47 protein-coding genes are annotated in these 57671 nt (G+C 59.4%); 23 read left to right on the top strand and 24 right to left on the bottom strand.

Translation table 11 applies throughout. The annotated features are described in order from the left end of the window. Positions 1-67: 67 nt before the first annotated feature. Positions 68-910: a taurine dioxygenase gene (gene tauD, locus AC3IUF_RS01245; protein WP_489280150.1), complete on the top strand. Its 843-nt coding sequence runs from the start codon at positions 68-70 to the stop codon at positions 908-910. A gap of 226 nt (positions 911-1136) precedes the next feature. Here the strand turns inward: tauD and mgrA are convergent, their stop codons facing one another. The 3 genes from mgrA to AC3IUF_RS01230 all read right to left on the bottom strand — a co-directional run bounded on the left by mgrA (position 1137) and on the right by AC3IUF_RS01230 (position 5831). Then, entirely contained in the window at positions 1137-2174 is a 1038-nt protein-coding gene (gene mgrA, locus AC3IUF_RS01240; protein ID WP_489280149.1) for an L-glyceraldehyde 3-phosphate reductase, read from the bottom strand. 110 nt (positions 2175-2284) lie between these two features. Continuing rightward, positions 2285-3604 (bottom strand): LLM class flavin-dependent oxidoreductase, encoded by a 1320-nt coding sequence (locus tag AC3IUF_RS01235; RefSeq protein WP_489280148.1) that lies wholly within the window; start codon positions 3602-3604, stop codon positions 2285-2287. Position 3605: 1 nt separating this feature from the next. Further along, positions 3606-5831 (bottom strand): TonB-dependent receptor, encoded by a 2226-nt coding sequence (locus AC3IUF_RS01230; RefSeq protein WP_489280146.1) that lies wholly within the window; start codon positions 5829-5831, stop codon positions 3606-3608. 205 nt (positions 5832-6036) lie between these two features. Here AC3IUF_RS01230 and AC3IUF_RS01225 point away from each other — a divergent pair, with 205 nt between their 5' ends. Both AC3IUF_RS01225 and AC3IUF_RS01220 read left to right on the top strand, forming a co-directional pair. Further along, positions 6037-7074 (top strand): LacI family DNA-binding transcriptional regulator, encoded by a 1038-nt coding sequence (locus AC3IUF_RS01225; protein WP_123375637.1) that lies wholly within the window; start codon positions 6037-6039, stop codon positions 7072-7074. A gap of 190 nt (positions 7075-7264) precedes the next feature. Beyond that, on the top strand, positions 7265-7525 hold the full coding sequence (locus tag AC3IUF_RS01220) for a hypothetical protein (RefSeq protein ID WP_007949845.1): 261 nt from the start codon (positions 7265-7267) through the stop codon (positions 7523-7525). Positions 7526-7549: 24 nt separating this feature from the next. On the opposite strand, the gene betT is transcribed toward AC3IUF_RS01220, so the two are convergent. Next, on the bottom strand, positions 7550-9511 hold the full coding sequence (gene betT, locus AC3IUF_RS01215; protein WP_162835968.1) for a choline transporter BetT: 1962 nt from the start codon (positions 9509-9511) through the stop codon (positions 7550-7552). Positions 9512-9976: 465 nt separating this feature from the next. Next, complete coding sequence (epsC, locus tag AC3IUF_RS01210; protein WP_007918747.1) at positions 9977-10903, bottom strand: serine O-acetyltransferase EpsC; 927 nt, start codon at positions 10901-10903, stop codon at positions 9977-9979. Positions 10904-11093: 190 nt separating this feature from the next. Here epsC and AC3IUF_RS01205 point away from each other — a divergent pair, with 190 nt between their 5' ends. The 12 genes from AC3IUF_RS01205 to AC3IUF_RS01150 all read left to right on the top strand — a co-directional run bounded on the left by AC3IUF_RS01205 (position 11094) and on the right by AC3IUF_RS01150 (position 23428). Then, positions 11094-12086, top strand: a complete 993-nt coding sequence (locus AC3IUF_RS01205) for a D-cysteine desulfhydrase (RefSeq protein WP_489280144.1) — start codon at positions 11094-11096, stop codon at positions 12084-12086. 316 nt (positions 12087-12402) lie between these two features. Then, complete coding sequence (gene tcyJ / locus AC3IUF_RS01200; protein ID WP_095113927.1) at positions 12403-13203, top strand: cystine ABC transporter substrate-binding protein; 801 nt, start codon at positions 12403-12405, stop codon at positions 13201-13203. Continuing rightward, on the top strand, positions 13203-13868 hold the full coding sequence (gene tcyL / locus AC3IUF_RS01195) for a cystine ABC transporter permease (RefSeq protein ID WP_007918741.1): 666 nt from the start codon (positions 13203-13205) through the stop codon (positions 13866-13868). The genes tcyJ and tcyL overlap by 1 nt, the downstream gene beginning before the upstream one ends. A 2-nt stretch (positions 13869-13870) precedes the next feature. After that, positions 13871-14620 (top strand): L-cystine ABC transporter ATP-binding protein TcyN, encoded by a 750-nt coding sequence (gene tcyN, locus AC3IUF_RS01190; protein ID WP_007918739.1) that lies wholly within the window; start codon positions 13871-13873, stop codon positions 14618-14620. A gap of 465 nt (positions 14621-15085) precedes the next feature. Beyond that, on the top strand, positions 15086-15850 hold the full coding sequence (locus tag AC3IUF_RS01185) for a hypothetical protein (RefSeq protein ID WP_007918737.1): 765 nt from the start codon (positions 15086-15088) through the stop codon (positions 15848-15850). Between the two features lie 268 nt (positions 15851-16118). Beyond that, positions 16119-17360, top strand: coding sequence for an SfnB family sulfur acquisition oxidoreductase (locus AC3IUF_RS01180; RefSeq protein WP_007918734.1), 1242 nt, complete (start codon positions 16119-16121; stop codon positions 17358-17360). A 25-nt stretch (positions 17361-17385) separates the two neighbouring features. Further along, the gene (locus tag AC3IUF_RS01175) at positions 17386-18579 is read left to right on the top strand and encodes an SfnB family sulfur acquisition oxidoreductase (protein ID WP_489280143.1); all 1194 of its coding nucleotides are present in this window, start codon (positions 17386-17388) and stop codon (positions 18577-18579) included. After that, positions 18579-19937 (top strand): LLM class flavin-dependent oxidoreductase, encoded by a 1359-nt coding sequence (locus AC3IUF_RS01170; RefSeq protein WP_489280142.1) that lies wholly within the window; start codon positions 18579-18581, stop codon positions 19935-19937. Before AC3IUF_RS01175 ends, AC3IUF_RS01170 begins: the two co-directional genes overlap by 1 nt. A gap of 126 nt (positions 19938-20063) precedes the next feature. Then, on the top strand, positions 20064-20873 hold the full coding sequence (locus AC3IUF_RS01165; RefSeq protein WP_007918730.1) for a MetQ/NlpA family ABC transporter substrate-binding protein: 810 nt from the start codon (positions 20064-20066) through the stop codon (positions 20871-20873). A 2-nt stretch (positions 20874-20875) separates the two neighbouring features. Then, entirely contained in the window at positions 20876-21997 is a 1122-nt protein-coding gene (locus AC3IUF_RS01160) for a methionine ABC transporter ATP-binding protein (protein ID WP_489280140.1), read from the top strand. Next, a complete protein-coding gene (locus AC3IUF_RS01155; RefSeq protein WP_034151854.1) occupies positions 21987-22631 on the top strand; it encodes a methionine ABC transporter permease in 645 nt (214 codons plus the stop codon). Before AC3IUF_RS01160 ends, AC3IUF_RS01155 begins: the two co-directional genes overlap by 11 nt. Positions 22632-22801: 170 nt before the next feature. Beyond that, on the top strand, positions 22802-23428 hold the full coding sequence (locus AC3IUF_RS01150; RefSeq protein ID WP_095113921.1) for a class I SAM-dependent methyltransferase: 627 nt from the start codon (positions 22802-22804) through the stop codon (positions 23426-23428). A 1-nt stretch (position 23429) separates the two neighbouring features. Here AC3IUF_RS01150 and AC3IUF_RS01145 read toward each other — a convergent pair whose 3' ends face one another. From AC3IUF_RS01145 to AC3IUF_RS01130, 4 genes are all read right to left on the bottom strand, one after another. Beyond that, positions 23430-25682 carry a glycoside hydrolase gene (locus tag AC3IUF_RS01145; protein WP_489280139.1) on the bottom strand — a complete coding sequence of 751 codons (2253 nt, stop codon included), beginning with the start codon at positions 25680-25682 and terminating at the stop codon, positions 23430-23432. Positions 25683-25772: 90 nt separating this feature from the next. Further along, entirely contained in the window at positions 25773-28838 is a 3066-nt protein-coding gene (locus tag AC3IUF_RS01140; protein ID WP_489280138.1) for an efflux RND transporter permease subunit, read from the bottom strand. Then, positions 28835-29899 carry an efflux RND transporter periplasmic adaptor subunit gene (locus AC3IUF_RS01135; RefSeq protein ID WP_095113919.1) on the bottom strand — a complete coding sequence of 355 codons (1065 nt, stop codon included), beginning with the start codon at positions 29897-29899 and terminating at the stop codon, positions 28835-28837. Before AC3IUF_RS01135 ends, AC3IUF_RS01140 begins: the two co-directional genes overlap by 4 nt. Next, positions 29896-30999: an efflux RND transporter periplasmic adaptor subunit gene (locus tag AC3IUF_RS01130; protein WP_007918719.1), complete on the bottom strand. Its 1104-nt coding sequence runs from the start codon at positions 30997-30999 to the stop codon at positions 29896-29898. Before AC3IUF_RS01130 ends, AC3IUF_RS01135 begins: the two co-directional genes overlap by 4 nt. Before the next feature lie 200 nt (positions 31000-31199). On the opposite strand from AC3IUF_RS01130, the gene AC3IUF_RS01125 reads away from it, so the two are divergent. Then, the gene (locus AC3IUF_RS01125) at positions 31200-32396 is read left to right on the top strand and encodes an AAA family ATPase (protein ID WP_489280136.1); all 1197 of its coding nucleotides are present in this window, start codon (positions 31200-31202) and stop codon (positions 32394-32396) included. Positions 32397-32718: 322 nt separating this feature from the next. On the opposite strand, the gene AC3IUF_RS01120 is transcribed toward AC3IUF_RS01125, so the two are convergent. The 7 genes from AC3IUF_RS01120 to AC3IUF_RS01090 form a co-directional block, all read right to left on the bottom strand. Beyond that, entirely contained in the window at positions 32719-33591 is an 873-nt protein-coding gene (locus AC3IUF_RS01120) for a transporter substrate-binding domain-containing protein (RefSeq protein WP_489280135.1), read from the bottom strand. Further along, positions 33588-34370, bottom strand: coding sequence for an amino acid ABC transporter ATP-binding protein (locus AC3IUF_RS01115; protein ID WP_489280134.1), 783 nt, complete (start codon positions 34368-34370; stop codon positions 33588-33590). The genes AC3IUF_RS01120 and AC3IUF_RS01115 overlap by 4 nt, the downstream gene beginning before the upstream one ends. Further along, positions 34367-35026, bottom strand: a complete 660-nt coding sequence (locus tag AC3IUF_RS01110) for an amino acid ABC transporter permease (RefSeq protein ID WP_007918714.1) — start codon at positions 35024-35026, stop codon at positions 34367-34369. Before AC3IUF_RS01110 ends, AC3IUF_RS01115 begins: the two co-directional genes overlap by 4 nt. Continuing rightward, complete coding sequence (locus AC3IUF_RS01105; protein WP_463543950.1) at positions 35007-35672, bottom strand: amino acid ABC transporter permease; 666 nt, start codon at positions 35670-35672, stop codon at positions 35007-35009. The genes AC3IUF_RS01110 and AC3IUF_RS01105 overlap by 20 nt, the downstream gene beginning before the upstream one ends. A gap of 596 nt (positions 35673-36268) precedes the next feature. Further along, positions 36269-37066 (bottom strand): MetQ/NlpA family ABC transporter substrate-binding protein, encoded by a 798-nt coding sequence (locus tag AC3IUF_RS01100; protein ID WP_007918708.1) that lies wholly within the window; start codon positions 37064-37066, stop codon positions 36269-36271. A 166-nt stretch (positions 37067-37232) separates the two neighbouring features. Then, positions 37233-38165, bottom strand: coding sequence for a sigma 54-interacting transcriptional regulator (locus tag AC3IUF_RS01095; protein WP_007950263.1), 933 nt, complete (start codon positions 38163-38165; stop codon positions 37233-37235). A 53-nt stretch (positions 38166-38218) separates the two neighbouring features. Beyond that, positions 38219-38800 (bottom strand): alpha/beta hydrolase, encoded by a 582-nt coding sequence (locus tag AC3IUF_RS01090; protein ID WP_489280131.1) that lies wholly within the window; start codon positions 38798-38800, stop codon positions 38219-38221. Positions 38801-39100: 300 nt separating this feature from the next. Between AC3IUF_RS01090 and AC3IUF_RS01085 the strand changes: the two genes are divergently transcribed. After that, a protein-coding gene (locus AC3IUF_RS01085) for an IS3 family transposase (protein ID WP_463543596.1) occupies positions 39101-40284 on the top strand; the annotation gives its coding sequence in 2 pieces (ribosomal slippage) (positions 39101-39365 and positions 39365-40284; 1185 coding nt in all). A 142-nt stretch (positions 40285-40426) separates the two neighbouring features. On the opposite strand, the gene AC3IUF_RS01080 is transcribed toward AC3IUF_RS01085, so the two are convergent. From AC3IUF_RS01080 to AC3IUF_RS01055, 6 genes are all read right to left on the bottom strand, one after another. After that, positions 40427-40828: an ExbD/TolR family protein gene (locus AC3IUF_RS01080; RefSeq protein WP_003220570.1), complete on the bottom strand. Its 402-nt coding sequence runs from the start codon at positions 40826-40828 to the stop codon at positions 40427-40429. A gap of 1 nt (position 40829) precedes the next feature. Then, entirely contained in the window at positions 40830-41555 is a 726-nt protein-coding gene (locus tag AC3IUF_RS01075) for a MotA/TolQ/ExbB proton channel family protein (RefSeq protein ID WP_371042322.1), read from the bottom strand. A gap of 44 nt (positions 41556-41599) precedes the next feature. After that, positions 41600-42409, bottom strand: a complete 810-nt coding sequence (locus tag AC3IUF_RS01070) for an energy transducer TonB (protein ID WP_489280129.1) — start codon at positions 42407-42409, stop codon at positions 41600-41602. 383 nt (positions 42410-42792) lie between these two features. Further along, on the bottom strand, positions 42793-43119 hold the full coding sequence (locus tag AC3IUF_RS01065; protein ID WP_007919145.1) for a hypothetical protein: 327 nt from the start codon (positions 43117-43119) through the stop codon (positions 42793-42795). A gap of 190 nt (positions 43120-43309) precedes the next feature. Continuing rightward, positions 43310-44653 (bottom strand): aryl-sulfate sulfotransferase, encoded by a 1344-nt coding sequence (locus tag AC3IUF_RS01060; RefSeq protein WP_489280128.1) that lies wholly within the window; start codon positions 44651-44653, stop codon positions 43310-43312. A 23-nt stretch (positions 44654-44676) separates the two neighbouring features. After that, positions 44677-47037 carry a TonB-dependent receptor gene (locus tag AC3IUF_RS01055; protein WP_489280127.1) on the bottom strand — a complete coding sequence of 787 codons (2361 nt, stop codon included), beginning with the start codon at positions 47035-47037 and terminating at the stop codon, positions 44677-44679. A 165-nt stretch (positions 47038-47202) separates the two neighbouring features. On the opposite strand from AC3IUF_RS01055, the gene AC3IUF_RS01050 reads away from it, so the two are divergent. Then, positions 47203-48147, top strand: a complete 945-nt coding sequence (locus AC3IUF_RS01050) for a LysR family transcriptional regulator (protein WP_123375650.1) — start codon at positions 47203-47205, stop codon at positions 48145-48147. A gap of 215 nt (positions 48148-48362) precedes the next feature. Beyond that, entirely contained in the window at positions 48363-49979 is a 1617-nt protein-coding gene (locus tag AC3IUF_RS01045) for an alkaline phosphatase family protein (protein WP_489280125.1), read from the top strand. A gap of 168 nt (positions 49980-50147) precedes the next feature. On the opposite strand, the gene AC3IUF_RS01040 is transcribed toward AC3IUF_RS01045, so the two are convergent. Continuing rightward, the gene (locus tag AC3IUF_RS01040; protein ID WP_489280124.1) at positions 50148-51056 is read right to left on the bottom strand and encodes a TauD/TfdA dioxygenase family protein; all 909 of its coding nucleotides are present in this window, start codon (positions 51054-51056) and stop codon (positions 50148-50150) included. Between the two features lie 181 nt (positions 51057-51237). Between AC3IUF_RS01040 and AC3IUF_RS01035 the strand changes: the two genes are divergently transcribed. Beyond that, positions 51238-52158, top strand: a complete 921-nt coding sequence (locus AC3IUF_RS01035) for a LysR family transcriptional regulator (protein WP_007917649.1) — start codon at positions 51238-51240, stop codon at positions 52156-52158. Between the two features lie 42 nt (positions 52159-52200). On the opposite strand, the gene AC3IUF_RS01030 is transcribed toward AC3IUF_RS01035, so the two are convergent. Beyond that, on the bottom strand, positions 52201-53214 hold the full coding sequence (locus AC3IUF_RS01030) for an ABC transporter substrate-binding protein (protein ID WP_489280122.1): 1014 nt from the start codon (positions 53212-53214) through the stop codon (positions 52201-52203). 390 nt (positions 53215-53604) lie between these two features. Between AC3IUF_RS01030 and AC3IUF_RS01025 the strand changes: the two genes are divergently transcribed. The 3 genes from AC3IUF_RS01025 to AC3IUF_RS01015 are packed head-to-tail and all read left to right on the top strand — an operon-like array spanning position 53605 to position 57640. After that, complete coding sequence (locus AC3IUF_RS01025; RefSeq protein ID WP_489280120.1) at positions 53605-55203, top strand: ABC transporter permease; 1599 nt, start codon at positions 53605-53607, stop codon at positions 55201-55203. Next, on the top strand, positions 55200-56015 hold the full coding sequence (locus tag AC3IUF_RS01020) for an ABC transporter ATP-binding protein (protein WP_007917657.1): 816 nt from the start codon (positions 55200-55202) through the stop codon (positions 56013-56015). The genes AC3IUF_RS01025 and AC3IUF_RS01020 overlap by 4 nt, the downstream gene beginning before the upstream one ends. Positions 56016-56029: 14 nt before the next feature. After that, the gene (locus AC3IUF_RS01015; RefSeq protein WP_489280119.1) at positions 56030-57640 is read left to right on the top strand and encodes an arylsulfatase; all 1611 of its coding nucleotides are present in this window, start codon (positions 56030-56032) and stop codon (positions 57638-57640) included. Positions 57641-57671: the final 31 nt, after the last annotated feature.

Below are 57671 nucleotides of genomic sequence, written 5' to 3'. Positions count from 1 at the left end.
CCCCTGTAGGAGCTGCCGCAGGCAGCTCCTACAGGGGGGTGGTTATCCGGAATTTAAGAGAAAGACCATGAGCAGCCTCAACATCACCCCATTAAGCTCGGCCCTCGGCGCGCAAATCAGCGGCGTCGACATCAGTCAGCCGCTGAGCCTGGAACACCGCGACGTCATCGAACAGGCGCTGCTCAAGTATCAAGTGTTGTTCTTCCGCAACCAGCCAATCGAGCCTTCGCAACAGGCACGTTTCGCCGCCTATTTCGGCGACCTGCACATTCACCCGATCTACCCAAACGTACCGGAACAACCGGAAGTGCTGATTCTCGACACCGCCGTCACCGACGTGCGCGACAACGCGATCTGGCACACCGACGTGACCTTCCTGCCGACACCTGCGATGGGCGCGGTGCTCAGCGCCAAGTTGCTGCCGGAGTTTGGTGGCGACACATTGTGGGCCAGCGGCATTGCCGCGTATGAAGCGCTGTCAGCGCCGCTGAAAGGCTTGCTCGAAGGGCTGACCGCGACTCACGATTTCACTCGTTCGTTTCCGCTGGAACGCTATGGCAACACGCCTGAAGCATTGGCGCAGTGGGAAGAGGCGCGACGCAAGAATCCACCGCTGTCGCATCCGGTGATTCGTACGCATCCGGTCAGTGGACGGCGCGCGCTGTTCGTCAACGAAGGCTTCACGTCGAAGATCAATGAGCTGTCGGAAACCGAGAGCGAGGCGATTCTGAAGTTTCTGTTCGCCCACGCGACGCGGCCGGAGTTCACCATTCGCTGGCGTTGGCAGCAGGACGATATTGCGTTCTGGGATAACCGCGTGACCCAGCATTACGCGGTGGATGATTACCGACCGGCGCGGCGGGTGATGCAGCGGGCGACGGTGTTGGGGGATGTGCCGTTTTTTCGTTGAGACGTTTTAAAGCCAAAAGCCCCTCACCCTAACCCTCCCGAAACGTCGGACCGCCCCGAGGGAGAGGGGACTGACCGAGGTGTTTGTACGAGCTACATCGACCTGAAATGTCGGGTTGAATTCAAGTTTTGAAAAGCATGAAGATCTGCTCCCTTTCCCCCTCGCCCCCCTGGGGGAGAGGGCTGGGGTGAGGGGGTTGGATCTTGCTGACCCAACCCAATCTTCATCACTCCGCCGTCGAAGGCTTCTCCCAAAGATTGATCCCGCCCTCTTGGGCAAACCGGTCAATCTCCGCCAGCTCTTCAGCACAGAAGCTCAAATTCTTCAACGCCCCGACGTTCTCGATAATCTGCTCCGGCCGGCTCGCACCAATCAGCGCCGACGTCACCCGAGGATCGCGCAGCGTCCACGCCAACGCCAATTGCGCCAGACTCTGACCACGACGCTTGGCAATTTCATTCAACGCCCTTACATGAGCAATGTTGGCCTCGGACAGGTGCGAAGCCTGCAACGAACCACCACCCGGACGATTGACCCGCGCATCCGCCGGCACGCCATTGAGGTATTTGTCGGTAAGCAGACCTTGCGCCAGCGGCGTGAAGGCAATCACGCCAGTACCGAGTTCATCGGTGGTATCCAGCAGATCTTTTTCCACCCAGCGATTGAGCAGGTTGTACGCCGGTTGGTGAATCAACAGCGGCACTTTCCACTCTTTCAACAGCGCCGCGATCTCACGGGTTTTCACCCCCGAGTACGACGAGATACCGATGTACAACGCCTTGCCCTGCTGCACGGCTGTAGCCAGGGCGCTGGCGGTTTCTTCCAGCGGGGTGTCCGGGTCGAAGCGGTGCGAATAGAAGATATCCACATAGTCCAGACCGAGGCGTTGCAGGCTCTGGTCGAGGCTGGCCAGCACGTATTTACGCGAGCCACCGCCCTGGCCGTAAGGGCCGGGCCACATGTCCCAACCGGCCTTGCTGGAGATGATCAGTTCGTCGCGGTACTGCTTGAAGTCTTCGCGCAGCAGACGACCGAAATTGATCTCGGCGCTGCCATACGGCGGGCCGTAATTGTTGGCCAGGTCGAAGTGGTTGATACCCAGATCAAACGCTGTGCGCAGCAAGGCGCGCTGGGTGTCGATCGGCGTGCTGTCGCCAAAGTTGTGCCACAGACCCAGCGACAGCGCCGGCAGTACCAGACCGCTGCGGCCAACGCGGCGGTAAGGGATGGAGTCGTAGCGGTTTTCGGCAGCGGTGTAAGTCATCGAATCCTCTCTTGTCTGTCTTGAAATGGGTGTCGACTTCATCGCTAGCAGGCTAGCTCCCACATTGGAATGCAGTCTCCTGTGGGAGCTAGCCTGCTAGCGATTGGGTGCTACAAAAATCTATTGCCGGGTCGGGCCAGACCCAGGTTCTGGCGCAACGTCCGGCCTTCATACTCGGTTCTGAACAGCCCGCGCCGTTGCAGTTCCGGGACCACGCCATTGGCGAAGTCTTCGAGCCCGCCGGGCAAGTGCGGCACCAGCACGTTGAAACCGTCCGCCGCGCCCTGTTCGAACCACTCCTGCAAGCGATCAGCGATCTGCTCCGGCGTACCGACCAGGCTGTAATGCCCGCGCCCGCCGGCAATCTTGCGACCGAGTTCGGCGAGGGTCAGGTTCTCCCGGCCCGCCAGTTCAGTGAGCAATATCTGCCGGCTCTGCTGACCGCTTTCGGTCAGCGGCAACTCCGGCAACGGCCCGTCCAGCGGGTACTTCGACAAATCGAAGTTACCCAGCATACGCCCAAGCAAGGCAACGCCAACCTCGGGTTCGACTAATTGCTGAAACGTTTCACATTTTTCCTGTGCTTCGGCTTCGCTGCCGCCGACCACGACAAAAACCCCGGGCATGATTTTCAGCGAATCGGCGCTGCGCCCGTACTTGGGCAGACGTCCCTTGAGGTCGGCGTAAAACGCTTGGGCACTGGCCAGCGAAGTCTGTGCGGTGAACACCACTTCAGCGGTTTGCGCCGCCAATTCGCGCCCGGTTTCCGAAGAGCCAGCCTGAACAATCACCGGTTGCCCCTGCGGCGAACGCGCAACGTTCAGCGGGCCTTTGACCTGGAAGTGCTCGCCGACGTGATCCAGCACATGCAGTTTCGACGGGTCGTAATACGCCCCACTGGCCTTGTCGCGCGCAAACGCATCATCCTCCCAACTGTCCCAAAGCCCGGTCACTACCTGATGAAATTCGCGCGCACGGCTGTAGCGTTCGGCATGGCCGATATGCTCATCACGACCAAAATTCAGCGCCTCGGCAGCATTGTCCGAGGTCACCAGATTCCACCCCGCTCGGCCGCCTGATAAGTGATCTAGCGAGGCGAATTTGCGCGCCACGTGATACGGCTCGTTGTAGCTGGTGGTTGCCGTCGCAATCAGGCCGATGTGTTCGGTCACGGCACTCAGCGCCGAGAGCAACGTCAGCGGTTCAAAATGATCCGACCGCGCCATACGACTGGCGATGTCCTGAGTCGGTGCGGCGACGCTGTCAGCGACAAACAACGCATCGAACTTCGCCGCCTCGGCAATCTGCGCCAGTTGTTTGTAGTGGGTGAAATCCAGGCCGGCGTTGGCCGGCACCTCCGGATGACGCCACGCCGCCACGTGGTGCCCGGTGGCCATGAGAAACGCGCCGAGTTTCAACTGTCTGCTCATCTCAGAAATCCTTGCGCAGTTGCACGCCGAAGTAGCGCTCGTCATCCCGTGGCACGGCGCGGTAGATGTAGTTGCCGCCGCTGGCAAGCAACGGTGAATACGACTTGTCGGTGAGGTTCTTGCCCACCAGCGCCACGCGCCAGCCATTGCTGTAATCGGCCAGAGCGACGCTGGCGTTCCACAGGCCGTAGGCACCCTGCTTGGTGTCGGCGTTCTGGCTGATGTCGTACTGCACTTCGCTCTGCCAGCTGTAATCGGTGCCGAGTTCGATATCCAGACCGTTATCCAGCGGGATGCTGTAGTCGGCGCGCACGTAGCTTTTCCAGTCCGGGCTGAACGGCAGCGGTTTGCCGTTGACGTTGCACGACGCCGCCGCGCCCGCCGGGCAGGCGAATTCGTCGATGCGCGCGCGGGTGTAAGCCAGCGCTCCGGACAGCTTCAATTGCTGAGTGGCCTGCAAGGCGTAATCGAGTTCGACGCCTTCGGTGCTGACACTGCCGGCGTTGATCAGACGCGTCACAACCTGGCCGGCGACGGTGTCGAAGAAGTTCGCCTGATAGTTGTCGTACTCGCTGTGGAACACCGCGAGGTTGGTGGTCAGGCGATTGTTCCAGCTCGTCGCTTTGATCCCCGCTTCCCAGGTGTTGGAGGTTTCCGGTTTCAGTGCTTCGGTATCACGCGGCTGCATATTGAAGAACACGTTGTAGGCCGGGCCTTTGTAACCGCGCGAATAGGTCAGATACGTAGTGACGGCGTCGCTCAAGTCGTACTGCACACCGAGGCGGCCGGACCAGCCGTCTTCGTCGACAGAACCTGAGCTGCTGGTCGCCGGTTGAATACCGCTGACCGTGGTCGCGGAGGTCGAAACGCGGCGGTGATCGTATTCGAGATCATCGTGGGTGTAGCGCAGGCCGGCGATGCCGCGAAAGTCCGACGTGAAGTTCAGTGTGCTCTCCCCGAACACCGCATAGCTGTCGCTGCTGGTGCTGTAATCAGCGACGCCGCGATCGGTGCGCGTGGTCGTTGTCAGCGTGCGCTGATAGGTCTCGTCGTCCTTGCCGTGCATGTAGAACAGACCGCCGACGTATTCGAGGAACTCGCCCTTCGGCGAGGCCAGACGCAACTCTTGCGAGTATTGATCGAAGGCCAGATCGCCCTTGTCCGCGGTGCCGGGGAACGCGGCTGTCACGGTACCGAGACGGTCACCATCCTGATACTGGGTGTTGTCCCAGCCGCGCCATGCGGTGATCGACGTCAGTGTGTAATCGCCCAGTTGCCAGTCGAGTTGGCCGGACAGGCCTTTGTTGATGTCCTCAACGTGTGAGCGGGTGTCGGTGTTGATGTCACGGTTGTGGCTGCTCGCATTGACCGGGCTCAGCGCATTGGCGAAGGCCGGGGTCAGCGACTTGCTGACAACGCCATTGGGACCGTCGTCGTGGGACTGCATGTAATCGGCGATCAAGGTGAAGGTGACGTCGTCATTCGGGGTGAATTCGAGTTTTCCGCGCACGCCACGATGGTTGTAGCCGTTGACCTCTTGACCGTTGTGTTGGTTGTCGACGTTGCCGTCGTAGGTGCCGAACAGCGTGCTGATCGAGCCTTTCAGCGTGTCCGGTATCAGGCTGCCGCCAATGCCGAAACGGGTGCGGCTTTCGTTGCCGCTGTAATACGACTGATCGATGTAACCGTGGGTCTCGGCGGTGGGTGCCTTGCTGGTGATGTTGAGTACACCGGCCGAAGCGTTTTTGCCAAACAACGTGCCTTGCGGACCACGCAATACTTCGACGCGTTCCAGATCCAGCAGATCGAGCGTGGACTGCCCCGGCCGCGCATACACCACGCCATCGATCACCGTCGCCACGGTCGGCTCGACGCCAGGCGAGGTGGAAATCGTACCGACGCCGCGCACGAATAACGAGGTGTCCTTGTTCGATGCGCCGGTGCGGAAATTCAGCGACGGCACTTGCTGGACGATACTGGCCACGCCGTTGCGGTTGTCGCGCTCAAGCTGTTCGCCGTCGATCACCGAGACCGCCACCGGCACTTTTTGCAGCGACTCTTCGCGGCGCGTGGCGGTGACGGTCACCGATTTGAGAGTCGGCTCCTGATCACTGCTCTCGGCAGCGAATGCGTTAGGCAGCGGCAGTGCCGCCAACCCCGTGAATAACCAGCCAGCCGCACGGATCGACTGCGCCAGTGTGTGTGTCGCCCCAGGAATGTTGTGCATGTTTGCCCGCTCGAAATTGGCCCTTAACCGCTGCCGTTCTGCGACGACAGCGCCTGAATCGGTGTCTTGGGCATTCGCTCGAGCGAGTAGCAGACAGCGCGCTTTGTTAGCGCTACCATCAACAGTATTGGCAAGCAGCACATAGAGCGTCCAATACTGAAAAATTACTTTTATATGCGATTTGGTTTTTAAGAAGGATCGAGCCTTGAGCGAAGAAAAACCCCGCAAACGCCGTGGCGCCGGACGCGTGACCTTGAATGCTGTGGCACGTGAGGCTGGGGTTTCGGCGATTACCGTGTCGCGCTATTTCAATCAGCCCGAACAGGTTTCGCCCGAGCGCCGCGAGCGGATTGCGACGGTGGTGGCGGAGTTGGGTTACGTACCGAATCTGGTGGCCGGCGGATTGGCTTCGGCGCGGGGCAAAATCGTCGGCATGGTCATCCCGAACATCTCCGGGCCGATCTTCGCCAATACCATTCAGGGTTTCAGCGATACGCTTAGTCGCCATGGCTATCAGCTGTTGCTGGCGTCGAGTTACTTCAGTACCGAGCAGGAAGAAAACGCCGTGCGCGCGTTTCTCGGCTGGTCGCCGGCGGCGCTGGTGCTGACCAGTCACTTTCACAGTGCCGGCACGGAAAAGATGATCGCCGAAGCGGATATTCCGGTGATTGAAACCTGGGATTACCAGCCGGATCGTGAGCCGATGCAGATCGGCTTTTCGCATTTTGAAGTGGGCGTGACGGCCGCCAGATATCTACTCGGAAAAGGCTACCAACGTATCGCCTTCGTGCAGAACAGCGCTGCGGGCGACTTCAGCGCACTGGAGCGCCGCGACGGTTACGCGGCGACCTTGCGCGAATCCGGCCTGGATCCTTGGGTCTTCGCCCCTGACGCTGATCGCGCACCATTCGAGGCCGGCAAACAGGCGATGGACGCCCTGATGAGCGCCTCACCGCGCCCCGACGCGATCATCTTCGCCAACGACAACCTCGCCGCCGGCGGCCTGCTCGCCGGGCAACGCGCGGGTTTGAAAATCCCCGAAGACTGCGCCGTTCTTGGCTTCGGCGATTACCCGTTCGCCGAGATGCTGCTGCCCAGCCTGAGCACCATCAAACCACCGGCACTGGAGATCGGCGTACTGGCTGCAACCCGCGTACTGGAAAGCCTTGGCGTGTTGCCGAGCGACGAGGTGCAGCGGCTGAATCTGTTGCAGTGCCAAGTGATCGAACGGGAAAGCATCTGAGGAATATGGCAGAGGCTGGATTGGCTATGCTCTTAAAGAACACCGAGGTGGCCCTTTCGCGAGCAGGCTCGCTCCCACAGGGATTTCCTGTGTACATGAAATTTATGTCCAGTCGAGTTTCATTGTGGGAGCGAGCCTCCTCGCGAAGGGGCTCTTCCCGGCACTGCACCTCCATCAGGCAGAACGCCCCATGCACACCGCCATCATCATTTTCTTCGGCCTGGTCCTGCTCGCCCTGATGCTCTACATCGGCGAGCGCATCGGCTTCAGCCGCCAGACCATGGCCTACGGCTTCGCCGCCCTGTGGCTGGCATTGACGGTGATTAATGGCGCGGTGGGAGTGGTGCATGCCGGCCAGTCCGTGGGTTCGGAAATAGCGATTGGCAGTGCGGTATTCGGCGTGCCGATGGCGGCAATGGTGTTGTTCATGGTGCTGAGCGCCGAGTCCTGAACGGACCCGACGCTCAGGCGTCGATCAACGTACCAAGTGCAGGAACTGCATGTGGCGTTCGTACTGGTCGAGGATGTCGTTGATGATCTGCTCTTTGGTGTAACCGACCAGATCGTAGTCCTGACTGCCCTCGCTCAAATGCACTTCGGCGCGGTAGTAGCGACGATTGTTGAGCTGCTTCGAGCCCATCCCGCCACGCGCGAACGACGGCGTGAAGTAGCCGCGCATCTGCACCTGATAGATGAACGGATGCGCATCACCATGGCCGATTTCCAGGCTGACGCTGTCATTCGCCGGATCCGGCTGGGTGACCACGTTGAGGCCTTTCTCGACGAACACCGCCGTCACTTCTTCAATCGCCGGACGCACCGTGGTGTCCATGAAGCGGTACACCTCGTCCCGCGACGGGAAGTGCACAGCCTGACTCAAGCGCTGGCGCCAGCCGCCCGTGCCGCGCCGCGAACCGGAGACCGGTGCCAGCGAATGCAACTGCGCGATCTGTTTCTGCGACTCCAGATAGAACGCCTTGTGCAGGCCCCACATCATCAGCAACAGAATCAGCGAGAACGGCAACGATGTCAGTACCACCGCTGACTTCAGTGCATCGATGCTGCCGGAGAACAGCAGCGCACTGGTGATCAGCGCGGTCATCGCGCCCCAGAACACCCGCAGCCATTTCGGCCCGTCTTCGTCCGGGGTGCCGCCCTTGGCCGACAGCGTCGAGAGCACCACGGTGCCGGAATCGGCAGACGTGACGAAGAACACGAAGCTGATAAACACCGTCACAGCGATGACGGTTTTGCTCCATGGGTAGGTTTCCAGCAGCAGGTAAATACTCATCGACGGATTGTCGATGGCCGACATGCCCAGCGCGCTCATGCCGTGGTTGAGCACTTGATCGATTGCGCTGTTGCCGAAAATCGACATCCACGCGAGGGTGAAACCGAGCGGAATCAGCAGCACGCCGAAGACGAATTCACGGATGGTGCGGCCACGGGAAATCCGTGCGATGAACAGGCCCACGAACGGCGACCATGCGATCCACCAGGCCCAGTAAAACACCGTCCAGCCGCCGAGCCAGTCGCTCGGTTTGTCGTAGGCGTAGAGATCAAAACTCTTCATCGGCAAAGCGCCGAGGTAGTCACCAAGGTTCTGGATCAAGGTGTTGAGCAGGTGCTGGGTTGGCCCGGCGAACAACACGAACAGCAGCAGCGCACAGGCCAGCAGCATGTTGATGTCGGACATCACCCGCACGCCTTTATCGACGCCGGAGACGGCCACGATGATCGCCGCGCCCATCATCAGCGTGATCAGGCCGACCTGAATCCACTGGGTGTGCGCGATGCCGAACAGGTAGTCGAGACCGGAGTTGAGGTGCAGCACCCCAAAGCCCATGTCGGCGCCCAGACCGAACACCGTGGCGATGATGCCGAAGCCATCCACCGCGTAACCGATCGGGCCGTTGATGCGTTTGCCGATCAGCGGATACAGCGCCGACCGCAGGGCCAGCGGCAGGTTGTGGCGGTAAGCGAAATAGGCCAGCGCCATGCCGACGAAGGCAAACACGCCCCAGCCATGCAGGCCCCAGTGCAGAAACAGAATCTGCATGGCCTGACGCGCCGCATCCGCGGTGCCCGCCTCGCCTTGCGGCGGCTGCAGCATGTGGGTCAGCGGTTCAGAGACGCAGAAGAAGAACAGCGTGATGCTGATCCCGGCGGCGAACAGCATGCCGGCCCAGGACAGGTAACTGAATTCGGGCTCGTCGTGGTCGGCACCGAGTTTTATCTTGCCGTAGCCGGATAAGGCGGTGACCACCACGAAGACCAGATACAGGGTCATCGCGAGCATGTAATACCAGCCGACCGTATTGGCCGCCCAGTTTTGCGCTTCCAGCAGCCAGGCGCCGGCCTGCTCAGGCATGGCGATAACAACGAGACCAAACAGCAGAATGACCGTCGCGGCGAAGTAGAACACCGGCGGATTCATGCGCACCAGACCGCTGGCGGGGGTAGACGATGCACTCATGAAACGTGCACCTCGAGGGGTTGAAACGTGGCTGAAATGATCGGACTCAGCAAAGGCAAGCCTCCTGTTGTGAGCGGGCAGCGAACCACCGGTTTAACTTGAATGAACGTTCAAGTTAAACATGGATGGGGTGGTAAGGACTAATCGTACGGCTAGGCGGTAGTTTTCCTACGCTAGCTCAAGGATGGGTATGACGTGGGTTTAAGGGTATTCGTTCAATAGCCCCTCACCCTAGCCCTCTCCCGGAGGGAGAGGGGACTGATTGGGAGATATTGGGGAGATACGCCGACATGATCCTGCTGTACCGAATCCATCATCGACTCGGTGTTTCAGGTCGATGTATGACGCAAGACACCTCGGTCGGCTCCCTCTCCCTCCAGGAGAGGGCTGGGCGGGCGGCGTTCCGATGAGGGTTTGCTTTGCCCCCTACTTCTGCGTCCCGTCATCATGCTGCAAATTCGCCTGAGTCAGATTGCACCCCGCCGGCACACTGCGCGTCAGCCAGACATTGCCGCCAATGGTCGACCCCTTGCCAATGGTGATCCGCCCGAGAATCGTCGCCCCGGCATAAATCACCACATCATCTTCAACGATCGGATGACGCGGATGACCTTTCTGCAACTGCCCGTCTTCATCCGCCGGGAAGCGTTTGGCGCCCAACGTCACGGCCTGATAAATCCGCACGCGCTCACCAATGATCGCGGTCTCGCCGATCACCACACCCGTGCCGTGATCGATAAAGAAACTACGGCCGATCTGCGCGCCCGGATGGATATCGATACCGGTCGCCGAATGGGCGATTTCCGCGCTGATCCGCGCCAGCAGCGGCAGCCCGGCACGATACAAATGATGAGCGAGGCGATGGTGAATCACCGCCAGAATCCCCGGATAGCACAGCAGCACTTCATCAACACTGCGCGCTGCCGGATCACCGTGATAGGCCGCCAACACATCGCTGTCGAGCAGCGCGCGCAGGCCCGGTAAAGCCAAGGCAAAATCCTGCACGATCTGAATGGCGCGGGCCTCGACTTCAGTATCGGCCTGCGCGCTGTGGCGGGCAACGTAACGCAGCTCCAGACGGGTCTGCGCCAGCAGCGCATTCAACGCCACATCAAGGGTGTGGCCGACGTAAAAGTCTTCGCTTTCTTCACGCAGATCCACTGGCCCCAGACGCATCGGAAACAACGCCCCACACAGTGCTTCAAGAATCTCCGCCATCGCCGCCCGCGACGGCAACTCGCGACCACCCTGCTCGCCGGACGCCCGGCCGTTCTGTGCCCGCCACTGATCCCGCGCGCTGCGCAGTTGACTGACGATGGTCTGCAATTGCCAATGGCTGGAACGCTCGCTCACGGTAAAGACTCCTCACGGGCGGCCGGACTGTCTGGCCGCGTCAACGGCGACTACTTTACGGCATGGTCGCGAGAGCGAATTAAGAACCGATAGTGCTGGCCTCAGTTCATTTGGCTATAAGCGATTCACGGTTGCCCCTGCAAAAGCCCGTGCCTATAGTCCTTTCATCTTTCTCCTCCAGTACGGACTCATGATCAAACAACAGCTGGACCGCTTTAACCGTCTCGACCTGCTCGGCCACCCGACGCCGCTGGAAAAACTCGAACGCCTGTCCGCCTGGCTCGGCCGCGAGGTGTACATCAAGCGTGATGACCTGACGCCGCTGGCCCTGGGCGGCAACAAGCTGCGCAAGCTCGAATACCTCGCTGCCGGCGCTCTCGCGCAAGGCGCCGATACGCTGATCTCCGCCGGCGCGCTGCAATCGAACCACGTTCGCCAGACCGCCGCACTCGCCGCCAAATTGGGCCTAGGTTGCGTGGCGCTGCTGGAAAATCCGCTGGGCACTGACGACAGCAACTACACAGGCAACGGCAATCGCCTGCTGCTGGATCTGTTCGACACCAAGGTCGAACTGGTCGACAACCTCGACAACGCCGACGACCAACTGGCCGCCCTCGCCGCACGTCTGCGCAGCAACGGCAAGAAGCCATATCTGGTGCCAATCGGCGGCTCCAATGCCCTCGGCGCGCTCGGTTACGTGCGTGCCGGTCTGGAACTGGCCGAGCAGATCAAGGACACCGGTCTGGATTTCGCTGCGGTGGTACTCGCCTCGGGCAGTGCCGGAACGCACAGCGGTCTGGCCTTGGCGTTGAGCGAAGTATTGCCCCGATTGCCGGTGATTGGTGTGACCGTTTCGCGCAGTGAAGAAGACCAGCGGCCGAAGGTTCAGGGCCTTGCCGAACGTACGGCGGACCTGCTCGGCGTCGAGCTGCCGGCGAGTTTCAAGGTTGAGCTGTGGGACGAATATTTCGGCCCGCGTTATGGCGAGCCGAATGCCGGGACGTTGGCGGCGGTGAAGTTGCTGGCGAGTCAGGAAGCGCTGTTGCTCGATCCGGTGTACACCGGCAAGGCAATGGCGGGCTTGCTCGATGGCATCGGACGTCAGCGTTTTGATGAAGGCCCGATCATTTTCTTGCACACCGGCGGCGCGCCGGCGTTGTTCGCCTACAAGGATTTCCTCTGAGAGATCGCTGATCGTTCCCACGCTCTGCGTGGGAATGCAGCCCGGGACGCTCCGCGTCCCTTTGAGCGCTGGAACGCGGAGCGTCCCTAGAGGCATTCCCACGCAGAGCGTGGGAAAGATCTTAATATTCAAATTAGATCTAACAGATTAAATATTAAGTATTTTCAAGTCTAAAGCAGACATCTTATAGTCTCGCCGCAGGCGAATTTCGCGCAAGACGCATAAGCTGCTTTAGGGCACGATAACGCAGGCGCACGAATCACAAATTCGCCAACTTTCCTTAAGCGTCTTCCATAAGAAAACACAGGGGCTTGTCATGAATTTTTCCGCACTACGTCGCAATCTGCTGGTGGGTTCGCTAGGCCTGGCGCTGAGCGCCGGTCTGATCGGCCAGGCAGTGGCCGGTGAGCAGCTGCAACAGATCAAGGACAAAGGCGTTATCAACGTCGGCCTGGAAGGCACTTACCCTCCGTTCAGTTTCGTCGATGCCGACGGCAAGCTGTCCGGTTTCGAAGTCGAGTTGTCCGAAGCGCTGGCGCAAAAACTCGGCGTCAAAGCCAAGATTCAGCCGACCAAGTGGGACGGCATCCTCGCGGCGCTGGAATCCAAGCGTCTGGACGTCGTGGTCAACCAGGTGACCATCTCCGACGAGCGCAAAAAGAAGTATGACTTCTCCGAGCCGTACACCGTTTCCGGTATTCAGGCGCTGGTGCTGAAGAGCAAAGAGTCCGCTCTGAACATCAAGACCGCCGCTGACCTGTCCGGCAAAAAAGTCGGTGTGGGCCTGGGCACCAACTACGAACAGTGGGTCCGCGCCAACGTGCCGGGCGCTGACGTACGCACCTACGACGATGATCCGACCAAGTTCGCCGACCTGAACAATGGCCGCACCGACGCCATCCTGATCGACCGTCTGGCCGCACTTGAGTACGCCAAGAAAGCGCCGAAAACCGTCGCTGCCGGCGAAGCCTTCTCCCGCCAGGAAGCCGGTGTTGCCCTGCGTAAAGGCGAGCCTGAACTACTGGCCGCCGTGAACAAGGCCCTCGACGAACTGCGTGCCGACGGCACCCTTGCGAAGCTGTCCACGAAGTACTTCAACGCTGACGTCACTAAATAATGGAAGAAGCTTTCCAACTCGCACTGGACTCCGCGCCCTTTCTGCTCAAGGGCGCGTATTACACGGTAGTCCTCAGCCTCGGCGGGATGTTCTTCGGCTTGCTGCTGGGCTTCGGCCTGGCATTGATGCGCCTGTCGCGCTTCAAATCGGTCAGTTGGCTGGCGCGCATCTACGTGTCGTTCTTTCGCGGCACGCCGTTGCTGGTGCAGCTGTTCGTGATCTATTACGGCTTGCCGCAATTGGGTCTCGAACTGGATCCGCTGCCAGCGGCGCTGATCGGCTTCTCGCTGAACATGGCCGCTTACGCCTGTGAAATTCTGCGCGCCGCGATCGGCTCGATCGAACGTGGCCAGTGGGAAGCCGCCGCGAGCATCGGCATGACCCGCGCGCAAACCCTGCGCCGGGCCATCCTCCCGCAGGCGATGCGCACGGCGTTGCCGCCGCTGGGCAACAGCTTCATTTCGCTGGTCAAGGACACGGCACTGGCCGCCACCATTCAGGTGCCGGAGCTGTTCCGTCAGGCGCAATTGATTACCGCCCGGACTTTTGAAGTCTTCACCATGTATCTTGCCGCCGCGCTGATCTACTGGATTCTGGCCACAGTGCTTTCGCACTTTCAGAACAAGTTGGAAGAGCGGGTCAATCGGCACGACCAGGAGTCCTGACGATGATTGTCGTGGAAAAACTGACCAAGCAATTCAAGGGTCAGGTCGTGCTCAACGGCATCGACCTCGAGGTCAAGGAAGGCGAAGTCGTCGCGATCATCGGCCCCAGCGGTTCGGGGAAAACGACGTTTCTGCGTTGCCTGAATTTTCTTGAACAACCCACCAGCGGCCGGATCAAGGTCGGCGATATCGAGATCGATACCAGCCGCCCGCTGAACCAGCAGCAAAGCCTGGTGCGCAACCTGCGCCAGCACGTGGGCTTCGTGTTCCAGAACTTCAACCTGTTCCCCCATCGCACCGCTTTGGAAAACGTCATCGAAGGCCCGATCGTGGTCAAGAAGATGCCACGCGATGCCGCCATTGTCCTGGGCAAAAAGCTCATGGCCAAGGTGGGTCTCGCCGGCAAGGAAGATGCTTATCCTCGTCGTCTCTCCGGCGGTCAGCAACAGCGCGTGGCGATTGCCCGGGCGCTGGCGATGGAGCCGGAAGTGATCCTGTTCGACGAACCGACTTCAGCGCTCGACCCGGAACTGGTCGGCGAAGTGCTGGCGACCATCCGCGGCCTTGCGGAAGAGAAACGCACCATGGTGATCGTCACCCACGAAATGGGTTTTGCTCGCGATGTGGCCAACCGTGTGGTGTTTTTCGACAAAGGCGTGATCGTTGAACAAGGCGAAGCCAAAGCATTGTTCGCCAACCCGAAAGAAGAACGCACTAAACAGTTTCTCAGCAAGTTTCTGAATCACGCCTGAGTACTTTTTATCGCTGCATCGGAAACTTCCACGGATGGAAGTTACCTTCAACAAACACCAGCTTTATCCCTTCAGACAAAACATATTCGATGCGCTACATATATATGTTCTGCAACAGATAATGCCCGCCTGCTACCCGCTCCACCCGGCATGACAGCGCTCGAATAAATCCAAGCAAAAAACGCAAAAAAACCGTTAGTTCCGTGGCTCATTTCGTCTTGGCGCTTAGGCATCAGGCCTCAACAGCGTAGGAAGATTCTGATTAATTCGTAATTCACGAATTAACTAACATCGTCTATTGACACCCCATCCCGCAGACTCTTATCTAGTCGCCAACCGGCACCACTTAGTTCAACCAACCCGTATTCAACTTGAATAAAAGTTCAAAGCTTTATTGCCAGTTTATTCACGCCTTTTGTTCTTCCAGAAACGGACTTCGCTGCAAGGCTTCAAGGAGAGAAATCGATGACCCGAACTTCGCATACCCCCGAACTGGCAGCGCCGACCGTAGCGCCAGCGCAAAAAACCGGCATCAATCTGGCCGCCGCCGCCCATCTGGTGGTCGAGGTGTCACCCTATCCCGACATGGATAGCGGAGACCTGATCGAGCTGTTCTGGAACAAATGCTATGTCGCCTCCAGGGTGCTGACAGCGGATGACGTCGGCACGGCAATCAGCCTTCGGGTGCCGGAAAGCTTCATCGCCAACGGCACGACGCGCATTCACTACCGGGTGATGCAGGTCGGTCAGGGGCCGGCGTTATCGGCGGCGACGCGCGTGCAGGTCAAACTGGACTGCCCCGGCGGGCAACCTTCAGCGCTGAGCGGAGACGAAAACCAGCAACTGGCCCCCGTGACCATCCCCGACACCATTCGCCGTCAGGGGGTGAATCCAAACCAGATCAAACGCGGCGTACCGCTGACCATCGAGCCCTACCTGAACATGGCCGAAGATGACGCCATTACCTTACGCTGGGGCGATGTACGCATGGACCTAGCACCGATCACCGCCGCGGATATCGGGCTGCCCATTCAAGTCTGGGTGCCTCCCTCGGTGATTGTCGAAGCGGGCGAAGATCTGCGGCTGGACGTGACGTACTGCATTCTCGATCGGGTCGGCAACAACTCGCGCTGGGCGCCGCCAAGAACGTTGAAGATCGGTTGTGCAAACCCTTATCTGAAAGTGCCCCTCAGGCCAAAACTCATGGCTGCCGAATCGCGTAAAGATTGATCCTCTTCAGCGGATAAGGGGCCCCGGCCCCCTTACCCGAAAATTCTTAACCAACCTGACCATCACCCCTTCTATACATATTCCTAAAAGTTAGTTTATTTAATATTTATACACGCTTAGGGTATATGAACCGGACCACCGGACATTCTTTCGTTCGCCGCACTTTTGCGGCGTTTTTCATGAGATGTGAGGTAGGTAGTATGGTCCGGAACACAATCACCCCAGTGCAGATCGCCAGGGCATTGCGTGCAGCCAAGGAGCGGCACTGATGTCCAGTCTGGCAGATGCAAACGTCCAGTCGGATCTGGACATCGCCCCACTGTTGTTGCCCGCGCAGGTCTTGCGCAACGACGCCCAAGCCATCAAGGCTGCCCATGAACTGGCGCAAGTCGCCCGCGTGCAGGCCGCCAAACGCGACCGCCAGCGCAAGTTGCCGTGGTCGGAAATCGAACAGTTCACCCGCAGCGGATTAGGCAGCATCGCCATCCCGCGCGAATACGGTGGCCCGCAGGTTTCCTTTGTCACTTTGGCCGAAGTGTTCGCGATCATCTCCGCCGCCGACCCGGCGTTGGGGCAGATTCCGCAGAACCAGTTCGGCATTATCAATCTGGTACTCGGCAGCGCGACCGAGGAGCAGAAGAAACAGCTGTTCCAGAGCGTTCTGGAAGGCTGGCGCATCGGCAATGCCGGCCCGGAACGCGGCACCAAAAACACCCTGGAGCTGAAAGCGCGAATCACCGCCGACGGTGATGATTACGTGATCAACGGCCAGAAGTTTTATTCCACCGGTGCGCTGTTTGCGCATTGGGTGGCGGTCAAGGCGCTCAACGATGACGGCAAGCAAGTGCTGGCCTTTGTCCGTCGCGGCACGCCGGGTTTGCGCATCGTTGATGACTGGTCGGGTTTCGGTCAGCGCACCACCGCCAGCGGCACGATTCTGCTGAACAACGTGCGTGTCGAATCGAGCCTGGTGGTCGACAACTGGAAGATCAACGAAACCCCTAACACCCAAGGCGCGGTGTCGCAGTTGATTCAAGCGGCCATCGACGCCGGCATCGCCCGTGGCGCCATTGATGACGCTATCGAGTTCGTCAAAACCCGTGCACGGCCGTGGATCGACGCCAAGGTTGATCGCGCCAGCGATGACCTCTATGTGATCGCTGACATCGGCAAACTGAAAATCGAACTGCACGCCGCCGAAGCGCTGCTGCGCAAGGCCGGCAAAGTGCTTGATCAAGTGCACGCCGCGCCGCTCACTGCCGAGTCTGCCGCCCGCGCTTCGATCGCCGTGGCCGAAGCAAAAGTGCTGACCACCGAGATTTCCTTGCTCGCCAGCGAAAAGCTGTTCGAACTGGCCGGCAGCCGCGCGACCCTCGCCGAATTCAACCTCGACCGTCACTGGCGCAACGCCCGCGTGCACACGCTGCACGACCCGGTGCGCTGGAAATATCACGCGGTCGGCGCCTATCGCCTCAACGGCACTTTACCGGCTCGCCATTCCTGGATCTGAGACGACCAGACATCTGGAGAAAAACATGACGCTATCCCATCACGTCGCGGTCATCACCAGCGATGAGCAAGCCCTGATCGTCGCCAGCGATCTGGCCGAAGATTTCAAACGCGACAGCACCCTGCGCGACCGTGAACGTCGCTTGCCACTGCCGGAACTCGATGTATTTTCCCGCTCCGGTCTATGGGGCATCAGCGTGCCCAGGGAATACGGCGGCGCTGGCGTGTCCAACGTAACTTTGGCCAAAGTCATTGCCCTGATCGCCCAGGCCGACGGCTCGCTCGGGCAGATTCCGCAGAACCATTTCTACGCACTGGAAGTGCTGCGCGTAAACGGCAGCCACGCACAAAAACAACGGCTGTACGCCGAGGTTCTCGCCGGCCAACGCTTCGGCAATGCCTTGGCAGAACTGGGCACCAAAACCGCCCACGACCGCGTCACCAGCCTCAAGCGCGCCGGTGACGGCTATCGCATCAACGGTCGCAAGTTCTATGCGACAGGCGCGATTTACGCACAGCGCATTCCTACTTCTGTGGTGGATGAAAACGGCGTGCAGCAACTGGCCTTCGTCCCGCGTGACAGCAAAGGCCTGACGGTGATCGACGACTGGAGCGGCTTTGGCCAGCGCACCACTGGCAGCGGTTCTGTGGTGTTCGAAGATGTATTCGTTGCCGCCGAAGACGTGCTGCCGTTTCAAAGTGCCTTCGAACGCCCGACCACTGTCGGCCCGTTAGCGCAGATCCTTCACGCCGCCATCGACACCGGCATCGCGCGCGCCGCTTATGAAGACGCGCTGCATTTTGTGCGCAGCAAAACCCGGCCATGGATCGATTCCGGCAACGACAAAGCCACCGAAGATCCACTGACACTGAAGAGCTTCGGCCATTTGAGCATTCGCTTGCACGCCACCGAAGCCTTGCTCGAACGTGCCGGCGAATTCCTCGACGCCGCGCAAGCCGAGACCAACGCAGAAACCGTCGCCGCCGCTTCGATTGCCGTCGCCGAAGCACGGGCGATCAGCACTGAAATCTCTTTGGCCGCCGGCAGCACGCTGTTCGAACTGGCCGGCAGCCAGGCGACCCTGATCGAACATGGCCTCGACCGCCATTGGCGCAACGCCCGCGTGCACACCCTGCACGACCCGGTGCGCTGGAAATATCACGCGGTGGGCAACTACTACCTCAATGACGAAAACCCTCCGTTGCGAGGGACGATCTGATGAGCGCGGCGAAAAAAAAGATCCTGCTGAATGCGTTCAACATGAACTGCATTGGCCACATCAACCATGGCCTGTGGACGCATCCGCGCGACACCTCGACGCGCTACAACACCCTCGAATACTGGACGGAACTGGCGCAATTGCTGGAGCGCGGGCTGTTCGACGGTTTGTTCATCGCTGACATCGTCGGCGTGTATGACGTCTATCAGAACTCGGTCGACGTCACGCTGAAAGAGTCGATCCAGCTGCCGGTCAACGATCCGTTGTTACTGGTTTCAGCGATGGCTGCCGTGACCAGAAATCTTGGTTTCGGTCTGACCGCGAATCTCACTTATGAGCCGCCGTATCTGTTCGCCCGACGCATGTCGACGCTCGATCATTTGAGCCGTGGTCGTGTTGGCTGGAACATCGTCACCGGTTATCTCGACAGCGCCGCGAAAGCCATGGGCCTCAGCGAACAGGTGGAACACGACCGTCGCTACGATCAGGCCGACGAGTATCTGAAGGTGCTCTACAAACTCTGGGAAGGCAGTTGGGAAAACGGCGCAGTGCTCAACGACCGCGAGCAGCGGATCTACGCCAACCCGGAAAAAGTGCACAAGGTCGAGCACAAAGGCGAGTTCTATCAGGTCGAGGGTTATCACCTCTGCGAGCCTTCGCCACAGCGTACGCCAGTGCTGTTTCAAGCAGGCAGTTCCGAACGCGGTTTGCTCTTCGCCGGACGCCATGCCGAGTGCGTGTTCATCAGCGGTCAGAACAAACCGTCGACCAAAGTTCAGGTCGACAAGGTCCGCGCCAGCGCCGTTGAAGCGGGCCGCAATCCCGAGGACATCAAGGTGTTCATGGGCCTCAACGTGATCGTCGGTGCGACCGAAGAAGCCGCGTGGGCCAAGCACGCCGAGTACCTGAGTTACGCCAGCGCCGAAGCTGGCGTGGCGCATTTTTCCGCGTCGACCGGCATCGATTTTTCGCAGTACGAGATCGACGAACCGATCCAGTACGTGAAGAGCAACGCCATTCAGTCCGCCACCAAAAACCTGCAGAACAACGACTGGACCCGGCGCAAATTGCTCGACCAGCACGCCCTCGGTGGTCGCTACATCACCGTCGTCGGCTCGCCTGAGCAAGTCGCGGATGAGCTGGAATCGTGGATCGCCGAGACCGGCCTCGATGGCTTCAACCTGACCCGGATTGTTACGCCGGAGAGCTACGTCGATTTCATTGAATTGGTGATTCCGGAGTTACAACGGCGCGGGTCGTACAAGACCGCGTACGACAACGGCAGCTTGCGCGAGAAGCTGTTTCACGGTGCGGCGCAGTTGCCCGTGCAACACACCGGCGCAGCGTTCCGCCGCTAAAAGCATCGCTGGCAAGCCAGCTCCCACAAGGGTTTGTGGCGTTCACAAAACCTGTGGGAGCTGGCTTGCCAGCGATGAAGCCCGACCCGACACCACAAAATTAATGCACTGACTGGAAAAACCATCATGACCAAAAAACGCCTGTCACACCCAGTCAAAGCACTGGCCCTGGCCCTCGGCCTGTTCAGCTCGGCAGTCTTCGCCGCCGACGCACCGCTGAAAATCGGCACCACCGCAGCCTTCGCCATCCCGCTGGAAGCCGCTGTCGAAGAGGCCTCCAAACAAGGCCTCAAAGTTGAGTTAGTGGAGTTCACCGACTGGATCGCGCCGAACGTCAGCCTCGCCGCCGGCGACATCGACGTGAACTACTTCCAGCACATCCCGTTCCTTGAAAACGCCAAAGCCGCGTCGGGTTTTGATCTGGTGCCGTTCGCGCCGGGGATCATCAACAACGTCGGCCTCTACTCGAAAAAATACAAAAGCTTCGACGAGTTGCCCGAAGGCGCCAGCGTCGCCATCGCCAACGATCCGATCAATAGCGGCCGTGGTCTGCAACTGCTGGCCAAGGCCGGTTTGATCACGCTGAAACCGGGCGTCGGCTACAAGGCCACCGAAGACGACATCGTCGCCAACCCGAAGAAAATCAAAATCCTCCAGGTTGAAGCCGTGCAATTGGTACGCGCCTACGACGACGCCGATCTGGTTCAGGGTTACCCCGCCTACATCCGTTTGGCGAAGACCTTCGATGCAGGTTCGGCACTGCTGTTCGACGGCCTCGACCACAAGGAGTACGTGATCCAGTTCGTCATCCAGCCGAAGAGCAAAACCGATCCGCGCCTGATCAAATTCGTCGACATTTACCAGCACTCGCCGGTTGTTCGCGCCGCACTGGATAAGGCTCACGGCAAGCTGTATCAAGCCGGTTGGGAAAGCTGAGCATGACGGCCGCGATCCAACGGCGACTGGAGTTTCCAGAGCCCCACAATGCTGAAAAAACCGAACTGCACCCCGAGTTGAATCGCGCCCACGTACGCTTCATCGGCCTGGGTAAAACCTACAACGGCCGGCAAGGCCCGGTCGCGGCTTTGCAGGGCATCGATCTGGCAATTCAGCGCGGCGAAGTGTTCGGCATTATCGGCCGCAGCGGCGCCGGCAAGTCGTCGCTGATCCGCACGATCAATCGTCTGGAACAACCGACCTCAGGACGGGTGTTGATCGATCAGGTCGATATTGGCGGGTTCGATGAAGACCGTCTGGTTGCTTTGCGCCGGCGCATCGGCATGATCTTTCAGCACTTCAATCTGATGTCAGCCAAGACCGTTTGGCAGAACGTTGAATTGCCGCTGAAAGTCGCGGGTGTGCCGAAAGAACAACGCGAGAAAAAGGTCCGCGAACTGCTCGAACTGGTCGGCCTGCAAGCCAAGCACAAGGCCTACCCGGCGCAGCTTTCCGGCGGACAGAAGCAGCGTGTCGGCATCGCTCGCGCGTTGGTGCATGACCCGGATATTTTGCTCTGCGACGAGGCCACATCGGCACTCGACCCGGAGACCACTCAGTCGATCCTCGGCCTGCTGCGCGAAATCAATAAACGCCTGGGCCTGACCATCGTTCTGATCACTCACGAGATGGCAGTGATCCGCGAAATCTGCGACCGCGTTGTCGTGCTTGAGCACGGGCGGGTTGTCGAGCAAGGCCCGGTCTGGGAAGTGTTCGGTAATCCGCAGCACGAGGTCAGCCAGACCTTGCTTGCGCCGCTGCAACACGCGTTACCGGAAGAATTGCAAAGTTGCTTGCACACGCTGCCGCCCTCCTCCAACGCCGCTGTGGTGCTGCGCCTGCAATTCACCGGCAGTGCCAGCGACGAGCCGGATCTGGGCGCACTGTTCGCCGCGCTCGGCGGGCGGGTGAGATTGCTTCAGGGCGGCGTCGAACGGATTCAGGGTCACGCGCTGGGGCAACTGTTGTTGGCTGTCAGCGACTCAGCGTTCAGCGCCGAACAATTGCGCGAGCGCGCCGCACCGTGGGCGCAACGCGTGGAGGTATTGGGTTATGTGGTTTGATCGCTTGCTGCAGGGCTTTATCGATACGTTTCTGATGGTCGGCGTATCTTCGCTGATCGCGCTGCTGGTGGGGATTCCCATGGCGGTGATTCTGGTCACCAGCGACAAGGGCGGGATCTACGAAGCGCCGGTGTTGAACCGTGCCTTGGGCGCGTTCGTGAATCTGTTCCGCTCGATCCCGTTTCTGATTCTGATGGTCGCGCTGATTCCATTTACCCGGTTGATTGTCGGTACCACCTACGGTGTCTGGGCTGCCGTCGTGCCGCTGACGATTGCCGCCACGCCGTTCTTTGCACGGATTGCTGAAGTGAGTTTGCGCGAGGTTGATCATGGTTTGATCGAGGCTGCGCAGGCGATGGGCTGCCGGCGTTGGCATATCGTCTGGCATGTGCTGTTGCCGGAGGCGCTGCCAGGGATTGTCGGCGGTTTCACCATTACGCTGGTGACGATGATCAACTCGTCGGCCATGGCCGGGGCGATTGGCGCGGGTGGGTTGGGGGATATCGCCTATCGCTATGGGTATCAGCGCTTTGACAGCCAGATCATGCTGACGGTGATTGTGTTGCTGGTGGCGTTGGTGGCGGTGATCCAGTTGGGTGGGGACCGGTTGGCGCGGGGGTTGAACAAGCGCTGAGCTCATCCGGAATCATGCCGCGCCTCTGAAACCGCTTTCGCGAGCAGGCTCGCTCCCACATTTGGAATGCGTTCCCCTGTGGGAGCGAGCCTGCTCGCGAATGGCTGCGCAGCAGCCCCGAACTCGATGGCGTATATTCGGCAAATCCCAATTGCCCGCGTATCCCCACCATGAAGCAGACCCCCAACGATCTCGAACAGATCACCACCACCACCCTCGGCCACTACAACTCGGTGGCTGAAGACTTCCGTGAAGGCACCCGCGACCACGATGTCAGCCAGAACATCGATGCGCTGCTGCGGCATATTCAAGGTGTGGCGCCGTTCACGGTTCTGGATTTCGGCTGCGGGCCGGGACGGGATTTGCAGACGTTTACGCGTATGGGGCACATCGCCGTGGGTCTCGACGGTTCCCAAGAGTTTGCGCGAATGGCCCGTGAGGACAGTGGTTGTGAGGTGCTGCAACAGGACTTTCTGAAACTCGATCTGCCGGCTGAACGCTTCGACGGAATCTTCGCCAATGCGGTGCTGTTTCATGTGCCATTGCAGGAATTGCCACGGGTTTTGCAACAGCTGCGCGATACCTTGAAACCGGGCGGTGTGCTGTTCAGCTCTAACCCGCGCGGGGATAACCGCGAGGGCTGGAACGGGCCGCGCTATGGCTCGTATCACGATCTGGAGGCATGGCGCGGGCTGCTTGCCCGCGCCGGATTCGTCGAACTTGAACACTACTTCCGTCCCGCAGGCCTGCCGCGCGAACAGCAGCCGTGGTTGGCCAGCGTCTGGCGCAAAGTCTGAGTCACGGAGTTGCCTGCACCCGGTAGTGGCTGACGGTACCTTCCGGCAGCAGCAGCGTGATGCTCTCGCCGGGCAGGGTCCGGCCGTCCACTTCACGCGGGGCTGGATCGAAGTTGGCCAGCAGCCGAGTGCCGTCTTCAAATGAAGTCTGCTGCACCTGCCGATCCCCGCTCAGCCATTGGAAACCGGTCAACGCCTGCGTCGCCAGGCGCTCATGCAGCGGACGGAAAAATGCATCCTGACGAGCCATCAGCGGCAGTCGCTGCGCCAGCGTTGCCGCACTCAGGTGGTACAGCGGCGGCACGTTGTACAGCAATTGCGTCAGTTCGTTTTCCACCCTTGCGTTGCCTGGTTTAAGGCTGTCGAACAACCAGTGATGGGTGGTGATGAGCGAACCGTGGAACACTGCTTGATAAAGCGGCAAACGGCTGGCCGGGTCAAAGTGTATGCGCCGCAACGGTTCCTTTATTGGCACGGATTTGAAGAACAGGGCCGGTTGCTCCGGCGGAAACCACTTGCCGACAAAATATTCGGAATCCGGGTTTTTACTCATGTCAGCATCGCCCCAACCGATCACCGGTGTCTGCATGCCATGAGCGAACAGTACGCCTTGGGCCGTCGTTGCATTGCCGTCTTCTGAGCCGCTGGGCAATTGCAGCACTTCATTGATCCAGCGCGACGCCGCGACATTGCCTTCGGCGTTCTGTGCCTGTGTCATTGGGGCGTCCGCACGGTAGCTGTCGAACACCATGCCTGTGGCGTAGGCGTCGAGAAACCAGCTGTTGAAACCAGCGGCGACGCTGACCGCTTTGACCCGTTGCTCCAACAAAGGGCGCACGCAACGCGGGTCGGTGTAATGACCCGACTGCTGAAAGCCGCTTTTCATCGTGCGATCTTCCAGCAAGATGGCGCACTCACGGTAAGCCGTGTCACCCAGATGTGCGGTGGTCCAGTCTGGATTCTCATCCCGCCTCAGCGCGGTCTCGTAAGAGTCATACGGTGCAAGCAGATACCCCGCCTGCACGCCCGCGCGAACCGCCTCGGGATGCCAGAGGCCGCCCTCCCAGCCCTCGCCAAGCCCCAACCACAGGCGCGGCAGCCCAGCGTTCTGCAATCGCTCAATCGTATCCAGCGACAAAGTGCTGCCCCATTGCTCGGAATTGGCTGTCACGGCACCCGCGAACTCGCGGGCCAGTTGCCCGCGCAAGGCAACATAACCGTTGGCCAGTGCCTGCATGTCCGGCACCGCGCGGGCTTGCCAGGTTTTGCGCGCCTGAGTGTTCAGCGCGTGATTGAGGCTTCGCAGCAGCACGTCTTGCTGATAACGATCGAGCACCGTTTCGGTGGCCAGCAACTGCAAGTCTTCGCGATCCATGCCTTCGCGCAATGCGCCGGCAAGGCGGCTCGGGCCGCGCAACTTGCCAAGCAACGCCGGCCAGTTACGCACATCCTTTTGCCCCAGCAGATCGTTACCCCACAGGTAGACATGAGTGGCGCCCAACAGCTTTCGCGACGCCGGTGTTTTCTCAAGCTTGCTGCTCAGGCTTTCGTAACGGCCGGTGTCGATCAGCCATTGCCGGTAGCGTTTGGCGCCGGCCAGCGGGTCGGCGTCACCCAAAAACAGGCTGAACGTCAGCGGTGTCGACGGCTTGAGTGAGGTGAATTGGTGGCGCACCGACAAAGCCAGCGAATCGCCTTCAGCGTTGAACTGCAGTTGTTTGTTAAAGGGATTGGTCAGCAACCAGCTGAGGCTGAATCCCTCATGCTCGACACCCCAGATCGGCAGACTCATGTCCTGAGTGGCATTGAGCACCCCTTGACGCACCAGAAACGCCTGCCACACCGGATCGCCGCGCGGCACATAATGCCCCTCGGCCAAGGGCCAGATCAGGCCCTTGCCCATGGCATTGCCGGGCTGGCGCAAGAACTCAAGTTCAGCCGGGGCGCGTGCGGTGATCGAGAACGTCAGGTCGCGTTGATCGAGATCAACGCTGAGTGACCAGGCGCCATCGTTCCATTGCCAGTCGACGCGATTGTCGCGTTGCACCAGGTTGCTGACCCTGTGCGCGGCGACACCCGTCGATGCCTGTACAGTCGCGCCATTGGCCGGGGTGACTCGCACGGCGAGGGTTGCGGGGTCGAGTTGTACGCGCCACAGCGGGTTCACCAAAAGGATGTCGGCCAGCGATGAGGGCGACAGGCACAGGCCGGCCAATAACAGCAGTTGGCGCAGCCAGCAAGTGACAGTCGACATCAGGCGTCCCTCCTCCAAATGGAGGAAGGACGGTAACGCAAGGCATCACAGTTGTAAGTCAGACCTTTCCCAAAGGTGTAACAAACGCACTCAGCGGGTCGATGACGAAGCGTCCTTCTTCGGCTCGCGAATCTTGTACCAGGCCACATACAGCGCCGGCAGGAACAGCAGCGTCAGCAACGTCGCCACCACAATCCCGCCGATCATCGCGTACGCCATCGGCCCCCAGAACACTTCCCGGGCAATCGGGATCATGCCCATGCTCGCCGCTGCCGCGGTCAACAGGATCGGCCGACGCCGATGCTCAGTCGCTTCCACCACCGCATCCCACGGTGCATAGCCCTTCTTCTCGAACTCATCGATCTGCGTCACCAGAATCACCGAGTTACGGATGATGATGCCGATCAGCGCGAGAATTCCCAGAATCGCCACAAAGCCCATCGGCGTACCGGTCGGCACCAGCGCCAGCACCACGCCGATCAGCCCCAGCGGCGCGACACTCGCCACCAGGAACATCTTCTGCACGCTGTGCAACTGGATCATCAGAAAGGTCGCCATCAAAAACAGCATCAACGGCAAGACCTTGGCAATCGGCCCCTGCGCCTTGCCGCTTTCCTCGACCGTACCGCCGGTGGCGACCTTGTAGCCGACCGGCAATTTGTCAGCGAAGGCATCAATCGACGGCTTGAGGATTTTCACCAGATCGGTCGGCTGGATCTCGTCGCGCACCGAAGCCTTGATGGTGATGGTCGGCAAACGGTCGCGACGCCACACCAGCGGCTGTTCCAGCTCATAGCGCACAGTGGCGAACGCCAGTAACGGAATCGATGTGCCGTTGGGCGTAACGATCTGCAGATTCTGCAGGGTTTCCGGCGTACCGCGCTCCGAATTCACCGCCCGGCCGACCACATTGATCAGATAGATGTCGTCGTTGACCTGGGTCAAAGGCGCGCCGCTGACGATGCTGTTCATCAGGTTCGCCACGTCTTCGGAGGACAACCCGAGCTGCCGCGCCTTGTCCTGCGCGATGTCGATGCGCAGGACTTTGCCCGGCTCGTTCCAGTCGTAAATGATCTCGCCGATGTGCGGGTTCTTGTCCAGCTCGGTGGCGAGGTCGATGGCGTGTTTGCGCACTTGATCGATGTCCTTGCCGCTGACCCGGTACTGGATCGGACGCCCCACCGGCGGGCCCATTTCCAGCGCCTGGACGTAACTGCCGATGCCGACGAAGTCTTTGTGCAAGCGCTCGCGCAGACGCTGACTGAGTGCCTCACGGGCCTCGAAGTCTTTGCTGACGATCACCAGTTGCGCGTAGTACGGGTTTTGCAATTGCTGGTCGAGCGGCAGATAGAAACGGATCGCGCCCTGACCGATGTAAGTACTCCAACGCACGATGTCCGGATCCCCTTTGAGCGTCGCTTCGAGCTTGCCGACAGCCTTGCGGGTTTCGTCGATCGAGGCGTTTTGCGGCAGGTTGAGGTCGACGAGAATTTCCGGGCGGTCCGACGCCGGGAAAAACTGGTTCTGTACAAAGCGCATGCAAAAAATCGACAGAACAAACAGCAGTACGGTGATCCCGATCGCCCACCAGCGATTGCGCATCGCCCACAACAGGCCGCCATTGAACGCACGCCCGACGCGGCCAGGCTCGGCTTCATGGGGTTTCACGTTGGCGCTGAGAATGTGCACGCCGATCACCGGAGCGAAGAACACCGCGACAATCCACGACACAATCATGGCCACGGCAATCACCGCAAACAGCGTGTAGGTGTACTCACCGGCGGAACTGGCGTTGAGGCCGATGGGCACGAAACCGGCGACGGTCACCAGTGTACCGGTGAGCATCGGGAATGCCGTCGAGGTGTAGGCGAACGTCGCGGCTTGCTCCTTGGTCTCGCCCATTTCCAGGCGCGTGACCATCATCTCCACGGTGATCATCGCGTCGTCGACGAGCAGGCCGAGAGCGATGATCAGTGCGCCGAGAGAAATCCGCTGCATGGTGATGCCACTGTATTCCATGAACACAAACACCATCGCCAGCACCAGCGGAATCGAGCACGCCACCACCAGGCCGGCGCGCACGCCGAGGCTGATGAAGCTGACCACCAGCACGATGATCACCGCCTCGAACAGGGCACTGGTAAAGCCACCGACCGCTTCTTCCACCACCACCGCCTGATCGGACACGGTGTGCACACCCACGCCAACCGGCAAGTCTGCAGTCAGTTCATCGATGCGCTGGTGCAACGCCTTGCCAAACTCCTGAACGTTGCCGCCCTTCTGCATGGCAATCGCCAGACCGATGGCCGGTTTGCCGTCGAAGCGGAATTCCGGGGTAGCCGGATCGGTGTAACCGCGAGTGATGTCGGCGATGTCAGCCAGGCGATAGAAACGGTCGTTGAGTTTGAGATTGACCTCGGCCAGATCCTTTTCCGAGGCGAACTGCCCCGAAGTGCGCACGGAAATCCGCTCAGGGCCGGCCTCGATCACACCGGCCGGGGTCACGGCGTTCTGCGATTGCAGGCTCTGCACGACCTGACGCTGATCGATACCCAACGCCGCGAGTTTGCGGGTAGAGAAGTTCAGATAAATCACTTCGTCCTGCTGGCCGATCATTTCGATCTTGCCCAGCCCCGGTACATTGCGGATCTCGGCCCGCGCCTGTTCCACGTAATCGCGTAACTGGCGCATGGTCAGGCCATCGGCGGTGAAGGCGTAGACCGAGCCGAACACATCACCGAACTCGTCGTTGAACCCGGGCCCTTGAATACCTTTGGGGAACTGCCCGCGAATGTCGTCGATCTTCTTGCGCACCTGGTACCAGATTTCCGGGATGTCCTTGGCGCTGGTGGTGTCGCGCAGGTACACGTACACCGTCGATTCGCCGGGGCGCGTGTAACTTTTCACGTAGTCGAGGGAGTCGAGTTCTTCGAGTTTTTTCTCGATGCGATCGGTGACCTGCGCAAGGGTTTCCTCCTGGGTCGCGCCCGGCCATTTGGTCTGGATCACCATGGTCTTGATGGTGAACGACGGGTCTTCTTCGCGGCCCAGATTGAAGTACGAGAACACGCCCATCAGCAATGCGACGAACATCAGGTACCAGACGAATGACTGATGCTTGAGGGCCCATTCGGAGAGGTTGAAAGAGCCTTTCATTGACTGTCCTCGTCAAGTTTTACCGATTGTCCGGGTTTGAGGCTGTTGACGCCCGCGCTGACCACGCGCTCGCCATTCTTCACGCCGCCCGCGAGCACTACGCTGCTGTCGGTGCGGCTGATCACGCTGACGTCGCGAGGGCTGACGGTTTTGCTCTGGGTGTCGATGACCCAGATCCGTGGTTTGCCGTCGACCTCCTGCAAAGCGGTAGCCGGCAATTCGATGCGCGGTTTGATCGCCGAACTGAGGGTCACGCTGATCGCCGTGCCGAGGCGGAAACCGTCCGGTGTCTCAGCCAGCGTCAGGCGTGCGCGACGAGTACGCGTGGCGCTTTGCGCCTGCGGTTCGATCTCGCGAAGGGTTGCCGTGGTGTTGATGCTCGGGTCGAGTTGCCCGGCCACCAGAAACACCACGTCGGAGGGAATCTGATCGACCAGGGTGTCCGGCAGATCGATCACCGCTTCCTTGATGTCCGGTTGCGCCAGGGTCACGACCTGCTGGCCCGCCGTCACCACTTGCCCGGCTTCAGCGTTCCACGCGGTGACCACGGCTTTATGGTCGGAACGCAGTTCGGTGTAGCCGAGCTGGTCCTTGCTTTGATTGACCGCCGCCCGTGCCTGGTCCAGCGAGGCCTGGGTGGTTTTCAAGTCCGTGGTGGCAATGTCCAGTTGTGCCTGCGCCCCGACGCCGCGATCGAACAGCGCCTGCTGACGGCGGGCATTGGCCTGGGCATTGATCAGTTGCGCCTGAACCTTGGCCAGGTCGCCCTGGGCCGAACGCAATTGGTTCTGCTGATCAGACGGATCGAGGGTGGCGAGCAGCGTGCCCTTTTGCACTTCGGTTCCGACATCGACGTTGCGGCTGGCGATGCGGCCACCGACGCGGAAACCGGTGTTGCTTTCATAACGCGCCTGGATGCTGCCGGCGAAACGCCCGAGGCTTTCCTCGCTCAGCGCTTGAACCTTGACCGATAACACCGGACGTACCGGCTCCGGAGGGGGCTCGCTTTTCGAGCAGGCCGCCAGCAACACACCCACGGATAACAGCCCCAGACGCTTCATGGCTGTGCTCCCGGTTGCAGATCCTTGTAGGTGTTTTCAGCGATTTCGACTTTCATGCCGGGATGCAACAACTGCCCACCGGCGACGATGACTTTTTCCCCGCCCTTGAGGCCTTCGCTGATGATGACCTTGCCGATCAGGTAGCGGCCGACGGTCACGTTGTGCAACTGCGCTTCACCTTTATCGTCGACCATCCACACCGCCGGATCACTGATGTTTTTGGTCAGCGCCGACCATGGCAATTCGACTGCCGACTTGCCGCTGCCCTTGGCCGTGGCGCTGACCACCGAGCCCAGCTGCATCCCTTGTGGCAAGCTGTCGAGGCTGACTTTGACTTGCACCGTGCCGGACTGCGCCGACACCGCCGGGGTGATTTCACGCACCGTACCGGTGGTTTTGATGGCAGGGTTATCGAGCAGGCTGACGACGATCGAGGGATCCGCAGGACGCTCGGCCAGCAGCGATTCGTAGACGTTGAACACCGCGTCACGGTCGCCGTCGCGGGCCAGCGAAAAAATCGGCGCAGTGGCCTGCACGACCTGGCCGACTTCGGCCTGACGCTCGGTGATCACCCCCGGTGCATCAGCGATCAGTGCGGTGTAGCTCAACTGGTCCTTCGCATTAGCCAATTGCGCCTGCGCCGCACTCAAGGCGCTCTGGCTGCTGCGCAGCGCCGCTTGGGCGGAATCGTATTCGCTCTGGCTGGTGTAGCCCTTGGGCAGGAGTTTTTGCTGGCGTACGAACGCCGCGGCACTCTGTTTCACCCGGGCTTGTTCGGCGACTACCTGAGCCTGGGCGGAGTCGACGTTGGTCTGCAAATCCTTGGGATCGAGTTTGGCCAGCACCTGTTTGGCGGTGACCCGGTCGCCGACGTCGACCATGCGCTGGATGATCTTGCCGCCGACGCGGAACGACAATTCAGTCTGCACGCGCGCCTGCACGTCACCGGTCAATGTCACCGAAGCCGCGTAATCCGTGGGTTTGACCTCTTGTACAAAGACCCGTGGCAGGTATTCCTCAGGGGCTTTTTTCTCGCCGCATGCGGTCACCAAGGTGAACAGACTCAGCATGACCGCTGTTTTCAAACCGGGACTCGCCATGCAGACTCCTTCCTGTGTACGAACGTGCAAGTGACGATACGACTGTGAGCTTAGAACAGGGTTCAACGTTCGCCCGTTCGTCCCTCATATTTCCTCTAGGAGCTGCCGGAGGCTGCGATCTTTTGATCTTTTAAAAACAACATCAAAAGATCGCAGCCTTCGGCAGCTCCTACAATAGGCGCCTGAAGAGAAGGAATTCCATGCTCAATACTCTCGCGGTGGCCAATTACCGTTCGATCAACAAACTGGTGATCCCGCTCGGCCGCCTGAACCTGATCACCGGCCCCAACGGCAGCGGCAAGTCCAATCTCTACCGAGCCTTGCGCCTGTTGGCGGAAACCGCTCAGGGCGGGGTGGTCAATGCGCTGGCCCGTGAGGGTGGACTGGAGTCGACCTTCTGGGCCGGGCCGGAAACCATCAGCCGGCGTATGCGCAACGGCGAAGTGCCCATTCAGTCGACGGTGCGTCAGGGTGTGAAGCGACTGCGCCTGGGGTTCGCCGGGGAAGACTTCAGTTATTCGATCAGCCTCGGGCTGCCCGACTCCAACGGGCACTTCATGTTGCCCGAACATTCACGGCCGATACCCTCGCGCTTCAGCCTTGACCCGCAGATCAAGCGCGAGTGCATCTGGGCCGGCGCGCTTTACCGTCCCGCCAGCCTGCTGGTGGATCGTGACGGGCCGATGATCCGCGCACGTACCGAGCGCCAATGGGATGTACTGGCGCAACACACGCCGAACTTTGACAGTCTGTTCGATCAGGTCGGCAGCCTGCGCAGCTCACCGGAAGTGTTCCAGATGCGTGAGTTCATTCGTCGCTGGCGCTTTTACGATCACTTTCGCAGCGATGCCGATGCACCGGTGCGCCAGCCGCAATTGGGCACACGCACGCCGGTGCTGCATCACGACGGCCGGGATCTGGCGGCGGCGTTGCAGACCATCATCGAGATTGGTGATGGCGACGCCATGCGTGCGGCGATTACCGATGCGTTTCCTGGCGCACGGGTGCATATCGAAGCGCAGGCCGGTGGACGGTTTGCCATCGAGTTTTATCAGGAAGGTTTGTTGCGGCCATTGTCGGCGGCGGAATTGTCGGACGGAACGCTGCGCTATCTGCTGCTGGTCGCCGCACTACTGACGCCGAGACCGCCGACGCTGATGGTATTGAACGAACCGGAAACCAGTTTGCACCCGGATCTGTTGCCAGCGCTGGCGCGGCTGATCATTCGCGCGTCGGAGCAGTGTCAGGTGTGGGTGGTGTCCCATGCGCGGCGGTTGATTTCGGCGTTGCAGGAAGACCCTGAGTGCAATTGCATCGTGCTGGAGAAAACCCTGGGGCAGACCGGGATTGTCGGGCAGCGGGTGCTGGATGAGCCGGCGTGGCATTGGCCGGATTGAGTGATTCAGGCAAAAGCCCCTCACCCTAACCCTCTCCCAGAGGGAGAGGGGACTGACCGAGTTGTTCTTTCTAGTTACGCCGACATGTAAGTCTCGAGTTGAACGCAGGTTTTTGAAAAGCCCAGAGATCGGCTCCCTCTCTACAGGGAGAGGGCCTGACCGCGGATGTTCGGGAATTACGCCGACCTGAAAATGCTGTTGTGAATCCATAATCGACTCGGCTTTCAGGTCGATGTCTAATGCAGGACACCTCGGTCGGCTCCCTCTCCCTCGGGAGAGGGCTGGGGTGAGGGGCAGGCCTCACCACAGACTCAGCGGGCAATCACCCCCGCCACTTGCCACCCTCGACAATCACGCTCTCAGGCTTGGTGTCATCGCTCAGCTCTTTACGCACATATTGGTCGTACAGCTTGAGCAGATACTTCTCCTCACCCAGCTTGCTCAGCTCAGTATTCACCCAGTCACGCAACTCGATATTGCCCTTCTTCACCGCCGGCGCAATCGGCGCTTCTGCACCCAATTTGTCATCCAGCACACGATAACCCGGGTTCTGCTTGGCCCAGCTGAACAACACCAGATTGTCCTGTGCATAAGCATCGCCTCGACCATTGGCCAGGGCCTGCAGCGACTCGGAGTTTTTCTCGAACTTCAGCAGTTTCCAGTCAGGGTGATTCTTGGTCAGCCAGATATCGGCAGTGGTGCCGGTGGTGACGATGGTGGTGCGGGACGCCAGGTCATCAAGGTTTTTCACCGAGCTGCTCTGCGGCACCAGCGCCTGCACCGCAACCTTGAGGTTCGGGTTGGTGAATTCCACCGCTTCCTTGCGCTCCGGGGTTACGGTCATGTTGGCGAGGATCAGGTCGACCTTGTCGCTTTGCAGGAATGGAATACGGCTCGCCGGCTCGACTGCAACGAACTCGACCTTGTTTTCATCGCCGAGCAGATCCTTGGCGAAACGACGGCCGATGTCGGTATCGAAGCCGACGTAGCGCCCGGCCTCATCGACAAAACCGAATGGCGGCTTGTCGGTAAAGACGCCAACGATCAGTTTGTCGCGAGCCTTGATCTTGTCCAGGTAACCGGCCGGCGCGGAGCTTTCGCTGGCAACCTTCGGCTTTGGCGCTTCTTCGGTTTTGCTGCAACCGGCAAGTAAGGCGAGGCTCAGTAGGGGCAGTAAAAAAGCGGCAGTTTTCATAACAGTTCCAGTTCCTTTGTCGGATTCGTTTTTGGCAGTGTTGCCACGAAGGAGAACTTCTCCAGAAACTGCTGCGCGCGTGCGGTTTGCGGGTTCGTAAAGAAAATCTCGGGCGGGTTCTGTTCAAGGATGCGCCCGGCATCCATGAACACGATGCGGTCGGCCACCGCGCGGGCGAAGGCCATTTCATGGGTGACGATCAACAGGGTCATGCCTTCGCGGGCCAGGCCCTGAATGACCTGCAAAACTTCCTTGACCATTTCCGGGTCGAGGGCAGCGGTGACTTCGTCGAAGAGCATTACGCGCGGGTTCATGCACAGCGAACGGACAATGGCGATGCGTTGCTGCTGGCCGCCGGAGAGCTGACGCGGGAAAGCATCGCGCTTGTCCGCTAGGCCCACGCGTTCGAGCAGCGCTTCGGCTTGCTGCTGCGCCTCGCGGCGCTGGCGCTTCTGCACCTTGTGCGGGCCGAGCAGCAGATTGTCGAGCACGCTCATGTGCGGGAACAGGTGATAACTCTGGAACACCATGCCGATCTGCTGACGGATCTCGCGCCAGTCAGTGGACTTGCCCAGCAGCTCGCGGCCGACAAATTTCAGGCTGCCGCTGTGAGCCTCTTCCAGACCGTTGAGGCAACGCAGCAAGGTGCTTTTGCCGCAGCCGCTGGGGCCGAGGATGACGATCACTTCGCCGCTCTGCACCTGCAGATCGATGCCGTTAAGCACCTGCTGCTCGCCATAGAATTTGTTGAAGCCGTGAAACTCGATCAATGCGCTCATGCTTGCGTCCAGCGCCGCTCCAGCACGCGCGAGGCGGCTGACAGCGGGTAGCAGATGAAAAAGAAAAACAGGAACAAGGCGCCGTAGATCAGCACCGATTCGTAAGTGCGCTCGATGATCTGCTGGCCGACCTTGATCACGTCAACCACACCGATCAACACCGCCAGCGAGCTGGTCTTGATGATCCGCGTGTAGACGTTGATGGTCGGCGGCGTCATGCGCTTCAGTGCTTGCGGCAGCAGCACATAGCCATAAAGTTGTGCGGCGTTCAGACCGATCGACAGCCCCGCTTCGCGTTGCCCGCGCGGTAACGAATGCAGCGCACCGCGCGCCACTTCGCCGACCTCGCTGGCGCCCCACAGCGACAGCACCAGCACCGCGCACCAGAAACTCGGAATGCTCAGACCAAAGAAAATCGGCAGACCGAAGAACAACAGATACAGCCAGACCAGCACCGGGATCGCCCGGAACAGCTCCAGATAGACCCGCAAAATCGCGTTCAGCCATGTCACGTTGAGCGTGCGCAACACGCCGTAGAGCACGCCACCGACGGTGCTGATGGCGATGCTCAGAAACGAGATCGACAAGGTTTGTCCGGCGCCCTTGGCCAATTGCGGCAACGACACCCAGAGCAACTCAAGACCCGAACTGGCCATGCTGGAGCCTCCTTTCCAGACGGCTGAGCAACAGCGACAGCGGCAAGAACAGCAGCACGCAGATCAGCGTCAGCACGGCGAGCATTTCGTAGGTTTTGTAATAGAGCGCGATGTAGCTCTTGGTGGTGTAGAGGATTTCCGGCACCGCCACCGCCGAGACCACGGTGGTTTCCTTGAGCAGGAAAATGAAATTGGCGAACAGCGACGGCAGGCTGAGAATCCCCGCTTGCGGCAGGATCACGTAGCGCAGCAACTGACCGTGGGACAGGCCGATCGAGCGCCCTGATTCCAGTTGCGCCTGCGGCACCGCATCGACGCCCGCACGCAATACTTCGGTGAGATAGGCGCCACCGAGAAAGGTCATGGTGATAATCGCGGCGGTGAAGCCGGAGACTTTGATCCCCAGCGCCGGCAAGGCGAAGTAAACGAAGAACAACTGGATCAACAGCGGTGTGTTACGCGCCAGCTCCACATACAGGCCGACCAGTTTTTGCAGGTATGGCGTGCGGAACACCAGAATCGTCGAGTTGAGCAGCGCCACCAACAGCGAGGTGCCGATGGCGATGAATCCGACCTGCAGCGTCACGCCCACGGCTTTGAGAAACGCCGGCAGGGTGCTGAGGATAAATGCGTAATCAAAGGTCATGAAACGTCCTGGACGCCGCTCGGTAAGCGACGGTGGTGCACTCCATGGACAGCGGGTGGCTGTCCGGCAGACACCGACTTTATAGATATAAAAACAAGAATTTAAATACCGTTAAAGCATATTGATATCACCCAAAAAACTATCTTGTGGGTTTGCCGGGAAGGAATAAGAAGGCTATTTTTCTTTGCGCTGTAGGACGGATCTTTTTTTCACGAAAGCCCTCCAAGGACGAACAGCTTTTGGCCAGACTCACCCGGCCAAACTCATAACAAGGAAGAGAACATGGACGTAAAAGTGCCGCAGCGACTGGATCCGCAGGAGATTGTGAAATTGTTGGTGGCGTTGAGGCGGGCGTTGAAGGCTCAGGTTGCCTGAAGCCTGTACCGATCGTTCCCACGCTCCGCGTGGGCATGCAGCCCGGGACGCTCCGCGTCCCTGCCAAAAGCGGACGCGGAGCGTCCATTGAGGCATTCCCACGCAGAGCGTGGGAACGATCAAAATCACCGGCCGAAAAATTGCGTACATACAAAAACGCCGATGACCATCGCTGGCCATCGGCGTTTTCACACCTTGAAGGGGGTGGTTCCAGCGTCAGATCAGAACGCCGGCAGTACCGCGCCGTTGTACTTCTTCTCGATGAACGCTTTGACTTCCGGGCTGGTCAGGGCTTTGGCCAGTTTCTGGATCGCGTCGCTGTTCTTGTTGTCCTCACGGGCCACCAGGAAGTTCACGTATGGCGAGTCAGCGCCTTCAATCACCAGCGCATCTTTCTGCGGGTTCAGCTTGGCTTCGAGGGCGTAGTTGGTGTTGATCATGTCCAGATCAACTTCCTTCAGAACGCGTGGCAGCAGGGCCGATTCCAGTTCCTTGAACTTGAAATTGTGCGGGTTCTTGGCGATGTCTTTCGGCGTTGCCAGCGCGTTTTTCGGGTCTTTCAATTCGATCAGGCCAGCCTTCTGCAGCAGGATCAGCGCACGACCGCTGTTGCTGCCTTCGTTCGGGATGGCGATGGTCGCGCCGTCCGGCAGTTCAGCCAGGGTCTTGTACTTGCTCGAGTAACCACCGAACGGTTCAACGTGCACGCCCTGCACTGTCACCAGGTACTTGGACTTGTCGTCCTTGTATTTACCCTGGTTGAAGCTGTTCAGATACGGCAGGGTCTGGAAGTAGTTGGCGTCCAGACGCTTCTCGCCAACCTGTACGTTCGGCTGAACGTAGTCGGTGAACACTTTGATTTCCAGATCCACGCCTTCTTTGGCCAGGGTCGGTTTGATCAGTTCAAGGATTTCAGCGTGCGGCACCGGGGTCGCAGCAACCACCAGTTTCTCGCCGGCATTGGCCAGGGAAGCAGTCAGAGCAGCCGCCAATGCGGTAAACAACAGAACCTTTTTCATGCAGTGTCCTTATCGAAAATCACGGTCGTCATCGACGACGGCATTAATACGTGTGCCAGTGAAGTGATATCGCTGGCGTGGGTCGGACAATACCGGGATTTTTTATTCCCGGACAATAACGTTTATTCAGCTTCATATTCCATTTTGTTCATGTTGAACGAAACGGTTACAAACCCTCACTCAAACGAATCAGCAAATCTTTCAAGGCCTTACGCTCATCGACGCTACCGCCGATGTTGATTTGTGCAACCAGCCGTTCGATCTGAAGCTGCGGCCCAGACACCTCGGGCAGATTCAGGTGCTCCGGGAGAATCTCGTCGCCGGTGCTCACCAGCAAGGCAAAGTGAATGACGTTTTCCAGCTCGCGGGTGTTGCCCGGCCAACTGTGTTGTTCGAGCACATGCTGCGCCGCTTCGCTGATCAATGGCACCGGCAAGTCCAGACGCTGGCTATAGATGCCAAGGAAATACTCGGCCAGCGAAAGAATGTCGCCGATGCGCGCGCGCAAGGCGGGCAACTCCAGTTGCCCTTCGCTCAAATAGTGATAAAGGCGCTCATGAAATTTTCCGGCGTCCACCGCTTGCGCCAGATCGATGCTGGTCGCCGCGACCAGGCGCACATCCACCGGGCTCGGCTGATGCGCTCCGACACGGGTGACTTCGTGGTTTTCCAGCGCTGCCAGTAGTTTGATCTGGATCGGCAGCGGCAAGTCGCCGATTTCATCCAGGTACAAGGTGCCGCCATTGGCCGAACCGAACCAGCCCGCGCGACTGCTCGCCGAACCGCTGTAGGTGCCGGCGGCATAGCCAAACAGTTCTGCATCGGCGTAGGTCGGGCTGATGGCGCCGCAATTGACAGAGACGAACAGACCACTACGATCGCTGGCGCGATGGATGTGCCGGGCGAGTAGCTCCTTGCCGGTACCGGTCTCGCCACGTATCAACACCGAGACCGATCGTGGCGCCAATTGCTCAAGCTCTTCGCGCAACTGACGCGAGCGCGGATCGACAAACACCAGCGCTTTGGCGCGAATGCTCAGGGGGCTTTTTTCTGCATCGGGAAAGGTCAGCAACGGCTGACCGAAAGTTTCGAAACTCATGGCAGACTCCCGCCCAAAACCGCCGGGAGACGGGGGCGTTGAAAGAAATAAAATCAGGCGCGGCGGCGGGCGTGGTGTTCCAAGCGGTTTTGCAGGCGATAGAGATAGGCAAAACCCTGCTCCCAACGCTGATGCCCGGACTTGACGTTGATGTGTCCGGCGCCAGCAAGAATCCCCGCTTCGGCGCCCCAGTTGCGCGCCAGTTCAAGCGCTCGCGGTGCACTGACGGCAGCATCGTTATCGGAGCTGACCACCTGGCTCGGGAACGGCAGCAGTTCCGTCGGAATCGGTGCGAAGTTGCGCAGCGCCGGCGCGCAGGCCGGACGCTCGACGTCCGCTGGCGCGACCAGCAAGGCACCGCGTACCTGACGCAGGTATTGCAGCGGCGCCGTGGCTGCCCAATGGGCAACGGTGATGCAGCCGAGGCTGTGGGCGATAAGAATGACCGGCGTGCTGTCGGCTGCAATCGCCTCGGCCAGTGCCGCCACCCAGTCTTCACGACGCGGCGTCAGCCAATCGGCCTGCTCGACCCGCGCGCTGTTCGGCAGGCTGTTTTGCCAGTGGCTTTGCCAATGATCTTCTGGCGATCCTTGCCAGCCCGGCACAATCAGGTAGCGGATTGATTCGTTGCGCATGGGGAGCTCTCCTGCGTCGTGTCTGTTCCTGGACGAGTATAGGGAGGGGATTTATATTCGTTAAGGAATAAGAAGCTATTTATTAAGACCTGAATTGAATATGCGATGTGTGCATGGCATGAAATCTTTTCCCCCTCACCCCAACCCTCTCCCCCATGGGGGCGAGGGGAAAGGGAGCCGATCTCCTGGCCTTTCAAATCCGGAGTTCGACTGGATTTTTCATGTCGGCGTAACTCTGCAGTGGTCTAATTTCCCCGGACACCCCGATAGGTGGAAAATACATCTATCGAGGAGTTATTCATGACTAAAAAACGCAGGGCATTCGACGACAGCTTCAAGCTGCAAGTCGTGAAGATGATCAAGGATCAGGGACTCACCGTTGTACAGGTTTGCCAGGATCTGAACATTGGTGAGACAGCCGTTCGACGCTGGGTTCAGCAATACGAGGCAGAGCAACTGGGGCAGGCCGGAATCGGCAAGCCATTAACGGCAGAGCAACAGCGCATCCGGCAATTGGAACAGGAAAATCGTCAGCTCAAGGTGGACAACGACATCTTAAAAAAGGCTACCGCCTTCTTTGCCCGCGAGCTGAAGTAAGGTATCGACTGGTTCGGCAGCTGCAACAGAAGGCTTACTCAGTGGCACATGTCTGTCGGTTGCTGAGCATCAGTCGTTCAGGCTTCTATGAGTCTCAGAAGCGTGCTGATGCGCCTGTTCGGCAGAGTTGTCCTGTTCTTGTGCAACTCAAGGCGTCTTTCGCCGAGAGTGGAGGCTGCTACGGCAGCCGCCCTTTGCGCGACGCTTTGCGCGGTAAAGGCATGCTTGTCGGGCTGTATAAAATCCGTCGATTGATGCGGGCTAACGGACTGCGTTCAGCCTGGAAGCGCAAGTTTGTACACACAACCGATAGTAATCATGACCTGCCGATTGCAGAGAATGTACTGAGCAGAAATTTTGACCAAGTGGCGCCAAACAAGGCTTGGGTAGCCGACATCACCTATATCCGCACCCGCAGTGGCTGGTTGTATCTGGCCGTGGTATTGGACTTGTTTTCACGCAAGATAGTGGGCTGGTCGATGGCTCCGAACATGCCGGCAGAGCTGGTGTGCACTGCGATGCAACTGGCTATCGCGCAACGTCAACCGCCACCAGGCTTGATTGCCCACTCAGATCGGGGTAGCCAATATGCGAGTGCAGCTTACAGAGAATTACTGGCAAGAAACGACATGCAGCAGAGCATGAGCCGTAAAGGTAATTGCTGGGACAACGCAGTGATGGAGCGCTTCTTTTTGAGTTTGAAAATGGAGCGGGTATGGCGACGTGACTACGCGAACCACGCTGAAGCGATCCGCGACATCACCGAATACATCGTTGGGTTTTACAACAACGAACGGCTGCACTCGAAACTGGGATATCTGCCACCGACCGTTTATGAGCGAGCGATGGCGTCAAAACCACCTATCGAGGTGTCCGGAATTAGTTGACCACTGCACTCGTGAGAACACCCCCGATCAGTCCCCTCTCCCTCTGGGAGAGGGCTAGGGTGAGGGTTCTGCTTCTAATGCCAGAAATAAAAAAAGGGCCGCACCCTGCCAAGGAGACGGCCCCGGAAAAACGTTGAATCTGTCACCGCGCAGTAATCACCGACAACTTGGTAATCCCCGCCCGTTCAATCGAAGCCATCGCCCGCGCCACTTCGCCGTAGTTCACCCCGTCATCGGCCTGCAATTGCACGCGCACTTCCGGGTCCTTGGCCTTGGCCGACTTGAGGTTGAATTCCAGCAAGTCCGGCTGAATCTCGTCCTTGTTGATAAACAGCTTGCCGGCGCCATCGATGCTCACCACCAACGGGTCCTTCTGCTCGACCGGCGCCACCGCTTCGGTCTTCGGCAGGTTGATCGGGATCGCGTTGGTCAGCAGCGGCGCGGTGACGATAAACACCACCAGCAGCACCAGCATCACGTCCACCAGCGGCGTCACGTTGATCTCGCTGAGCACCTCATCACTGTCTTGCGTGGAGAAAGCCATATCAGGACGCCTCCTTCACTTTTGCTGCGTTGCCGGTTGCTGCGACCTTGTGCGCAGTCGGGTGGATCAATACGCGGAACGCACTCTTCTGCGCCAGGCTGTAGAAGTCGTGGGCGAAGTCATCCAGATCCGCCGCCGTCAGTTTCAACCGACGCAAAAAGTAGTTGTAAACCAGCACCGCTGGCACCGCGACGGCGATCCCCACACCCGTGGCGACCAGTGCCGCACCGATCGGCCCGGCCACCGTTTCCAGGCTCGCCGAACCGGCCGCGCTGATGCCTTTCAACGCTTCCATGATTCCCCACACCGTGCCGAACAAACCAATGAACGGCGAGGTGCTGCCAATACTTGCGACCACCGCCAGACCGGTTTCCAGAGAACGGCGTTCGCGGACGATCTGCTGGCGCAAGGCGCGCTCGAGGCGATCCTGATGGTTGATCGCCTGGCTCAAATCATTGGCCTGTGGCGCCTCGCCCACCTGAATCGCCGCGTAACCGGCCTGCGCCACCCGCGCCGCAGCGCCGGGTTGGGTTTCGCTCAATTCAGCGGCGGAATCGAGACTGGACGCCGCCCAGAAACGTTTATGAAAACGCCGGTCCTGCGCCTTCAGACGCCCGAACTGCCAAGCCTTGAGCAATGCCAGGCCCCAAGTGGCGACGGAAAAAACCACCAGCAGCCAGATCACCGCGCTTTCGATGGATTCCAGTGGAGATGCCAGTAACGTCATGATGTATTCCTCGTGTAAACGTTTCGCGCGAATTTGGTTTCGGTTTAATGAATCTTGAAATCGATGGGCACGCTGACCCAGCCGTCCTGGGCGACATCACCCTGCTTGGCCGGGACGAAACTCCAACGCTTCACGGCGTTCAGCGCCGCGTCGTCGAGCTGCTGCCGGCCGCTGCTTTTGGCTATCTGGATCTCACCCGGCTTGCCGCTGGCCAGCACATGCACACGCAGCAACACCGTGCCTTCCCAGCCGCGACGCTGAGCCAGCGACGGGTATTCCGGCGCCGGGTTTTTCAGGTACGCGGCATTCGCTGAGGCCGGGGTTACCGGTACCGGCGCGGGGGGAGCAGGTGGCGCTGACGCGGCAACCGGGGCTGCCGGTTGTGGCGGCGCCGGTGGTTGCTCCACGGCTTTCGGTGCTGGTTTGGGTGCCTGTTTAACCACCGGTTTGGGTTTCGGAACCGGTTTGGGCGGCGGCGGTTTTACCGCCAGTTCGTCTTCCACTGGCGGTGGTGGCTCAACCACAGGCGCGGGCGGCGGTGGCTCGACAACCGGTGGCGCTGGCGGCGCCGGGCGCGAGAATTCGATGGTCATCGGCGGAATTTCCGGCGGCACAATCGGCAGCACCGGCGTCGGCTTCTGGCTGATCCAGTAGATCACCGCGCCATGCACCACCAACGCGAGCACGCCAAGCAGAATAGTTTCGCGCCGACTCAGAATGCCCTTGGGCGCACGCTGCAAACGCAACTGCCCCAGCGGCACACGATGCGGCCGGCCGAGATCGACCAACTCGCCACCCGGCGTCTGACGCCACAGCAATTCCTCTGCGCTGGCGGCGGTCTGGACATTGCCCATTGATTCACTCCCTGCGGTCTTTTTGCGTTCTCTACAAAAACTGCCGATCGACCGTTTGTTGAATCCCCCACGGTGGATCGATGGGTGAATCATTGGGCTTGTCGCTTATCTCCGAAAGTAATCTTTAACGTTATGCATAGGTCCTTATGGAATATAAGAACTGATCAATTCCGCCAAAGCCACGTGCCACGCGGGCTGCAGCGATGGGTGAAAAAACGCATGCTTTTCAGGCATTGAAAGTATTCATTCAACGCATCAAATTCGCCTGAGCCGGTTTTGCAGGACAACTAATACCAAGTAGATAGTTGATTATTATTTTTTCCCGGAACAACAAAAAAGGCCGGCACACTTTCGTGCGGCGGCCTTTATCGATTGCGCGTGGGTTATTGTTTGACGAATTCCCCTGCAAGGGTCACTACTTCACCGTCAAAGTTAGTACGGGAACCGGCCGCGCGCACTTTTGCGTAATTGTGATCAGGAGAAAACAATGACCACGCTTGAAATCCGCTATTACCATTCAGACCGACAAACGTGATGGTGGTAGGTTGTCCGGTGCTGTTCTGGAAATGGTAATGCCCGTAGCTGACGTCATAGTTAACGCCGCCCTGGCTGAACGTGCCGCTGAATGTACCGTTGGCGTCGTTGCCATCGGTAATCGTCAGTTTGGCGCCAGCGTTGGCGTTTACATAAGTGCCATTAATGCTCGACATGATTCGATTTCCTTTATCGTTGGGATAAGTGTCTTCCGATGAGAGCAAGTTTCCTCCTGGAAACTCACGACAGTCAGGATGGTTGGACATTCAACTATTGTCCACGCGAGTTACTAACGAAATTGCAATAAGCACTATTCAACCCGCTCATAACCTATCGCCGTTCGTTCGAGCATTAATTCCAATTCAACTAACGACTGGCATTGGTTTGCTGCACGCCGACAACCGGTGCATTAACCGCCGTCTCCGAGCGTGGCGTGCCGGTTGGCACCCAGTCATAACTCACAGGTAACGCCCGATAGACCCAGTTGCTGATCGCATCGCTGCCCGGCGCTTTGCCCAGATACGGGCTGACGTATTCCCAGACGTTCTCACCGTTGGCCGTCACCTGGAAAAACCGCCCGTTCATGCCCTCGTCGATCAACGTGTTGCCATTGGGCAAGCGCCGAGCACTGCTGATAAACGAACTGTAGAACGCCCACCCCGGTTGCTTCGAATTGGCTGCGCTGTATTGCCAGACGATCTGGTTTTTCACCGGGTCGATTTCCAACACCCGCGAACCGGAAATCAGCCCAAGAGTGACATTGGGATAACCCGCCGAACCCTGGTTGTCGAACACCAGCAAGTTACCGGCACCAGGCAATCCCGCCGGGATTATGTGTGCATCATGCTGACCGACAAACTGATCCACAGGACGCGGCAGTTTCTGCGCGGTTTTCGGGTTGATCAGCGGCAAATTCGGTCCGAGACGCCAGACCACTTTGCCGCTGCTTTTATCAATGATCGCGATGAAGTTGGCATTGCGTGAATCGATCAGCAGGTTGTCCGGATTGAAGCGCTTGTCACCGGCATCGAACCACTTGTTCGGCCCGACCAGGCTGAGGTTGTTGATATGCAGGTAGTCCGGATTTTCACTGGCGCGCACCAGCTTCAACTGCTCGGCGGTGAAGCCGAACTCATTGAGATGCTCCGAGGCCAGCCACTGCCATTTCACCGCGCCTTCGGGGCTGACTTCATAGATCGCATCGTCGATCACCTCGGGCACTTTGAAGCCTTTGACCTTGTGCACCTTGTTCGCCAGCACCACGGTGTTGCCGTTGCTCAAACGACGCTGATCATGGTGCTGCTGAGCCGCGCCACCGGGCGCCTTGTCGCCCCACTGCCAAACGACTTTGCCATTCCAGTCCAGCTCGCCGACGCTCTGATTGCCCAGACCATTGCCGGCCGAACCGAGTTTGCCGGGATCCTTTTCACTCAATTGCAGCAGCACATGGCCGCGCTCACCACCGACCAGCTCTGGATCGATGATCGCCGACGGAAAGCCAGCCTGTGGCCAGGTTTTCACCTCGTTGCCGTTCATGTCGATCAGGTGCGTCTGCTTGTCGGCGCCGCTGAAAATCACGTACTGATTGAAAGCCTTGTTCGGGTCATAACGGGTCACGCCGGTCGGGTAAACACTCGGTGCGGCGAAGGCGCCAGCACTGAGCACTGCGCCGGACAGCAACACCGGCAAAGCGGTTTTGATACGCAACATGATGCAGCTCCTAGAGTGACGAATCAGAAGTCGTAGCGACCGGTGACGCCCAGCGTGCGCGGTGTGCCGAGCAGGCCTTCATAGCCGCCGTTGCCGCCCGTCCACAGGGTTGTGTAATAGGTTTTGTCGAAAGCGTTTTTCAGCCACAGCGACACGTCCCACTGGCCTTGGTTGAAGTCGCCGCGCAGGCCGGTGGAAAAGTTGACCACGGCGTAACTCGGGATCTGCCCGTAGTCGGAATCCTCGACCGTACCGACCGCTTTCGAGCGGAATGCATAGCTCGCGGTGACGTAAGGTTCGAAGCCGTTATCCAGATTCCATTTGTATTCGCCGTTGGCGTTGCCGATCCATTTCGAAGCGCCGACCACTTGATGGCCGCTGAGGTCGCAAGACGCTGGAGCACCCGGCGCCTGACTGACTTCCGGCGGGCATGGGGCATCTTTGTACGAGAGGTAGCTGACGTCGTTGTAGGAGCCGTTGATGTTCAAGGTCAGGCCGCGCAGCGGGATCACCGTGCTTTCGAACTCGACACCGCGCGAACGCACGGAACCGGCGTTGGTCAGGTATTGCACGCGGTTTTCGGCGTCGTAGGCGTTCGTCTGGTAAGCGTTGACCTGCGTCCAGAAAACGTTGGCGTTGAGTTGCAGACGGTGATCCCACAGCGTGCTTTTGAAACCGAGTTCGGCGTTGTTCGCGCGTTCGGTGCCGATCAGCAGTGAATCGGCGCCGGCCACCGGAGCGGAACCGACCGCGAGGTTAACCCCGCCGGATTTCTCGCCGTGGGACAGCGTGGCGTAGCCGAGCACATCGTCGGTAATCCGGTAGCTGAGATTGAGCAGCCCGGAGGGACTGGAGCTGTACTGATTCAAGTCGCCGGAATCGTAAGCGCCGGCACGACCGCGTCGCGCCGTGGCCGCAGCGCCCGTTACGGTCGCGCCACCCAGCGGCGCATCGCGCGTGACCCAGGCAGATTTCTCTTCATACGTGCCACGCACCCCGGCGGTGAAGTCCAGCCGCTCGGTAAGGTGCCAGGTGCCTTGGGCGAACAACGCAAAACTGTCGGTCTTGATATGGCCGTTGCCGACACTGGTGACGTTGGCCAGCGCACCGGGCACCGTACCATTCCAGATATCCGCTTGCGGTCCGTAATAGGCGAAGGATTTATTGTCCAGATCCGAGCCGAAGTAGTAAGCGCCGACGACGTAATCAAAGAACTCGCCCTTGGGCGAGGCCAGGCGAAATTCCTGCGAATACTGTTTGTCCTCCACCGACACCCCGGCGTTGTAACTCGCCGGCACGTTGAGGCCGTCGTCGTTGCGCGGGGTGAAATTCCAGAAGCGATAGGAGCTGATTGAGGTCAGCGTGAAGTCGCTCGGCAGCGTCCAGTTGGCCTCCACCGAAGTGCCGCCCTGATGCACGGTAACGTGCTGGTCGTTGTCCAGATTGACCTTGCGGTGCGAACCGTTGACCAATGTTGCGCCGGCCGCGTTGGCGCGCGACTGGTACAGGTTGACGCCGTTGATGGTCGGCCCGGTGTTGTAGAGCACGCGGGTGCCGGCGCTGGAATCCTCCTCGTTGTAGTCACCGATCCAGCGCAGGTTGAAATCTTCATTGGGCTTGAATAGCAGTTGCGCGCGGAAGCCCTCGCGCGAGCCGCCATTCAAATCATGGCCGTCGTATTCGTTTTTGATGTCACCGTCGCTGCGTGTGCGGTAGGCCGAAAAACGCCCGGCCAGTTGATCGTTGAGCGGGCCGGAAATGGTGCCCTTGGTCTGGAAATACCCGTCCTCGCCGACCGAGGTTTCGATGCTGCGTTCGGGCGTGAAGGTTGGCGCGCGGGTGCTGATATTGATCACCCCGGCGGTGGTGTTTTTGCCGAACAGCGTGCCCTGCGGCCCACGCAAGACTTCGAGCTGTTCGATGTCCATCAAGTCAAACACCGCCATCCCCGGGCGGCCCAGATAGACGTTGTCGATGTACAGGCCGACGCTGCCTTCCAGGCCATCGCTGGCCGGGTTATTACCCAAGCCACGGATCGACACGCTGGACTGGCGTGCGTGCATGTAGGCGACGTTGACGCTGGGCACCAATTGCTGCAAATCCTGAATCCGGTAGACCCGCTGCGTCTCCAGATTCTGCCCGCTGACCACGCTCATGGGCGTCGGTACGTCCTGCGAACTTTCCTCGCGGCGGCGGGTGGTGACGGTCACGGTTTCCAGTTGCGAATTGTTTGCGGCAGGCTTGCCGGCCGGCACTGGTGCCGGGGTTTCAGCATCGGCGGCGTAGCCGTGAGTCCAGCTCGCACTCCCTGCCAGCAACAGGGCCAGAGGCAGGCGTTTGAGCCGTCGTGGCGTTAAGGGTGACGCAAGGTTCAACGGACTCATGGCGCGGCTCCTGGTCAAAAAACACACAGACATCTTCAATGCTGTATATTCTTTTAGGTTATTTATTTATGTTTTTACAAAGATTTACTGCATAAGAGATTGCCTTTATAAGGAGTCGACGTAATGCATATCCAATGCATTTCCCGGATATTTTTTATGTGAAAAATGCATATCGACTTGCGCCAACTTCGTCACTTCATCGCCTTGGCTGAACAACGCAGCTTCGTCGCCGGCGCGCAGGCGGTGAACCTGTCGCAGTCGGCGTTCAGCCGCAGCATTCAGGCGCTTGAGCACAGCGTCGGCTGTCAGTTGGTTGATCGCGGGCGCAAGGAATTGCCACCGACCAAACAAGGTCAGGTCTTGCTCGAACATGCGCGGCGGCTGGTCAGCGGCGCGCAGCAGATGGCCAACGAGATCAGCCAGTTCAATGGGCTGGAGGCCGGGGAATTGCGCTTCGGATGTGGGCCTGCGCCGGCGGCAGGTTTGATTCCTCGGGCGATTGGCAGCTTCATCGGGCGCTATCCGAAAGCGCGGGTGCAGTTTCAGGTCGATGACTGGCAGAGCCTGAGCAAGCGATTACTCAGCGAAGAGTTTGAATTCTTTGTCGCTGACACTCGGCACTTCGAGGCGGATCCGGATTACCTGACCTACCGGCTGCGACCGCGCAAGTGGCATTTCTGTTGCCGCGCGGGGCATCCATTGGCCGGGTTTGATCGGGTCACCGCCGAGCAATTGATGAGCTATCCGCTGGCGGTAAGTATTCGTCCGCCGAACCTGCGCAAGGTCATTGTCGACCTCAGTGGGCGGCCGGATTTCACGCCGAATGTCGAATGTGAAAACAGCTCCAGTTTGCTCAGTGTGGTGCTGCGTTCGGATGCGATCGGGATTGTCGGGGCATATTCCGATGCGCTGCATCAAGCCAAGGGAGAGTTGATGTGTTTGCGCATCGAAGGGTTGGCCGATGATCTTGAGGAGTTGTACACCCGTTACGGGATCGTCAGCCGGGCGGGGTATCGGTTGTCGCCGTTGGCCGAGGCGATGATTGAGCAGATCAAGGCGATTGATCAGCAGGATGAGGAGGTTTGCTCGCTACAGAATCTCGCTGTCTGATTTACCGCTATCGCTGGCAAGCCAGCTCCCACAGGATTCGCGCCGAGCACAATTCAGGTGGACACCCCCAATACCTGTGGGAGCTGGCTTGCCAGCGATGGCGTCAGTGCAGGCACCGATGCATTTCCTGCATAAAACCCATTCCCCAAATGCACTTGCCGAACACCCCCGGCGAAAGCGAAAACCCTCGCCTGTCCCATTGACCGGTGAACCCCATGCCCACCCCGCCAAACCCCGTGCGCAACGTGCTGTACATCATGTGCGACCAACTGCGCCGCGATTACCTGTCCTGCTACGGCCATCCGCACCTGCACACACCGAATATCGATCGCCTCGCCGCTGCCGGCGTGCGTTTCAGCCGCGCCTACACCCAAGGCACGATCTGCGGCCCGTCGCGGATGTCGGCTTATACCGGGCGCTACGTCAGCAGCCATCAGGTGGCGTGGAACGCCGTGCCGTTACCGCTGGAAGAACTGACCCTCGGCGATTATCTGCGTCCTCACGGCATCCGCACCGCCCTGGTCGGCAAGACCCACGCGACGGCGAATATCGATGCCTTGCAACGCCTGGCGATCAATCCCGAAAGCGAACAGGCCGAAATCCTCAACGAAGTCGGCTTCGAACCCTACATGCGCCATGACGGCATCTATCCCGACGACCCACTGTTCGACGACAAACGCGAATCCGCGCCCTACACCCATTACCTGCGCGAACACGGTTTCGACGGCAAAAACCCCTGGCACGACTGGGCCAATGCCGCCGAAGGCGAAAACGGCGAAATCCTCAGCGGCTGGAAAATGCGTCATGCGAATTTGCCAGCACGAATTCCCGAGCAACACTCGGAGAGTGTCTACACTACAAATCGAGCCATCGACTTCATCACCGAGCAAGGCGAGAAATCGTGGTGTTTACACCTTTCCTATATCAAACCGCACTGGCCCTACATCGTACCAGCTCCGTACCACGCCTTGTACAGTACGAAATCGATTCTCGAAGCGGTCCGCGCGACGCCCTCCGAAGCCAGCAAACACCCCGTATACACTGCCTTTCGCCAGCATGAGGAAAGCCTCAACTTCTCCCGCGATTCAGTACGATTGACTGTAATCCCTACGTACATGGGCCTGATCAAGCAGGTGGATGATCAACTCGGACGGCTGTTCGATTTTCTGCAGAGCAATGGCCGTTGGGATGACACGCTGATCGTGTTCACCAGCGACCACGGCGACTTTCTGGGCGATCACTGGTTGGGCGAGAAGGAGTTTTTGCTGGAGCAGGCGGTGGGGGTGCCGTTGATCGTGCGCGATCCTCGGGCGGCGGCAGATGTCACGCGCGGAACGGTGGATGATCGACTGGCGGAAACCATTGATGCGTTGCCGACATTCCTTGAGGCACTAGGATTGCCGGGGGCGGAGCATCGGCTTGAAGGGCGTTCGTTGATCCCGCTTCTACACGGCGAAAACCCGGACTGGCGCCGCTATGCAATCAGCGAATACGACTACGCCTTTCAAGCGCCGGCGCGGGAGCGTCTGGGTCAGCCGATCGACCGTTGCCGGATGACCATGGTGCGCAGCGAGCGCTGGAAATATCTGGCGTACGACGGCTTTCGGCCGCAGTTGTTTGATCTGTTGAATGATCCGCAGGAGTTGCGTGATCTGGGGGATGATCCTGGGTATGCGGCGGTGCGCGAGGAACATGCGGGGTATTTGTTTGAGTGGGTGCGGGGGTTGAAGCGGCGGACGACCATCAGTCACCAGGAGATTGATTTGCGGGGGCAGCGGTTTCGTTATGGTGAGCCGGAGAGCGAGAAGGTTGTTCAGATTGGTGCTTGGTAGTGGGAAGAGCCCCTCACCCTAACCCTCTCCCAGAGGGAGAGGGGACTGACCGAGTTGTTTTTTAGCTATACGCCAACCTGAAATATCAAGGTTGAACTCAGGCTCGAAAAGCCCCCAATCGGCTCCCTCTCCCTCAGGGAGAGGGCTGGGGTGAGGGGCTGTTGATCTTCAGTCACGACCTTTGATGGTTTGACTGCGTTGCCCATTCGCGCCCAACGGCACTTCACCCTTGAGCGTCACCCGACGCACCACCCGATCCTGAGTGCCGTAATCATCAATCGCGTAATGCTGCGTCGAACGGTTATCCCAGATCGCCACATCACCGGCCTTCCAGCGCCAGCGCACGGTGTTTTCCTGGCGGATCACATGGCTCTGCAAAAGCCCGAACAAATGCGCCGAATCAGCCTGCGAGTAACCTTTGATGCGTTTAACGAAATGCCCCAGCAACAAGCTCTTCTCGCCGCTGATCGGGTGCACGCGCACCACTGGGTGCTCAGTCTCGTAAACAGTCGATGTGAAGACCTTGCGATAACGCTCAAGCTTCTCCGCCGAGACGTCCGGCTTGGCGCTGGCGTAGTCGTATTCGTTGCTGTGCACGGCGACCAGTTTGTCGGCCAGCTCACGCAGCTCGGTCGGCAAGCCGTTGTACGCCGTCGCGGTGTTGGCCCACAGGGTGTCGCCACCGAATGCCGGTGCCACCACGGAGCGCAGGATCGAGGCTTTCGGGTAAGCGTCGACGAAGGTCACGTCGGTGTGCCAGGAGTTGGCGCGCTGACCTTCAGCGCCGTCCAGTTCGAGCAAATAACGCGTGCCTTCACGCGACGGCACAGTCGGGTGCGCTACGGGTTCGCCGAGCAGATGGGCGAAGGCTTCCTGACGCTGATCGTCGAGCTGGGTCTGTTCGCGGAAGAACACGACTTTGTACTGAACCAGTGCCTGTTGAATGGCTTCGACGGTGGCGGCGTCCAGTTCACCGGACAAATGCACGCCACGGATCTCGGCGCCGATACGACCGGCTACCGGGTGGATTTCCAGCGCGTGGACAGCGGGTTTTACTGCGAGTGCGGCATTGCTCATGGGTAGACCCTCATCGACTGCTTACGGTTTGGCGGCAGCGAAACAACGCTCTATCTATATTCCATTTACATCTAATAGATATTCACATGCTTCGTTGACGGAATAAGAGCTTGCATTTAAAACCTCTAGTAACCCTCGTCGCAAATGCCTTCGAGCTATTTTTAGGATGCCGGAAAAGCATATGGATCTTCGCCAGTTGCGTTACTTCATCGCCCTCAACGAACACCGCAGTTTTGTCCGTGCGGCGGACGCAATGGGCATTACTCAACCGGCGTTCAGTCGCAGTATTCAGGGGTTGGAGCAGGAGTTCGGCTGCGTGCTGGTGGATCGCGGCAACAAGGACTTGCGCCCCACGCCTGAAGGTCAGGTGGTGCTGCAGCACGCCCTGAGCCTGGTGCAGGGCGCGGCGCTGCTCAGTGCCGAAGTGACGCAGATGACCAAGCTCGATGCCGGCGAGGTGCACTTCGGTTGCGGTCCGGCGCCGGCGGTGAAATTGGTGCCGGACGCGGTAGCGCAATTCATCAACGCGCACCCGAAAGTGCGCACCTGTTTTCAGGTGGATAACTGGGAAAAACTCAGTCGCGCGTTGAGCCGTGAAGAGATCGAGTTCTTTATCGCCGACATCCGCCACTTCGAGTCCGACCCGAACTTCCAGACCCAGGCACTGACGCCCAAACGCGGAGTATTTTTCTGCCGACCGGGGCATCCGTTGCTCGCCAAGGAGAGCCTGTCGACCAACGACATGTTCGACTACCCGCTGGCGACCACGCTGATCCCGCCGGGCATTCGAAAATTGCTGGCGAACCTCAGTGGCCGCATCGATTTTTCTCCGACTATCGAGACCGAGCACTTTCCGGCGCTGGTGAAAGTGGTGCTGCAATCGAATGCAATTGGTGTGGGCACGGAAGAGGCGTTTGTCGAGGACATTGCCAAGGGTTCGCTGGTGTTGCTGCACTGGCGTAATTTGCCGCAGAACCTGGAAAGCATGAATGCACGGTGCGGGATCGTCAGTCGTACCGGGTTTCGGTTGTCACCGGCGGCGCGGGCGATGATCGAGACGTTGGTGGCGGTGGATCGGCAGGAAGTCAGCGTCGCCGTTTAAAGGGTTCGTTCCCACGCAGAGCGTGGGAACGATCGGTGTACGTTAGAGCTTGGCTGCTGCCAACTCAGGCGCCACCCAATCGGTGACCTTGAACGACTTGCGAATCAGCTTCTGCTGCGCCGCCAGATCCACCTTGTCCTGCAAGCTGCCGAGGAACACCGGATCCAGTGTCGACGGGAACACTTCGCTCAATTTCTGATCCTGCAGATCCTGCGTCAGGATCACCGGTGGATAACTGGCCAAACCCGAGACCAGTTGCACATAAGCGGCCTTGTTGCTGTCCTGCGTCAGCCACTCCACGGCCTGTTGTTGCGCCTTGAGCAACTTGGCCACCGCTTCCGGGTGAGCGTCGACAAACTTGCCCGTGCCTACCAGTACCGACTGCACGCTGCCTGCGCCACCGAGATCCTTGGTGTTCAGCGGCAACTCGGCCAGCCCCTTGGCCTGCAAAGCGCTCAACCCGGAGCTGCCCCATGACGCATCGATCTGCTTGGCTGCCAACGCCGCGACCGCTGCATTGAAATCCAGATTGATCACTTTCAGATCCTTCTCGCTCAGACCCTGACTGGCCAGCGCCGCATCAAACGACAACTGGGTTGCCGTGCCTCGGAAGATCGCCACGCGTTTGCCTTTCAGATCCTGCAGAGTCTTGATCCCTGACCCCGGCACCACGCCCAGATACTGTTTTACCCCACGCGCACTGGCGCTGAGCAAGCGAGTATCGAGGCCATTGGACTTGCCGATGATTGCCGCCAGATCACCCAGATACGCCAGATCGACCTGACCATTGGCAAACGCCTCGTTGATCACCGGCCCGGCACCTTTGAAGAAACTCCACTGAATCTTGATGCCCTGATCGGCGAAGGCTTTTTCAAAAATCTGTTGATCGCGCAGCACATCGACCACCCCGCCGCCGCTGTGCTGGGTGCCGGCGCTCAGGTCGGGCACGGCGATTCTGATTTCCTTGAGTTCGTCGGCATGCGCGGTGAACGCCAGCAGGCCCGCCAGAGCAGGCACGGCAAACAGACTGAAAACACGTTTGAAGGGGAGGTTCATGGGTGCAGCTCCTTGATCACGACGGGCGTTGAGGAGCCGAAAGTAGGCCGAATGCACACCTTCGCTTAAATACTATAAACGCACATTTTTATAGCTTTTAACGCTAAGCGAGCAGTAGCGCGGCTTGCAGCGGCGTATGCATTAACAGCATCGAAAATATTCTTCGAATGCATTGGATGCGTGTGGGTTGGAAGCCTTAAATGGCGCTGCTTATCTCTAAAACTAACTTATTAACGATTATTTATAACTATTAGCTCTTAGTTAATACCGCGAGAGTTCGCAGCCTTCGGCAGCTCCTACAGGGGTCAATTCAAGGACGCATTCCCCCGTAGGAGCTGCCGAAGGCTGCGATCTTTTGATCTTGAGCCAACCCGACAACGGAGGTCACCCATGGCCCGCCAATCCTTGCTCAGTCTCCCCCTGCCCGCGCCGCCGCTGAAAAGCCGCCGTAGCTGGCCAAGCGTGAACCAGCGCCTGTTGCCATGGCTGCTGCCGCTTGGCTTGTTCGCCCTATGGTGGCTGGCCGCGCGCAACGAATGGATGAGCGAGCAGATACTGCCCGCGCCTTCGCTGGTGTGGAACAGCGCTGTCGAGTTGTCGCAAGGCGAGTTATGGAGCCACTTGTGGATCAGTTTGCAGCGTTTGTTCTGGGGTCTGCTCGCGGGGGTTTCTGCGGGTGCATTGCTCGGTGCAGCGCTGGGATTCAGTCGTCGTCTTGAACGTTTGATCTTCCCCACCTTCGCTGGACTTTCGCAAATACCGACGCTTGCGTGGATCCCGCTGTTCATGGTGTTTTTCGGCATCGGCGAAGTGCTGAAACTGGTGGTGCTGATCAAAGCGATCGTGGTGCCGGTGACCTTGCACACACTGGTCGGCGTAAGAGATGCACAACCAAAACTGCGCGAAGCCGCCGCTGTTTTACGTTTGCCGCCACACCTGATGATCCGTCGCCTGGTGTTGCCCGCCGCCCTCCCCGCGTTCATGGCTGGCGTGCGTCTGGCGCTCGCCGCCGGATGGACCTCATTGCTGGCCGTCGAGTTGTTGGCCTCCAGCGAAGGCATCGGCTACCTGATGGTCTGGGCGCGGCAATTGTTCATGCTGGACATCGTGTTCGTCTGCATCGTCGTCATCGGTTTGATCGGCGTGGCGATGGATCGCGGTATCGGTCTGCTGGACAAAACACTGGTGCACTGGCCGCACCCGGCCACTGCCGAAATTCGTCGCGGCCCGCGTTATGAAGGCTGGCAGCGGCTGCAACCATGGCTGCTACCGCTGGGCTTGTTGGCACTGTGGCAATTGGCGAGTGACCAGCAGTGGGTCGACGCCAATATTCTGGTCAGTCCGTTGGCCGTTTTGAGCACGGCATGGGCTGGCGTGCTCGATGGCACGTTGATCAGCGGCATGGCGCTCAGCCTCGGTCGCACCCTCGGCGGTTTGCTGTTGGGTGGTGGACTCGGTTTCGCCTTCGGCTTGCTGCTGGGCTTGTCGCGCACCAGCGAACGCCTGCTCGGCCCGACCCTCGCGGCCATCCGCCAGATCGCCATTTTCGCCTGGGTGCCACTGCTTACCGCGTGGTTCGGTCTCGGCGAACTGGCCAAGTGGGTATTCGTCGCCCTCGCCGCGTTCTTTCCGCTGTTTATCGCCACGCAACGCAGCGTCGCCAACCTCTCACCACAACTCAACGAAGCCGCACAAGTGCTGCGCCTCAGCCTCGGGCAGCGCCTGCGCCGACTCGTGCTGCCGGGCGCCGCGCCGGGGATTTTTGCAGGTCTCAGACTGAGCCTGATCTACGCCTGGCTCGGCACCATCGGCGCTGAATATTTCATGCCGTCCAACGGCGGCATCGGCAGCCAGATGATCGGCGCACAACAACTGCTGCGTATGGACCTGATCATGGCCGGCATGCTTTTCGTCGGTCTCACCGGCGCCCTACTCAACCTCATTGGCCAACGCCTGGAAATTCGCGCGACCCGCTGGAGACACGCATGAACGCACCGATTGTCAGCTTCAACCACGTAGGCAAATCCTTTGACGTCGACGGTTTCGAACTGGAGGCGATTCGCGAATTCAACCTCGACATTGCCGAGGGCGAATTCGTCGCCATTGTCGGCTCCAGCGGCTGTGGCAAATCGACGTTGCTGCGTTTGTTGGTGGGTCTTGATACGCAGTTTCGCGGGCAGATCACCGTCGATGGCAAAGCCGTCAGCGGCATCGGCGGCGAGCGCGGCATTGTCTTCCAGGAACACCGTTTATTCCCGTGGCTGACCGTCGCCGACAACATCGGCCTCGGCCTGGTCAACGAGCCGCTGAGCGCTGCACAAAAGCAAAAACGCATCGACGATTTCATCGATCTGGTCGGCCTGCGCGACTTCACCCGCGCCTATCCGCACCAACTCTCCGGCGGCATGGCGCAGCGCGTGGCGATTGCTCGTGGCCTCGTCGCCAGCCCACGAATTCTGCTGCTCGACGAACCGTTCGGCGCGCTTGATGCGCTGACCCGCCAGCAAATGCAGGACGAGCTGTTGGCGATCCGCGCCCGCGCAAAAATCACCACGATTCTCGTTACCCACGACGTCGAGGAAGCGATCTTCCTCGCCGACCGCGTGGTGGTCATGGAGCCGCGTCCGGGGCGGATCAAACAAGTGGTCGACATCGCCCTGCCGCACCCGCGCCAGCGCAGCAGTTTCGACTTCCATCAGTTGCGTGAAGAACTACTGCACGAACTGACCAGTGATGATCATTACCAACCGAGCGTGCCGGTGCAGATCCGCGATCTGCCGCTGACGTTCATTGCCTGCTGAACAGGAGTTTTGCGATGCCGCAACGTCCCAACTTTCTGGTGATTCTGGCCGACGATCTAGGCTTCTCCGACATCGGTGCGTTCGGCGGCGAAATCGCCACACCGCATCTCGATGCCTTGGCCAACAACGGTCTGCGTCTGACTGATTTTCATACCGCGCCGACCTGCTCGCCGACCCGCTCGATGCTGCTGACCGGCACCGACCACCACATCGCAGGGATCGGTACCATGGCCGAAACGCTGACGCCGGAACTGATCGGTAAACCGGGTTATGAGGGCTATCTCAACGATCGCGTGGTGGCGCTGCCGGAGTTGCTGCGCGAGGCCGGTTATCAAACCTTGATGAGTGGCAAATGGCACTTGGGTTTGAAGGCTGAATTGGCGCCCCATGCGCGAGGTTTCGAGCGTTCGTTTTCGCTGCTGCCGGGCGCGGCCAACCATTACGGTTTCGAGCCAACCTACGATGAGCAAACACCCGGCCTGCTGAAATCCACTCCGGCGCTGTACATCGAGGACGATACGTTTCTCGACGAATTGCCGAAGGATTTCTATTCCTCCGATGCCTTCGGCGACAAGTTGCTGCAGTACCTCAAGGAACGTGACCAGACCCGGCCTTTCTTCGCCTATTTGCCATTCTCCGCACCGCACTGGCCGTTGCAGGCGCCTGCCGACATCGTCGAGAAATACCGCGGCCGCTATGACGCCGGCCCTGAAGTGCTGCGCCTGGAACGCCTGGAAAAACTCAAAGCCCTCGGCCTGATCGAACCGGACGTCGAGCCGCATCCGCTAATTCAGTTGACCCAACAGTGGGACGCATTGAGCGAGGAGCAAAAACAGATTTCCGCACGGGCCATGGAGGTCTACGCGGCGATGGTCGAACGCATGGACTGGAACATCGGTCGGGTCGTCGATTACCTGCGCCAGCAAGGGCAGCTCGATAACACGTTCATCCTGTTCATGTCTGACAACGGTGCCGAAGGTGCGCTGCTGGAAGCGTTTCCGAAGTTCGGTCCGGAATTGGTGACATACCTCAGCCAGCATTACGACAACAGCCTCGACAACATTGGTCGGGCCAATTCATATGTCTGGTACGGGCCGAACTGGGCGCAGGTGGCGACCGCGCCATCGCGGTTGTTCAAGGCGTTTACCACGGAAGGCGGGATTCGCGTGCCGGCGCTGTTGCACTATCCGCAATTGGCGATCAAAGGGCAGATCAGCCATGGTTTCGGAACGGTGATGGACATCACGCCGACGATTCTCGATCTGGCCGGCGTGCGTCATCCGGGCAAGCTGTGGCACGGCAAATCGGTGGCGCCGTTGCGTGGTAAATCGTGGTTGGGATTCTTGTCGGGCGAGACCGCGCAGGTGCACGACGAGCACACGGTGACGGGTTGGGAATTGTTTGGGCGAAGGGCGATTCGGCAGGGATCGTGGAAAGCGGTGTGGATTCCCGGGCCTATCGGGCCGGCGACCTGGCAGCTGTATGATTTGAGTAATGATCCGGGGGAAATTCATGATCTGGCGGTTAGTCAGCCGGAGAAGCTCAGCGCGTTGATCGGGCATTGGCAGCAGTATGTCGAGGAGACTGGGGTGATCTTGAGTGAGTCGCCGTTTCAGCCGGATTGAGGGCAAGGTCAAAAGCCCCTCACCCTAACCC

It is taken from the genome of Pseudomonas sp. KH_040 (assembly GCF_057839305.1).
The sequence above is the reverse complement of the archived record's forward strand: the minus strand, read 5'-3'. Positions and strand labels throughout refer to the sequence as shown.

Coding starts and splice junctions, on each gene's coding strand:
- AC3IUF_RS01080 (WP_003220570.1), bottom strand. CDS start 40,828: ATGGCTTTCTCCACGCAAGACAGTGATGAGGTGCTCAGCGAGATCAAC.
- AC3IUF_RS01065 (WP_007919145.1), bottom strand. CDS start 43,119: ATGTCGAGCATTAATGGCACTTATGTAAACGCCAACGCTGGCGCCAAA.
- AC3IUF_RS01150 (WP_095113921.1), top strand. CDS start 22,802: ATGAAGCAGACCCCCAACGATCTCGAACAGATCACCACCACCACCCTC.
- AC3IUF_RS01155 (WP_034151854.1), top strand. CDS start 21,987: ATGTGGTTTGATCGCTTGCTGCAGGGCTTTATCGATACGTTTCTGATG.
- AC3IUF_RS01040 (WP_489280124.1), bottom strand. CDS start 51,056: ATGAGCAATGCCGCACTCGCAGTAAAACCCGCTGTCCACGCGCTGGAA.
- AC3IUF_RS01020 (WP_007917657.1), top strand. CDS start 55,200: ATGAACGCACCGATTGTCAGCTTCAACCACGTAGGCAAATCCTTTGAC.
- AC3IUF_RS01025 (WP_489280120.1), top strand. CDS start 53,605: ATGGCCCGCCAATCCTTGCTCAGTCTCCCCCTGCCCGCGCCGCCGCTG.
- AC3IUF_RS01145 (WP_489280139.1), bottom strand. CDS start 25,682: ATGTCGACTGTCACTTGCTGGCTGCGCCAACTGCTGTTATTGGCCGGC.
- AC3IUF_RS01125 (WP_489280136.1), top strand. CDS start 31,200: ATGCTCAATACTCTCGCGGTGGCCAATTACCGTTCGATCAACAAACTG.
- AC3IUF_RS01105 (WP_463543950.1), bottom strand. CDS start 35,672: ATGACCTTTGATTACGCATTTATCCTCAGCACCCTGCCGGCGTTTCTC.
- AC3IUF_RS01230 (WP_489280146.1), bottom strand. CDS start 5,831: ATGCACAACATTCCTGGGGCGACACACACACTGGCGCAGTCGATCCGT.
- AC3IUF_RS01160 (WP_489280140.1), top strand. CDS start 20,876: ATGACGGCCGCGATCCAACGGCGACTGGAGTTTCCAGAGCCCCACAAT.
- mgrA (WP_489280149.1), bottom strand. CDS start 2,174: ATGACTTACACCGCTGCCGAAAACCGCTACGACTCCATCCCTTACCGC.
- AC3IUF_RS01115 (WP_489280134.1), bottom strand. CDS start 34,370: ATGAGCGCATTGATCGAGTTTCACGGCTTCAACAAATTCTATGGCGAG.
- AC3IUF_RS01070 (WP_489280129.1), bottom strand. CDS start 42,409: ATGGGCAATGTCCAGACCGCCGCCAGCGCAGAGGAATTGCTGTGGCGT.
- AC3IUF_RS01140 (WP_489280138.1), bottom strand. CDS start 28,838: ATGAAAGGCTCTTTCAACCTCTCCGAATGGGCCCTCAAGCATCAGTCA.
- betT (WP_162835968.1), bottom strand. CDS start 9,511: ATGAATCCGCCGGTGTTCTACTTCGCCGCGACGGTCATTCTGCTGTTT.
- AC3IUF_RS01060 (WP_489280128.1), bottom strand. CDS start 44,653: ATGTTGCGTATCAAAACCGCTTTGCCGGTGTTGCTGTCCGGCGCAGTG.
- AC3IUF_RS01050 (WP_123375650.1), top strand. CDS start 47,203: ATGCATATCGACTTGCGCCAACTTCGTCACTTCATCGCCTTGGCTGAA.
- AC3IUF_RS01130 (WP_007918719.1), bottom strand. CDS start 30,999: ATGGCGAGTCCCGGTTTGAAAACAGCGGTCATGCTGAGTCTGTTCACC.
- AC3IUF_RS01045 (WP_489280125.1), top strand. CDS start 48,363: ATGCCCACCCCGCCAAACCCCGTGCGCAACGTGCTGTACATCATGTGC.
- AC3IUF_RS01170 (WP_489280142.1), top strand. CDS start 18,579: ATGAGCGCGGCGAAAAAAAAGATCCTGCTGAATGCGTTCAACATGAAC.
- AC3IUF_RS01235 (WP_489280148.1), bottom strand. CDS start 3,604: ATGAGCAGACAGTTGAAACTCGGCGCGTTTCTCATGGCCACCGGGCAC.
- AC3IUF_RS01015 (WP_489280119.1), top strand. CDS start 56,030: ATGCCGCAACGTCCCAACTTTCTGGTGATTCTGGCCGACGATCTAGGC.
- AC3IUF_RS01175 (WP_489280143.1), top strand. CDS start 17,386: ATGACGCTATCCCATCACGTCGCGGTCATCACCAGCGATGAGCAAGCC.
- AC3IUF_RS01075 (WP_371042322.1), bottom strand. CDS start 41,555: ATGACGTTACTGGCATCTCCACTGGAATCCATCGAAAGCGCGGTGATC.
- AC3IUF_RS01120 (WP_489280135.1), bottom strand. CDS start 33,591: ATGAAAACTGCCGCTTTTTTACTGCCCCTACTGAGCCTCGCCTTACTT.
- AC3IUF_RS01035 (WP_007917649.1), top strand. CDS start 51,238: ATGGATCTTCGCCAGTTGCGTTACTTCATCGCCCTCAACGAACACCGC.
- tauD (WP_489280150.1), top strand. CDS start 68: ATGAGCAGCCTCAACATCACCCCATTAAGCTCGGCCCTCGGCGCGCAA.
- tcyJ (WP_095113927.1), top strand. CDS start 12,403: ATGAATTTTTCCGCACTACGTCGCAATCTGCTGGTGGGTTCGCTAGGC.
- AC3IUF_RS01090 (WP_489280131.1), bottom strand. CDS start 38,800: ATGCGCAACGAATCAATCCGCTACCTGATTGTGCCGGGCTGGCAAGGA.
- AC3IUF_RS01185 (WP_007918737.1), top strand. CDS start 15,086: ATGACCCGAACTTCGCATACCCCCGAACTGGCAGCGCCGACCGTAGCG.
- tcyN (WP_007918739.1), top strand. CDS start 13,871: ATGATTGTCGTGGAAAAACTGACCAAGCAATTCAAGGGTCAGGTCGTG.
- AC3IUF_RS01030 (WP_489280122.1), bottom strand. CDS start 53,214: ATGAACCTCCCCTTCAAACGTGTTTTCAGTCTGTTTGCCGTGCCTGCT.
- AC3IUF_RS01100 (WP_007918708.1), bottom strand. CDS start 37,066: ATGAAAAAGGTTCTGTTGTTTACCGCATTGGCGGCTGCTCTGACTGCT.
- AC3IUF_RS01220 (WP_007949845.1), top strand. CDS start 7,265: ATGCACACCGCCATCATCATTTTCTTCGGCCTGGTCCTGCTCGCCCTG.
- AC3IUF_RS01205 (WP_489280144.1), top strand. CDS start 11,094: ATGATCAAACAACAGCTGGACCGCTTTAACCGTCTCGACCTGCTCGGC.
- AC3IUF_RS01165 (WP_007918730.1), top strand. CDS start 20,064: ATGACCAAAAAACGCCTGTCACACCCAGTCAAAGCACTGGCCCTGGCC.
- tcyL (WP_007918741.1), top strand. CDS start 13,203: ATGGAAGAAGCTTTCCAACTCGCACTGGACTCCGCGCCCTTTCTGCTC.
- AC3IUF_RS01095 (WP_007950263.1), bottom strand. CDS start 38,165: ATGAGTTTCGAAACTTTCGGTCAGCCGTTGCTGACCTTTCCCGATGCA.
- AC3IUF_RS01055 (WP_489280127.1), bottom strand. CDS start 47,037: ATGAGTCCGTTGAACCTTGCGTCACCCTTAACGCCACGACGGCTCAAA.
- AC3IUF_RS01110 (WP_007918714.1), bottom strand. CDS start 35,026: ATGGCCAGTTCGGGTCTTGAGTTGCTCTGGGTGTCGTTGCCGCAATTG.
- AC3IUF_RS01135 (WP_095113919.1), bottom strand. CDS start 29,899: ATGAAGCGTCTGGGGCTGTTATCCGTGGGTGTGTTGCTGGCGGCCTGC.
- AC3IUF_RS01180 (WP_007918734.1), top strand. CDS start 16,119: ATGTCCAGTCTGGCAGATGCAAACGTCCAGTCGGATCTGGACATCGCC.